The organism is Streptomyces sp. NPDC002787 (assembly GCF_053592095.1).
Genome location: NZ_JBSFVC010000003.1, coordinates 127,710 through 183,203 on the forward strand (window position 1 = coordinate 127,710; position 55,494 = coordinate 183,203).

Here is a 55,494-nt window from a genome sequence, read left to right on the forward strand (position 1 = left end):
GGGCTTGACAGAGGGCGGAGCCCACCGGGCCCAAGAAAAGCCGACACCCACCAGACCCAGAGAGCGCAGGACCGACCAGGCCTCAAAGAGAGCGCCGACGACCAGGCCCGAGGAGGGACGCAGCCAACCGGGCCTGAGAGGGGGCACGGCCCACCGGGCCTGAGAAGCAGCACGACTGATCGGGCCCGAGACGGAGCGCCGCCAGCCCTGGCCTGAGACGGAGCAGGACCGGCCGGGCTTGACAGAGGGCGGAGCCCACCGGGCCCAAGAAAAGCCGACACCCACCAGACCCAGAGAGCGCAGGACCGACCAGGCCTCAAAGAGAGCGCCCGCGACCAGGTCCGAGAGAGCACCGACCGAGCCTCAGTGCTGCCCCTGTCGGGATGTCGGGCCGCACCTCGCCCCCCGGCCCGGCCCCGTGGCCCGCCGGTCATCGCGGCCCCCGGCCCGAATCAGGCCCGTACCGAGGCCAGCGGGACCGTCGGGTACAGGGGCGGTTCCTGGTCGGGGGTCAGGGCTGTGGGGCCGTAGAGCCAGTCCGTGTACGTGTAGTCGTAGGGGTCGCGGGAGCGGAGCAGGGCGTTGCGCTGGAGGCGCTCGGGGCCGTCGTGGTGCCAGAGGTCGCCCCAGGCGCGGGCCGTGGTGATGACGCGGCGGCAGTGCTCCGCGCGTACGGCCTCGTAGGCGGCCAGGGCGCCGTCCCAGTCGACGGTGCCGGACAAGTCGGTTCGCGTGGAGGCGTGTTCCGCCAGGGCCCAGCCGTCCTCGACGGCCATGACGGCGCCCTGGGCCAGGTACTGCAGCGGGGGATGGGCGGCGTCGCCGAGGAGGGCGATGCGGCCGGTGACCCAGGTGGTGATCGGGTCGCGGTCGAACATGCGCCAGCGCCGGTCGCGCCACATCAGGGGCAGGCCCCGCCGGATCGGGGCGCACATGCCGTCGAAGGCGCGGTCCAGTTCCTCGGGGGTGCCCCAGTCCGCCTCACCCGCCAGCGCCTTGGGCGACTCGAAGACGGCGACCTGGTTGAACATCCGGCCGCCCCGCAGCGGGTACTGCACGAAGTGGCAGCGCGGCCCGACGTACACCACCACGTCCTTCTCGTGTACGCCGTTGCCGCGCACCTCCTCGACGGGGAGCGCCGCCCGGTAGGCGACGTACGCGGAGTTGACGGGCTCGTCGTGCACGAGGAGCCGTCGCGCCACCGAGTGCAGCCCGTCGGCGGCGACGACCGCGTCGGCCTCGTCGGTGCGGCCGTCGGCGAACGCCACGCGGGCACCGCCGTCGACGTTCTCGTACGCGACACAGTGCGCGCCCGTCACCAGGTCGACGCCCAGACGGTGGCAGGCGCGCAGGAGGAGGCCGTGGAGGTCGCTGCGGTGGATCACCAAGTAGGGGAAGCCGTAACGGCGTTCGAGGTCGGTGAGGTCCAGGCGGGTCAGCTCGCCGGCGTCGACCGCGTCCTTCATGAGGATGTGCTCGGGGAGCACCCCGAGCGGGACGGCCTCGTCGAGGAGGCCGTACGCGTCGAGAACGCGGGTGCAGTTGGGGGCCAGTTGGAGGCCTGCACCGACCTCGCCGAACTCGGTGGACCGTTCGTAGAGCCGTACCCCCAGCCCCTTGCGGGCGAGGGCGAGGGCGGCGGAGAGGCCGCCGATGCCGCCCCCGACCACGAGGACGTCGGGGCGCCCTTCCGGCCATGTGGCCACAGGGCTGGTCAGGCTGGTCGCAGGGCTGGTCACAGGGCTCACAGCCATGGCGGCAGCGGTGCGGCCGGGGCGCCGTCCGCTGTCGTGACGCCCTCGTACGGGCGGCCGGCGAGGTACGCGGTGACCTCGGCCGGGGTGCCGTGGACGCTGGGGACGGCGGACTCACCGCGCCTGGCGAGGATGTCGACGCGGAGTGCGGCGCGGAAATCCGTCGGCAGGTCGGCGAACCGCACGCCGCTGTCGAGGTCGACGGCGTGGACCAGGACCTCCCGGGCACGCAGCCACGGGATCTCGCTCGCCGGCACGGTACGGCCCTGGGCCGTGACCACCTCCGCCCGCCACTGTTCCCCGGTGAGCGCGGCCATCGCGTCGGCCAGCGTCCGCGCGGACTCCTCGAAGCGGGCGGTGAGCCGGGCGCCGGGGAGCCGGGCGCCCGCCTCGATGTCCGCGTCGCGCTGCCCGGGGGACGTGTACATGGGCGTGGGTTCGCCGGTGCGCGCCCAGTGCACGAGGTTACCGAGGGCCTCGGCGTTCCCGGCCAGATGGGCGACCAGGTGCCCGCGGGTCCAGCCGGGGAGGGCCGAGGGGGCGCCGTACGACGTGTCGTCGAAGCCGGCGAGGACCTTGCGGCAGAGGGCGGTGCCCTCGTCGACCCAGGCGAGCGTGGTGCGGAGCTCCCTGGCCTGCCCCTTCTCACCGGTCCTCATCGCGAGCCGTCCGGGACCACGCGGTTCTCCAGGCGGCCCAGGCCCTCGATCTCGGTGATCACGGTGTCACCGGGATTGAGGAACACCGGGGGCTTGCGGGCGTGGCCGACGCCGCCCGGGGTGCCCGTGGCGATGAGGTCGCCGGGGTTGAGGCGGATCATCGTGGAGACGTAGCGGACGAGGTCGACCGGGTCGAAGAGCAGGTCTCCGGTGTTGTCCCGCTGCATCAGGCGGCCGTTGACCGTGCAGCTGATGTCGAGCGCGGGGCGGGGGCCGCCGGCCTCGTCGGTGGTGACGAGGTAGGGCCCGACGGGGGTCGTGGCGTCCCAGTTCTTGCCCTGGAGCCATTCGCGGGTGCGGAACTGCCAGTCGCGGCAGGTGATGTCGTTCAGCACGGTGAACCCGGCGATGGCGGCGGCCGCCTCCGCCTCGTCCGCGCGCCGGACCGGTCGGCCGATGACGACCGCCAGTTCGGCCTCCCAGTCGAACTGCTCGGTCTCGGCGGGGCGGCGGATGTCGTCCCGGGCACCGATGAGCGTGTCCGCGAACTTGCTGAACAGGGTGGGATGTTCGGGGAGGTCGCGGCCCATCTCCTTGATGTGGTTCCGGTAGTTCAGGCCGACGCACACCACCTTGGTGGGGCGCGGCACGAGCGGGGCGAACACGGCACCGGCCAAGGGGTGACGGGGGCTGTCGGCGGTGGCGGCGGCCGCGAGCCCGCCGGGCGCGGCGAGGACGGCGCCCACGTCGGGCAGGCCGAGGTCGATCAGGGAGTCGCCTTCGACGCGGACGGCGGTGGTACCGGCATCAGGGGCGGTACTCGAAGCACTACTGATGCTCCCAGCGCTCCCAGCGCTCCCGGCGTCCCCGATACGGATGGTGGCGAGCTTCACGCCTGGCTCTCCTCTACATGGCTGCGGAACAGGTTGAGTTTGGTGAAGATCGGCGCGTCGCCGAACTGGAACAGGTCGAGGGCGCCGGAGTCGGAGTCGGACCGGGACGCCTCGGAGCGGATCGAGAGGGGCGCCCAGGAGGGGACGACGAAGAGGTCGCCGCGCTGGACGGACCAGGAGAAGTCGCCGACGGTCACCCGGCCCGACCCGTCGAACACCTGGTAGACCGAGGACCCCGTCTCCCGGCGCGGAGCCGTCTGCGTACCGCTGCTGATCCGGTGGAACTGGGCGCGGATGGTCGGCAGGACGTCCCGGCCGGTGGTGGGGTCGGTGTAGCGGACCAGGGCATGTCCGGGCTCGACGGTGCCGGGGTGGCCGGCGCGTTCCAGATCCAGCTGGTCGGCGAGGGCGGCGTCGGTGGCGGCCCAGGGGTAGCGCAGCAGCGGGGTGCCCGTACCGGCCTCGGACCGGGGCCCGAGCTGCGAGACCGGGGCCAGCCCGGGGTGGCCCCAGAGCCGCTCCGAGCGGGAACGGCCGGGGGCCTGGTGTTCCTCCTCCGACAGCTCCTCCCGCCCGAAGTCGAAGAACTGCGCCTCGACGTCGTACTGGAAGGGGATGTCGAGGCCGTCGATCCAGGCCATCGGCTCGTCGGCCGCGTTGTGGTGGGCGTGCCAGTTGAGGCCGGCCTGCGGCAGGAAGTCGCCGCGCCGCATGGGCACCGGATCGCGCTCGACGACCGTCCACACGCCCTCCCCCTCGACGACGAAGCGGAAGGCGTTCTGGGTGTGGCGGTGCTCGGGCGCGTTCTCGCCCGGCATCAGGTACTGGATGGCGGCCCACAGCGTCGGGGTGGCGTACGGCCGGCCGCCCAGGCTCGGGTTGGCGAGCGCGATCGCGCGCCGCTCCCCGCCCCGCCCGACCGGCACGAGGTCACCGGACCGGCCCGCCAGGTCCAGCAGCGTCCGCCACTCCCAGCGGTGCGGCTGGGCCTTCGACCGGGGATGGGGCGGCATCAGATCGCCGATCCGCGTCCACAGCGGCACCAGCAGGGCCTTCTCGAAGCCCCGGTACAGATCCTCCAGCTCCGGGGTGACGGGCGGCTGATCCGGCAGGTCCTCGGCGGTGAGCGAGACGGGCGAACCGGCGCGCGGCTCCATGTCGGTATCGGTCATACGGGAACGGTGCGCCGCCCGGCCGACCGGAGAACAGTAGATTCTGCACAGCGGAACAGGAGGTCGATCGGCGTGGCCAAGCCCATGAAGAACCCGCCCACGTACGGCGTCACCAGCGTGGATCACGCGCTGCAGCTCGCGGTGATCCTTCAGGTGGAGGGCCCGATCACGGTCTCCGAGGCGGCCGAGCGGCTCGGGGTGGCCCGGTCGACCGCCCACCGGCTGCTGTCGACGCTCGTCTACCGGGACTTCGCCGTGCAGAACGAGGACGACCGCACCTACCGCGCGGGCCCCGTCCTGGAGATCGCCGACCGGGCGCAGTCGGACGTCACGGCCCTGCGGTCCGCCGCCCTCGGCCCGCTGCGCACCCTCGTCGACACCCTCGACGAGACCGCGAACCTCACCATCCGCACCGGCCGGACCGTACGGTTCATCGCCTCGGTCGAGTGCTCGCGGGCGCTACGGGTCGGCAACCGCGAGGGCATGGTCTTCCCCGCCCACCAGGTGACCGGCGGCCTCATCGCCCTGGCCGCCCTCACCGACGACGAGCTCACCGCCCTCTACGCGCCCGCCCCGGCCGACCCCGCCGAGGAACGCCCCGACCTGCCCAAGCTGCGCGCCGAGCTCCGCGCGGTCCGGCAAAGCGGTGTGGCCCTCAACCTCGAACGGTCCGAACGCGGCGTGGTCGCCGTCGGCCGGGGCGTCACCGACGCCGACGGCCGCACCGTCGCGGCCGTCTCGGTCTCGATGCCGAGCGTCCGCCACTCACCCGGCCGCCTGAAGGAGGTCGTCACCGCGCTGACCACGGCGGCGGAGGCGATCTCCAGGGCGATCGCCGAGGCAGACCGCTGAGGCAGACCGCTGAGGCAGACCGCTGAGCGTTCGTTCGCGCGGCGGTGCCCGCGGGGGCGGGCATCACCCGCGTGCCCCCGCTAGGCGTCTGCGTCGGCACCGGTGGTCTCGTCGAAGCTGGCGAAGTACGCGGCGGCCATGTCCTCGTCGGCGTGCCCCTGCGCGGCGGCGCGGGCGAGACGGTCGGCGCCGGCGGCGGCCACGTCGAGGCGTACGCCGTGCCGCTCGCCGGCCTCGACGATGAGGCGGGCGTCCTTGGCGGCGGTGGCGACGGCGAAGGAGGCCGGGGAGAGTTTTCCGTCGAGGACGAGGGCGGACTTGGCGCGCAGATAGCCCATGTCGAGGGGGCCGCCCTCGATGATCTCGAAGAAGGACCGCGGGTCGACGTCGAGGGCCTTGGACAGGGCTAGGACCTCACCGGCCGCGTTGGTCGCGGCCAGCACCCAGCTGTTGGCCACGAGCTTGAGCCGGGTGGCGGTGCCCGCCGCGCCGTCCTCACCGGTCCAGACGGTACGGGCGCCGACGGCGTCGAAGACGGGGGTCACCGTGCCCCGCCCCTCGACCGGCCCGGCGGCCAGCACGGTCAGCTGCCCGGCCTCGGCGGGCTGCCGGGTGCCGAGGACGGGGGCGTCGTAGAAGAGCAGCCCGTGCTCACCGGCGAGCGCGGCCAGCTCAGCGACGGCCTCGACACCGGCCGTGGTGGACTGCACCCACACCGTGCCGGGGCTCAACGCGGGCGCCGCCTCACGCATCACGTCCAGGGCGGCGGCCCCGTCGTACAGCATGGTGAGCACCACATCGGCACCCCGTACGGCCTCGGCCGGACTCCCGGCGATCTCCGCACCGTCGGCGCCGAGCGGCTCGGCCTTCTCCCGGGTACGGTTCCACACCCGTACGGCGAGACCGGCACGCACGAGGCTACGGGCCATCGCGGCCCCCATGATGCCGGTACCCAGGACACTTACGGTGAGCTTGTCGGTCATGACGTCAACTTCCTGCCGCGTACAGAGCGTTGGCAGTCTCGCAGCCGGGGGAGGGCGCGGGGGCGGTACGACACCGGGTGGGGGTCACCTGACCAGCGGATCCGCGAGGACAACGACGCGATCAGCCTCGACATCGAAGCCGAGCACCGGATGGCCAAAGTCGCCCTCCGGATCCATCAGCACCGGCCTGCCCAACCGCCGCCCGATCTCCCCAAGGAAGCCGCAGAACACATCAAGTCGCTCCTGTCCCTGCAACTCCCGCAGGTCGATGTCGAAGTCGACTTCATCGGCGGCATGAAAGCGGAAGATCGCCAACACATCGGCCGTCGGCCAGACCCGCAGGTCCGGGCACTCATCATCCGCCGACCGGGACAGCACGGCCTCCGCCCGGGGCACCGGAAGCACCGACCTTCCCTCGGAGTACCGGCACTTCCAGCCCTTCTCCGCAACAAGATCGAGGACCGCCTGCCAGTCCTCCACCGAAGCATTCGGGACACGCACGTCCGGCAACGACCCCATCAGGTCCGGGTCGAAGAAGCACTTCACGTCATCCCACAGCAGGTCGGTCACCCCGCCATGCTGCCCGGCTCGCCGACCCATCGCACCCCGTTTCCCTTGACCAAAGACATAGGGGCACCCCCCCCGCATGCACGCGCGCCCACCGGGGAAGACCGGGCACGGAAGCCGGACCATGACCAGTACGACCGAGGCGACCTAGGCGACCGATACGGCGACCACGGCGAGCACGGCGACCACGGGAACTGCATAAACCGACACGGTGAAGGGTGAGGCATGACGACCACCGACGCGGCGGGACCCCCCGGCGGCCTCGACGTGCGCCCCGCCTCCGGTCACATCGGCGCCGACATCCACGGTGTCGACCTCGCCGGTCCTCTCGACGACGAGACCGTCGCCGGCATCCGCGCGGCCCTGCTCCGCTGGAAGGTCGTGTTCTTCCGGGAGCAGAAGCTGGACCACGCCGGACAGATCGCGTTCGCGCGCCGCTTCGGCGAGCCGATCCGGCCGCGTTCGAGGGGCTCGGTCTCGCCCCCCGACCACCCCGAGATCGAGACGACGGCCGACCGCCAGGAGCTGGGCCGCAAACACGGCATGGACCAGGCCGAATGGCTGGAACGCCGCCGCCACTCCACCCTCCGCGGCTGGCACGCCGACCACACCGCGCGCATCGACCCACCCGCCCTGACCCTGCTCCGCGCCGAACGCGTGCCCCCGTACGGCGGCGACACCACCTGGGCCAACCTCGCCACCGCCTACGCGCACCTGTCCGAGCCGGTACGCCGGTTCGCCGACGGGCTGCGCGCCGAGCACCGCCTCGGCGTCGGCTACCTCGCCCGCTCCGGCCCGGACCCCTACCTCCGCCACCTCCAGGACCACCAGGTCGCGTCCGTCCACCCGGTCGTGCGCGTCCACCCCGAGACGGGCGAACGCGTCCTGTACGTCAACCCGTACTACGTCGAGAACATCGTCGACGTCACCCGGGCCGAGAGCCGGCTCCTCCTGGAGATGTTCGTCGAGCAGATCACCCGCCCCGAGTACACGGTCCGCTTCCGCTGGGAGCCGGGGTCGGTGGCCCTCTGGGACAACCGCGCCACCGTCCACCTCGCCCCCAACGACACCGCCCACCTGGACTTCCCGCGCATCATGCACCGCGTCATGGTCGCCGGGGACCCGCCCGTCGGCGTCGACGGCACCCCGTCGAAGTCGCTGTGCGGGGCGCCGCTGCACGACCGGAGCGAGTGACTCGGCGGCCGGGCAACCAGGCAACCGAATCCCCCAACCGCCGTGGGAGGCGCCCGGATTCGGGTAACCGGCCCCCATGGGTGACGTACTCGTCGGAACCTGCTCCTGGACGGATCGCGCGCTGCTGGCCAGCGGCTGGTATCCGCGCGGCCATCGCGACCCCGAGCCCCGACTCCGTTACTACGCCGAGCAGTTCCCGGTGGTCGAGGTGGACTCCAGCTACTACGGCCTGCCCAGCCGCCGCAACAGCCTCCTCTGGGCCGAGCGGACACCCCCCGGATTCCGTTTCGACGTCAAGGCGTTCTCCCTGCTCACCGGCCACCCGACCCGCCCGACGGCCCTCCCCGAGGACCTACGGGAGGGCATGCGGGCGGGCATGCGGGAAAGGACCCGGGAGGGCATGCGGGCGGACGGGCGCGACGGGAACCCCGAGTTACTGGACCGGGTGTGGGAACGCTTCGCCCACGCCGTCGAACCCTTGCGGGCGGCCGGCCGACTGGGCGCGGTCCTCTTCCAGTTCCCGCCGTGGTTCACGCCGGGGCGGGAGGCGGAGCGCACGCTGGAGGAGTGCGCGGGGCGTACGGCCGGCTGGCCCGTCTCGGTCGAGTTCCGGCACCCCGCGTGGTGGCGGGGCGAACAGGCCGACCGTACGACGCGGGCACTGGCCCGGCTCGGTCTGATCGCCGTAGGGGTCGACATGGCGCGGGACCTGGGCTCCTCCCTGCCGCCCCTCGCCCCCGTCACCTCGCCCGAGCTGGCCGTCGTACGGTTCCACGGGCGCAGCCCCGCCTGGGGCACCGGCAGCAAGGAGGACCGCTTCCGGTACGCCTACTCCGAGCCCGAACTCGCCGAGTGGGCGCCCCGGTTGCGCGCAGCCGCCGAACAGGTCGACGAGCTGCACGTCCTCTTCAACAACTGCTGCGCCGACGCGGCCGTACGGGCGGCGGAGACCATGCGCCGGGTGCTCGACACGAGGTAGGCAGCCCTGCCGCCCGGCTAACCCACCCGGACCGCCTTCTCCACCGTGACCTGGTCGATCTCCGTCGTACGGACCGTGAGCTTCATCGTCCACTTGCCGGGCAGGGGGAGTTGGAGGGTGTCGGTGGCCCAGTAGCCGCCCCGGTCGGTGAGCTTGGCGTCGATGGGGCCGATCTTCTGGGCCTTGAGGGTGAAGGTGAGACGGAGTTCGGGGACGGTCGCGATGCCGTTGTCGGGGCCGAAGACCACGGCCTGGACGGAGTTCTTGCCCACGCGCCCCGGCCCGAGGTCGATCTGGACCTTGCCGTGACCGTTCGGGGTACCGACGTCGAAGGGGACGGTCGTCGAGGAGGCCGTGATGTCACCGGCCGCCCCGTTCGCCTGCTCCTTCGCGTCCGCCACCGCCCGGCCCGGAAGGGTTCCCGTCAGCACGGTGGTGATCACCAGCACGACGACCGCGACGGTGAACTCCGCGAGCACGGACCGCCGGAGCCCCTGACGCCGCAGATCGGCCGACGAGTCCTCGTCGTCGGTGTCGTCGGCTTCCACGTGACCGGAGGGGACGTCCTTCTCGCCCTCCACATCCGCGACCCGCCCCGCGGCCCCCACCCGCTCGGGAATCCGCGCCGCCGCGGCCGCAGCCGCCCGCTCGGTGGTCTTCGCGGGCTCAGCGGCCTCGGCCGCCACGGCCGCCTCCCCCGAAACCGCCCCCAACCGCCCCGTCCACCGCCGCGAGAACGCCGCCGCCACCAGCAGGAGCACCACCGCGACCAGCTTGGCGACGAGGACCTCCCCGTACGCCGTGGTGGTGACGGCGGACCAGGAGCCGAGGCCGCGCCAGGACTGGTAGACGCCGGTGACGACGAGGACGACCACCGAGGCGAAGGCCAGCCGGGAGAAACGGTTGACCACAGCGGCCGACAGGGACTTCGGCGCCCGGTACAGCACGGTGAGCAGGGCGGTCAGCCCGCCCAGCCAGACGGCCATGGCGAGCAGGTGCAGCACGGAGGAGGTCATCGCGACCGGCACCTGGATACCGGCGGAGGCGTGCTCGGCGGCGGCCCAGGTACCGGCGAGGCCGACGGAGAGCAGGGCCCCGCAGACGAGCGCGCCCTTGCCCCACACCTCCTGCCGCCGCACGCGTACGAGGAGGAACGCGGCCCCGGCGAGCAGCACCAGCCGGGCCAGCAGCGCGAGTCCCGGCCGGCTCACCATCGTGTCGCGCAGGACGGACAGGTCGAGGGCGGCCCCGAGGCCACTGCCCCGCTCGTACGGTCCGCGGAGCAGCAGCAGAACCGCCGAGGCGAGCACCAGCGCCAGCCAGCCCGCCCGCAGCAGCTTGCGCAGCGCCTCGCTCGGGCCCCCGAGCACGACCGCCAGGAAGAAGGTCACGCCGATGAGCAGCGCGAGGGCGCCGTACGCGAAGTAGCGGGTGATGTCGTAGAGGGAGGCGGTGCGCGGGTCCTCGGCGAGGTCGGCGGGGAGGACCGCGGAGGTCGCGGAGGGCTCGCCGATCGAGAAGATCAGGGCACCCGAGATGGGGTGGCTGTCGGCCGAGACCACGCGCCAGGCGATCGTGTACGTGCCGTCGTCGAGGCCGGTGGGAAGGGTGACACGTACCGTGTCGGAACGGTCGTCCGCGCGCCCCGGCTTGCCGGTCTCGACCGCGCGGTTCTCCGGGTCGACGACGCGGAGGGAGTCCTCGAGGAGGCTTACCGACTCGGTGAAGCGGAGGGTGATGTCGCGGGGAGCGGCGTCGAGGACACTTCCGTCGGCGGGGTCACTGCCCTTGAGAGCGGCGTGCGCGGACACGGTCCCCGCCCCGCCGAGGAGGAACAGGACCAGCACGGTGCCCAGCAGCACCAGGCGCTGAACCCCCCGGCCCCGGCCGCGGGGACGGCGTCCGGATCCACCGCTGGGCCCGTCACCGGTTCCGCCATGTCGCCTCGTGCCTCTGCTTCTGATGCTGTCGCCGTCCCTGTCCCTACTCCTGCTCCTGCTCCTGCCCCTGTCCTTGACTGGGTCCCTGTACCTGCCTCGGTCCACGTCGTGCTCCGGATCCACGGTCGCCGGCTCTCGGACTCCTCGTACGGGTACGCACACGGGGAACGCCGCGTTCAACGCCGGTCCCGGGCGCCTGTGTGCCGCCGGACACCCCTGGCCCCCGCCCGGCCTCGGACCTACGCCCGCCCCAGCTCCCCGATCAGGGCCGCCCGCTCCGGATACAGCCGCGCCAACTCCACGGCGTCCCCGTGCTCGTACCCCTCGAAGGTGAACCCCGGCGCCATCGTGCACCCGAACAGCGTCCAGCCCGCGCCTCCACCGTCACCGCCGTGGCCACCCCCGGCTCCATCACCATGGCCGTCGCCGAGGACCCGCGCCCCCATCCAGGTCCCCGCGGGCACGACGTACTGCACGTACTGCCCGTCGAGCACGCCCGGACCGAGGACGACGACCCGTGAGGAGCCGTCCGGGGCGAGGAGCAGCATCTGGAGGGGAGCGCCGAGGTAGAAGTGCCAGATCTCGTCGCCGGGCAGCCGGTGCAGTGCGGAGTAGTCGCCTGGTTCGGTGGTGAGCAGGGCGACGATCGCGGTCCCCTCCGGCCGCCCGTCACCCCGCTCAGGCCCCGCCCACGTCTGACGGAAACGACCGCCCTCACGCGGAATGGGCTCCAGCTCGTAGTGCGCGATGAGGTCTTCGGGAGTCACCCGCCCGAGGCTACGCCCGCCGACCACCGGCCGGAGGATGACCGGCCGCCCACCGGCCCGAGGACGACCGGCAACCCACCGGCCCGAGGACGACCAGCCGTTCACCGGTCGTCCGCCCGCCCCCGCCCCGCTCACTGCCCGCCTACCGCCCGAGGAACGGCTCCCTCCGCAGGAACGCCAACCGCGCCCGCTTCTCCGGCAGATACACATCCGGCAGATCGATCTCCGGCAGCACGACGACCGGCCCGGTCTCGAACCCCTGCCGCGCGAACCGCGCGATCGCCTTCTCGTTCCGCTCGTCCGGATCGACGACGACCCGCCGCCGGTCCAGTCCCACCAGCACGTACGACGTGAAGACCGCCAGCACCGAGGAGGACCACCCCGGCCGTCCCCCGGCCGCCCCGGCGGGCGCCAGCAGCACATGGACCCCGATGTCCCCCGGCTCGACCTCGTAGCACTCACTCACCCGGTCGGCCTCCGGCTCGTACGTCTGCAACAGCCCGACCGGCTCGCCGTCGTGCACCGCGAGATAGGCGTGGTGCGTGTCGAGCGTGCCCAGGTGCTCGTATATCTCCCGCACCCGCTCCCGCGAGAGCCCGTTCATGCCCCAGAACTCGGCCCTCGGCTCACTCACCCAGCCATGGACCACCTCGGCGTCGGCCTTCGCGTCCAACGGCAGGAGCCGCACGGTCCCGAACCCGTCGACCACCTGCTCGTGGACGGCCACGCGGCCACCGTACGGCTCAACGGTCATGGCACTGCTCCTCATTATCGTTCTGGATGCTGTTCTCGACGTCCTTGGTGAGCCGGTCCCAGTCGGTGACGACCGGTACGAGGTCTCCCTTGAGCCAGAGGGGAAGCTGGTCACGGTGGTGGGCCGAGCCGCCGACGCCGGACGCACCGAACGGCACCACCCAGAGGCTGTCCTCGCGGCGGGCCAGGTCCCAGACGTACCGGGCGGCGGGCCCGCGAGCGCTGAGGTCGGTGAGGCCGGGGACGGCGGACGTGCAGAGCACGCAGTCGTGGTCACCGGCCAGCCCGGGCTCGTCGTAGGGGGCGTTCGGGCCGGCGTCCGGGAGCGCGCGCCACGGCACGAGCCGGTGGTGGTCGCCCCAGCGCGCGGACTCGGCCCCGGCGACCTCCTCCAGCGCCTCGCGCACGAGCGCCGGCCGGTCGATCCCGTACAACTCCTCCGCCCTGAGGAGATGTTCGAGCGCGAAGCCGACCCGGACGGTGAGCGAGAGCCACGGCCGGAAGACCTCGGGGTACGCCGGCGGTACGGCCAGCGCCGCGAAGGCGGGCTGCGCCGCGAGCCGCCGTACGACGGCCCCGCGCAACGCCGCGTACGCCGCCGCGTCGGCACTGTCGGCGTCCATCCGCCGATCCCAGCGCACCAGCCGGCGCCGAAGCCCGGCCGCGGCCGGGGTGAGGGGGGCCGGTCCGTCGGCAGGCCTCCCCTCGGGGCGATCGTCGCCCCCGCGGTCGCCGGCGAGGGCGGACACATGGTCCAACAGGGCCCCGGCGGAGGCGAGATGGGTGTCCATGTGGATCGTGGGCATGTCCGGGGCCGACCACATCCGCTTCTCGTCCAGCATCGCGCGGATGCGTGCCGCCCGGTGCGGCGGGGCGAACTCCACACCCAACGGGGTCGCTGCACCACGTTGGTTGGCCATCACGGCGACGCCGTCCTCGACCGTCCCGTACGGCGTCTCGTGCCACCCCTCCCACGCGTGCCCCGGCTCCCAGGCGGCGACGATCCGCGTCCGGTTGTCCCGGCTCCGCACCGGCACCCGCCCCGCCACCCGGTGCAGCACCCCGCCCCGCGTGTCCGCGGCCTGCACGACGTTCACGGGCTCGGCCCACCGATCGAACGCCCGGTCCACATCGGCGACTTCACGGGCCCGGAGGAGGGGAAGCAGCGCGCTGAGCCCGAGATCCTCCGTGACACGAGGCGGATAGCGGAGGCTGATGGGCCCGACGGCGTCGGAGTCGGAGTCGGGGTCGGCACCGCGGTGGGCGTCGGCGCCCGGGTCGAGGCCGGGGTCGGCGTGGGGATCCGATCCCCCGATGACGACGGGACCCCGCGCGGTCTCGATCACCTCCACCTCGACGGGCTCCCCACCCGCGACCTCGATGACCTCCACATGCCGGTGCGCGACCCGCCACTGCCCGTCCGGATCGAGCGCCTCGACGACGCCCCCTCGCCCCTGCCCAGGCCCGCCCTCGTGTGCTCCCCCGTCACCCTCATCACCCTCGTCACCTTTGCGGCGGAAACGCAGCCGCTCCCGGTAAAGGTCCTGGTAGTCGGCCATGGCGTTGGTGATCGCCCAGGCCACGTCGCCCGTGTGTCCGAAGTGGGCGATGCCGGGCATGCCCGGGACGGCGAGGCCGACGACGTCGAACTCGGGGCAGGAGAGGTGGATCTGCTGATAGACACCGGGTTCCTCGATGAACCGGTGCGGATCACCGGCGATGACGGCCTGCCCGGTGGTCGTACGGGACCCGTCGACGAGCCAGCCGTTGCTGCCGGTGGTGGCGGGCCCGTCGGTGGCGAAGAGCCCGACCGCGTCGGCGCCGAGATGCCGGACGGCCTCCTCGCGCCAGAGCTTGGCGGGGAACCCGGCGAACAGGATGTGCGTGGCGAGCCAGACGCCGAGCGGATGCCAGGCCTCCCAACGCCCGGGCACGAGCCCGACCCGCTCGAACTCGGGCGCGCGCCGGCCGCCCTCGACGAGCCCTTCGTTCACGCCCTCGACGTACGCGCGGACCCAGTCGGCGGTCTCCGGATCCGTACTCTCCAGACGGGCGAAGCATCTTCGGGCCGTGTCGTCGAGGCGGGCACGTCTCGCGAACCGGTCCCAGGGGAGGGCGTCCACGCCGAGGAAGGCGGCCGAGGTGCCCTGGGCACGGTGGCGTTCGACCTCCAGCTGCCAGGCACGGTCGAGGGCGGTGACCCGGCCCTGCGCGCGGGCGAGTGCGCGGGCGTCGGCTGCGCGGAGGTGAGGAATACCCCAGGCGTCACGATATGTCCCGCATGTTCCGCATGCCACGTGGCTCAAAATGGCTCCCTGATCGCACCCTCGCGTACCGCCGATGTCCCGCATCCCCGCACCCCGCCTGTGATTTAGGTTAGCCTCACCTAAGCAATCCGTGATCAAAGCGTACGTGAAGGGTGCAGAAGCCATGAGGCAGGGGCACGGCTGGGAAGGAGCGGTCCTCAAACTGCTCCGTGCGAAGGACTTCGTGTTCACGGTCACGGGTGCGGAACAAGTCACCGAGCACTACCGCCGGGTCCACCTCACCGACGGCGGCATGCTCGCGGCGACCGGGGTCCACCCGACGATGTGGGTACGCCTCTGGTTCCAGGCCGCCGGCAAGCCGCACCAGCGGGCGTACACCCTCGTCGGCCCCGACCCGGCCGCCGGGACCTTCAGTCTGGAGTTCGCCCTCCACGACGGCCACGCCAGCGACTGGGCCCGCGCCGCGAAGCCCGGCGACACCATCGAGGCCACGGTCCACGGCACGGCCTTCACCGCCCCGGACCCGACCCCGACCCACCTCCTCGCGATAGGTGACCCCGCGTCCCTCCCCGCCATCAACTCCCTCCTCCATGCCTTCCCCTCGTCCCCGGCAACGCTCTGGTTCGAGACGCCGGGGGAGACGGCGGCAGGGGCCGAGGCCGGTCCCGGCGAGGAACCCAAAGCGCCGGCGGGGGCCGAAGCCGATGGAGCGGGCGGGCTGCCCCTGCACCTCGATCCCACCCGTCACGACTTCCGCCCGGTCCCCCGTCAGGACGCCGGTGCCCGTCTCCTCGCCCAGGTGAAGACCGACGCCCCCGCCCTCCTCGAGAACACCCCCGACCCCTACGTCTGGATAGCCTGCGACACCGTGACGACCCGTTCCCTGTCGGCGTACTTCCGCAAGGAACTGGGCCTGCCGAAGCAACGGATGCACGCGCTGGGCTATTGGCGCCCGTAGCCGCGACCGCCAGCGCTGGCCCCAGCCCACGGGTCCCCCAGCACGCGTGAGCCGCACGGCGGCCAAGCGGCGCTTCTTCGCCAACCCGCGCCGGGGTGACACCGAGCCCCAGCGCTGACCCGTCACCCATGGCCGGCCGACCGAGCGGCCGGGCTGCGCCACACCTCCCGGCGCGCGATCATCGGGGGATGGACGTCACCCTGCACCTCGCCCAGGACCCCGAGGCGGACGAGCTTCTCGGCCGCAGCCCGCTCGCCGCACTGGTCGGCATGCTGCTGGACCAGCAAGTGCCGATGGAGTGGGCATTCAAAGGCCCCTGGACCATCGCCCAACGGCTGGGCGCGGACGACCTGGACGCCCAGGAGATCGCCGCGATGGACCCGGAGTCCTTCGCGGCGCTGCTCTCCGCCAAGCCGGCGGTGCACCGTTACCCGGGCTCCATGGCCAAGCGGATCCAGCAGCTGTGCCAGTACCTCGTCGACCGTTACGACGGTGACGCGAGTGGGGTCTGGCGGGACGCGACGACCGGCAAGGAGCTGCTCTCCCGCCTGGAGTCCCTCCCCGGCTTCGGCCACCAGAAGGCCCAGATCTTCCTGGCCCTCCTGGGCAAACAGCTCAAGGTCCAGCCCACCGGATGGCGCGAGGCCGCCGGTTCCTACGGCGATCCCGGCTCCTTCCGCTCCGTGGCCGACATCAAGGGCCCCGACTCCCTCGCCAAGGTCCGCGCCCACAAACAAGAAATGAAGGCCGCCGCCAAAGCCGCGAAGGCCGCGAAGGCCTCCGGCAAGTAACCGCCGAAGAGCCCCGCGCCCCGAAAGTGGCGCGGGGAACTACGCGACGAGCCCCTCCGCGCCGAGGCCCTGCGAACAGCCGTCGCCCCCCAAGAGAACTCCCGGCAACCCGCCGAAGGCCACCCGCCGACATCACGGGCCCCCTCCCGGAGAAGCCGCGACCAGCCCCGTGGCGTACACGCGGGGAACACGCGGGGAACACTCGGAGAGCCCGCAAGCCCCCGACCGAGCCCCCACAACACCCACCGAACCTCCACAGAATTACCGCTTCGCCCCGCTTTGCCCCACCTTTTCCGGGGTCGCACTCCGTCGCCATGGCTGCGCCCGGAACGTCTCGACCGGTAGGCTTTCCGTGTGATCTTCAAGCGCATCGGAAACGGCCGGCCGTACCCCGACCACGGCCGGGAAAGCACCCGGCAGTGGGCGGACGTCGCGCCGCGCCCGGTCCGCCTCGATCAGCTCGTGACGACCAAGGGGCAGCTGGACCTGGAAACCCTCCTCGCCGAGGACTCCACCTTCTACGGCGACCTCTTCGCGCACGTGGTGAAGTGGCAGGGCGATCTGTACCTGGAGGACGGCCTCCACCGCGCCGTCCGCGCGGCCCTCCAGCAACGCCAGGTGCTCCACGCCCGCGTCCTCGAACTGGACTAGCCCCGCCGGTTGGCCCTTTCGGGTTGGACTGCAGCGCGGTGAATGATCATCTAGTAGGCATCATCGCCCAACGGCACTACGCTGCGCTCATGAGCATGCTGACTCCTCCCGGCATGGGCGGCCAGTACCGGATCACGGGGGACAAGTACCCGCGGCTGCGACGACCCAAGAGGCGCCGCAGGCTCGTGCTCGCGATCGTCGCGTCCGCGACCGCGCTGGGTCTCGTCGGCTGGGGGACCCTGCAGCTCATCGACGTCTTCACCGGCGACAACGACCAGGCGGCCGCCGCCAGCCCCAAGGCGGACTGCGCGACCCGCGTGAGCCCTTCCCCGTCGGCGGGCGGATCGTCCGGAATGACGGGGACGTCAAAGACGCCGGGGAAGCCGGGGAAATCGGGGCAGCCGGGCGCGTCCGCGAGGGACCTCCCCGCGCCCGCCAAGATCACCGTCAACGTCCTCAACGCCACGCCCCGCGCCGGCCTCGCCAAGGACACGGCGGACGAGCTGAAGAAGCGCGGCTTCCGAATCGGGAACGTGGGCAACGCGACCGAGGAGTACGACAAGAAGGTCAAGGGCGCCGCGATACTGCTCGGCGCGAAGGCCGCCGAGGGCGCGGCGCTGGCCGTCCTCAACACCCAGCTCACCGGTGCCCAGCTGAAGACCGACGGCCGCGCGAAGGCCACCGAGGTCGACCTCGTCATCGGCACCGGCTTCAAGTCCCTCAGCAAGCAGAAGGACGCCGACAAGGCCCTGGCCGCCCTGACCAGTCCCGAGCCGACGCCCACCAGCACGAAGTCCTGCTGAACCGCGCCCTGGGCTACTCGGCGGCGCCGTACAACCGGTCGCCCGCGTCTCCCAGGCCCGGCACGATGTAGCCGAGCTCGTTGAGGCGCTCGTCGACGGCGGCGGTCACGACCGTCACCGGGGCGCCCGCCAGCTCGCGCTCCATGATCTCCACGCCTTCGGGGGCGGCGAGGAGCACCACGGCGGTCACGTCGTCGGCACCGCGGGCGATCAGCTCACGGATCGCGGCGACGAGGGTGCCGCCGGTGGCGAGCATGGGGTCGAGGACGTACACCTGGCGGCCGGAGAGGTCCTCGGGCATGCGGGTGGCGTACGTGGAGGCCTGGAGCGTCTCCTCGTTGCGGATCATGCCCAGGAAGCCCACCTCGGCGGTCGGCAGCAGCCGGACCATGCCGTCGAGCATGCCGAGGCCGGCCCGCAGGATCGGCACGACCAGCGGGCGCGGGCGGGCGAGCTTGACGCCCGTGGTCGGGGCGACCGGCGTCTCGATGTCGACCTGCTCCGTGCGCACGTCACGGGTGGCCTCGTAGGCGAGCAGGGTGACCAGCTCGTCGGCGAGACGGCGGAAGGTCGGGGAGTCGGTGCGGCGGTCGCGCAGCGTGGTGAGCTTGTGAGCGACCAGGGGGTGGTCGACGACATGGAGACGCATGCCCCCACATTAACCGGGGCTCCAGACGCGAGCGCCCCGTCCCCGCATCACCCGACCGATGGCATCAAATCCCCCGTCAGGGGGAAAGTGGGATGAACGTAGCCGACCCGATGAGCCGACACCGCACGGTGGTGAGCCCATGCCGAACACGAACAACGGTCCCCCACGCCAACGGAACCCCACCAGGCGAACCAACCAGAACCACACTGCCGACCAGCGGCAGGGGACCGAACGGGGACACATGACCAACGGGTCGAGCCAGCCGACCGGTGCGACAGCGAGGACCGCCGACAGGCCGCCACGAACGACTGACGGTGCGCGGCAGCCGACCGGCGGGACCGCAAGGACCGCCGACAGGCCAGCACGGACGACAGACGGGGCGCGGCAGCCGACCGGCGGGACCGCACGGGCCACCGACAGGCCAGCACGGCGGGCAGACGGGCCAGAGCAGACGGCGGGCCGGACGGCCCGAACACCCGGCAGGGCGACACAGGCGACTGTCCGAGCGGAGCGGAGCGCCGACGAGGCGGCACGAGCAGACGGTCGCGCAGCGCAGACGGACGGCACCGAGGCGACACGAACCCGCAGCCGCGCAACGCAAACGGACGGCACCGAGGCCACACGAACCCGCAGCCGCGCAACGCAAACGGACGGCACCGAGGCCACACGAACCCGCAGCCGCGCAACGCAGACAGACGCCGGCAAGGCGACACGAGCAGACGGTCGCGCAGCGCAGACGGACGCCGGCGGGGCCACACCGAGCGCCGGTAGGGCCGCCCAGACAGCCGACGGCCGGGCAACACCGAACGCCGGTGCAGCCGCGCAGGCGACCGGCGAGGCGCCGGGGCCGGAGGCCGAGGAGAGCGACGCGGCGCGTCGGCGACGGCGGGCTCAGTTCCTGCGGGAGCGGACGGAGGCGCGGGAGTTGCGTGACCGGGTCCAGCCACGCCGCGCCAAGGCCGCCCGCCTGCGCCACGCCATGCGCATGCGCACGTTCCGCTGGTGATTTCGGGGGGCCCGGTCCCGCCCCCGGCTCAAACCGCACCTGCCCAGCGCAGATCCCCCTCCCCCCTTTTACCGCCCCGGTACTTCCCCGTCCCACCACCTCCCCCGCCCCCTCCCCTGGACCTCTCTTGCCGTGCTCTCGGGGTACGCGTCGGGCATTCACGGGGTGGCCGTGCATATGCGGCCAGGATCTCCGCGTACGATCCGCTGGTGGCGGCAACAGGTGTGCAGGTGAACGGCGGCCCCACCGGCGATCAAAAGAGCCGGACACAGGGAGCCGAAGACATCCCCTGGGCGCTCTGTTTCTGCCACGATTCCGAGTGGGTGGGGCTCGGACCGCAAACCTCCCCACCCGCAACCTCCGCCGGGGGGACCCCCAACCGGCACACCTATGACCAGTGGGAGAGTCACGGTGTACTTCGCCGCACTGCTCGCGCGCACCGAAGACGGGTGGGAAGCGAGCGACACAGAGCTCGACGATGTGGAAACCCTGTCGGATCTGGCCGACCTGGCCCGTGAAGCCTCGCCCGACGACGACACGGTGCTGGTGCTCATCGAGCAGGAGGACGCGTGGTTCGGCGTCGTCCGTATCGATGGCGAGGACGACCCTCGTATCTACGTCTCGGACGCCGCCGCCGCTGCCCGCAGCAGCTACGGCGAGATCCTGCTCACCGACGAGCTGCTCGGAAGGGAGCCCGGCGACGACGACCCCGACCTGGACGCCCTCGACCTCGACGGCACGGAGGACGGTGAGCCGGACGACGAGGATGACGACACGGCCGCCGAAGCCGTGCCGCACAGCCCGGTCGGCGACACCGAGATCCTCGACGACCTGGGCGTGAGCGAGAAGGAGCTGCGCGCCCTCGACGCCGACGACGCCCTCAGCTCGATCGCCGAGGCCCTCGGAGCCTCGGAGGTCCTGGAGACGGTCCGCTGACCGTGGAACCATCGGCTACGTTCCCCGGGTGACCGAAGCAACCGACGCAGAGGCACCGGGCCCCGATCCGGTACGCGACCGCTGGCGGCCCGCGATGCGGCTCGCCCTGGCCGAGGCCGGGCGGGCCGCCGAGGGCGGTGACGTCCCGGTCGGCGCGGTCGTCCTGTCCCCGGACGGCACGACCGTACTGGCCACCGGGCACAACGAACGCGAGGCGACCGGCGACCCGACCGCCCACGCGGAGGTGCTCGCCGTCCGCCGGGCCGCCGCCGCACTCGGCGCGTGGCGGCTGACCGGCTGCACCCTGGTCGTCACCCTCGAACCCTGCACGATGTGCGCGGGCGCACTCGTGCAGTCCCGGGTCGACCGGGTCGTCTACGGCGCCCGCGACGAGAAGGCCGGCGCCACCGGCTCCCTCTGGGACGTCGTACGCGACCGCCGCCTCAACCACCGCCCCGAAGTCGTCGAGGGCGTCCTCGCCGACGACTGCGCGAGGCTCCTCACCGACTTCTTCCGCACCCGTTGAGACCCCGGCAATACCGATTTCAAAGCACGCCCCACCTTGCTGTAAGGTCTCCCTCGGTAGCGTGTCCGAGCGGCCGAAGGAGCTCGCCTCGAAAGCGAGTGTGGCGCAAGTCACCGAGGGTTCAAATCCCTCCGCTACCGCAGGTAGACGAAGGGCCCGGTCCTGTGGACCGGGCCCTTCGTGCTGCTCCGTCTCAGTTTCCGTCTCAGTTGCGCCGAGCAGGAGAGCATCCCTGCATGCCGCCCCTCCCACCGATCACGGGCCCTCGCTGGTTGTCCGGCTTGTCGCCACGCAGTGAGACCGTCCAGCCACGCCCACCCCTGTTAAGTCCACCATCAGTTGCAACCTGGCCTCCACCGGGTCCGGTTACGTCCTGTGACCCATGAGCGGTCGAGTGGCAACCGTGACGCAATCGCGTGACGATTGACAAGTACAGGAAGGATGTCCATCAAGGCGGGAGAGCAGCATGACCGAGGAAGAGGAGCTGCTCTATCTGAATCGCGAGCGGGAAATCGCCGCGTACGAGCAAGGCTGGTGGGATGAAGACGCCCGCACGCAAAGGATGTGCGACATCATTCCAGACCTCCGCGCCGAACTCCTAGCAATCGCCGCTCAAAGTCCCCCTGTCGAGACGAAACACGTTTACAAGCGAGATGGAACCTGGCACTCGGACAGGCTTGGTGAGCAAGCATCAGCTTCAACTTTCATTCCCGCTCCCAAAGACCGGAAGACGCCTCGAAGCGTCTTTATACTGTCTGGAATCCCTGGAGCCGGAAAGACATCCCGCCTTATCCCACTCGCCGTCAGATACAAGGACACATACGGAACTTCGGGGGAAGACCTTGTGGTCCTGTGTGCCGACGAGGTACGCGTCCGGTTGCCCGAGTATGCCGAGGGTCTGGGCTCAATGGTGGTTCACCAGGAGGCATGCGACATCACTTACGAGAGTGACCATCCTCGCGCTATGAATGGCACAGCAGATGTCGTGATCGATGGCATCGGCCGCCCAGTTCACATGTCTGACTACGTGAAGGATTGGTCTGCATCCGGTTGGACGGTCCACATACTGGTCGCACGCTGCACAGCATCGGTCGCTATCCAGCGCATGAAGCAGCGCGCCATCGAGACCGGACGTAGCGTTCCAGAAGGAGTCATAGAATCCGCCGCTGCCGATATCGCGGAGGTAGAAAGAGCACTCCAGGGCGGCACCTGGGGCGTATCCTCCTGGATCATTGTAGATACAAGCAGTGACGGCGCCCTCACGACGGTTGACAGAACCAACGACTGGGCATTCGAATAGTGATCCTTCGGTGGGGCATAGGGCACGGCACGGAGCTGTTGAACCCACTAGAGGAGAATCGAGAGGAGGCGGCGGATGTTGCCCGAGAGCCTGGTCAAGGCGGAAATCAAGCTGCGTGAGGCCGAAGATGATCTCGCCGCTGCTCTTGCGCATGGCACCACGGCCGAGAAGGAGACTGCGCGCGAGGCCTGGCGCGGCGCGCTGCTTGAGAAGCGACACGAGGTTGAGGCCGCATGGCGGGCACGATCTGCCCAGACTGCCGGAGCGCAGTCGCAAAGCCTCTGACTTTCGGCATGGCACAAACAGCCCACCCTAGGGCCCCTCCCGTAGACACAGGAGGGGCCCTAGTGCACGGTGAAATCTACCGTTCCATGAGTGCTAGCACCTAAGCGCTAGCGTCCCGATCCGCCGGTCCCCCGTCATACTTCCAGATCAATCCGTCGACCTGTCGTGCAACGTCGCTGCGGACGGAGTCGACCATGTGTTGGTACCGCGCGGCCATGGCCGTGGTGGACCAGCCCATGAGCCCCATGACGGCCCGTTCGGAGACTCCGAGGATCAGCAGGACCGTGGCGGCGGTGTGCCGAGCGTCATGCAGCCGGCCGTCTCGGACCTTGGCGCCGTCAAGCAACTCCTTCCAGTCGTCGTAGTCCGTCCGGGGTGATGTGCCCCGCCCGATCGGCGTAGCGAAGAGCCACCCTTCGTCCGTCCATTCGGCGCCAGCCGCCGCGCGTTCGGCCTGCTGCTTTGCCTGGTGGGTGCGCAGGAGGTCTACGAGCTGGGAGGGCAATCCCACGGCTCGCCGTCCGGCACGGGACTTCGTATCGGCTGTCTCCGGGTTGGTCCGCTGACGCTGCGGGCAGTAGCCAGCCTTCCTGCCGCAGGTGTCCCCGCACCCGTGGGCGTAGCGCGGCCGACGGCGGCTCCGCCGAACCATGAGGACCCCTCGGTCAAGGTCCACGTCCGACCACTTGAGCCCGAGTGCTTCACCCTGGCGGAGCCCGAGGGCGAGCGCCACGGCCCACCGTGCGGAGTTCCGACGGTCGTCAGCCGCGCGCAACAGCCGCTGAACCTCTTCGACGGTGTAGGGCTCGACTTCCTCTTCCCGGACGCGGGGGGCCTTGGCCAGTTGGACGGGGTTCCGCCCCAGGTGGCCACGGCGTACCGCTTCGTTCAGCGCGGTGCGGAAGGTGCGGTGAATCTGATGGATCGTTCCGGCCTTACGACCGTCGACCAACATGTTCCCGTAGAAGCGCTCGATGTGCTCCGGCCGGAGCTTGTCCAGCCGGTGAGAACCGAGCGCGGGAATCAGGTGCTTCCGGACGGCGACGCCGTAGCCGACCATGGTGTTCTCATTCACCGCGAGCGGCGCGATGGTGTCGACCCAGTGGGTCAGCCACGTCTTGACCGTCCACGGCTTGCCCGGCTTGGCGAGGGTCTTGGCCTCGCGCTGCTTCTCCAGCTCACGGACGGCCGCCGTCACTTCGGCGCGCGTCTTGCGTTCGACGTGGCGCCGGTCGGGGCGACCGTCGTCGCGTACACCGACGGTCACTCGTCCGTGCCATTTCCCGTCGGTGCCCAGGTAGATGGAGGATCGGCCGTTGGGCTGGCGGGTGCGCTTCTTCTCTTCTGCCATGCGTACTCCTCAGGCGGCCTGGACGGCGGTGATGGTGGCGGTGTGGTGCTGCCGCTTCCGGCGGCGGGTGACGAACTCCGGAACGGCGTCGGCGGGGACCCTGCGGAGGTGGCCGACGGTGATGGACTCCAGCTCTCCGGAGCGCACGAGCGCGAAGCATGTGGTCCGGCCGATCTGGAGGCGGCGGGCAGCCTCTTCGACGGTCAGCAGTACGAGGGTGGGGTCGATGGCTTCGGCGAGTCGGGCCGTGTCCATGCGGTGGCTCTCCTTCGTCACATGACGGCGGGGGCTTGGCCCCCTTCTCAGGAGTCCGCTACATCCGCTACATCCGCTACATCGCAGGTCAGCGGGGGTGTTTGGTGTAGCGGATGGCAGCGATGTAGCGGCTACGGCAGGCAGGCGGGTGCGGGGCCGTAGCCGCTACATCGGGGGTTTGCCGCTACGGGTTCAGGTGCTTTGACCTGGGGTGTAGCGGCTGTAGCGGATGTAGCGCTTCTCAGGGGCGGGGCGGGGGCGGGCAGTAGCGAGCCCACGCGTCGGTGAGGTCGTCGGCGTAGAAGCCCTTGAGGATGCCGCCGCTGGTTCGGATGTTGCGGGAGGCGATGGGTTCGTTGTCCGCCGTCATGTACTCGCTGAGCATCTTGGACAGGCGCCGGTTGTCGAGCGGCCGGCCGCCCAGGTCGGCCCACGGAGCGTCGTCAAGGGCGTTGAGCCGGTCGAGGATGGCGACGGTCGGCAAGCGGTCGATGCCAATGAGGACGTGGTCGCGCAGATCGGTCAGCAGGCGGATACCGATGCTGCCTTTGTCGTTGGCCTGCGAGGCTTTGACCAGGGTCACGCAGGCTTCCCGCGCGCGGCGCGGCCAGTCGCCCCCGACGACGTCGGCGACGGCGAGCAGGGGTTCCCACACGTCCGCCGGGCGGTCGGTGACCCCGTCGGGCATCTCCGGCCACACCCCCATGACGAACCCGCTTGCGTGTTCGGCCCACTGCGCGAGGCGGTCGCGCAGCTCGTTGCCCTCCGGCTCGTGCAGCCCTGCGCGGAACGGTTCGACGTGCTCGTTCCTGGCGCGGCGGCGCATACGGATGATGACCGAGCGGGTCAGGATCGTGTCGGGCAGCGAGCCGAGTCCGGCGACCGCGACGCCGGCGTAGGAGGGGAACGGGGTGACGGTCTGCTGGTCGCCCACGCACCGGTAGGTGACGCCCTTGCGGCGGTGGCCGGCGTTGAGGAACCCGCGCAGTTCCTCGTTGTCCCCCGCCTTGGGGCCGAAGACGGTGTCGATCTCGTCGAAGAGGATCGTAGGCCGTCCCTCGTTGCCCGACACCGACCGGAAGAGCGCGGCGGCGGACGCGTTGACGGCGACCATGGGGCGCGGCACGAGCGTTTCGACGACTTCCAGCGCGCGGGACTTACCGGACCCCGGCTCGGGGGACAGGAACGCCAGACGCGGGGTGGAGTCAAAGCAGTCGATCAGGTGGGCGTGCGCGTCCCACAGCGCGACCGCGACGTAGGCGGCCTCGGTGGGGAAGACGTTGAACCGACGGTGGAAGGCTTCGACCTCGTTGAGCAGGGCCGCGCCGTCGATGGTGTCCGTCATGCTGCGGTCCTCCCTTCCTGGGGGTTGCGGAGCGGGCAGGTGTCGCGGTGGGCGGTGTGGTCGGTGATCAGGGCGAGCACGCGGCGGTGGCCGACGGCGCTGCGGTCCCACCCGCACAAGCACTTCGAGGTGGCGGTGGGCGTGGCGCCACGTGGTGTGACGATGTGCAGCCATGCGACGGGGTACCGGCCGTCTCCGGCCTGCGGGTCAGGGCGAAGGGCAGAAGGGGCGCCCTTGCGGGCGGCGCCTTTCGGCTCGCCCACGGCCGTCTGCGGCGCGGCTGGTTCGGCGGCACGCGGGCCGGTCGTGGTGGGGGTGAGGCTCTTCAGAGGGGGGCGGGGGCGGGCGGTCATGCGGCGTTCCGTCCGCGCTGGTTGCGGGCGATGGACCAGTCCAGAGCGCTGCGCAGGGTGGAGCGGCACTCGGCGGCGGTGAGTCCGGCCCGCTCGCCTGCCTCCTGAAGAGCCTGCTCAACCCCCTGCCGGGGGAGGTCGCCCCACGCGACGAAACGCCCGAGGGCGCGCGCCGCACGGAACAACTTCGCTTCCCGCTCGCCGACTTGGGCCCCGGCGACGTTCCGCGTCTCGCTGTCGAGTGCTACATCCGCATATCGACTGGATTGCGCCGCTACGGGCCCTGAGGGGGCCTGTACGGGCTTGGGGGCCGGTCGCAGGATGCTCAGCAGCCAAAGAGGCAGAGGGGCCGCCACGGGGCCGTACAGGAGTTCGTACGTTCCGGCGGGGGTGGTGCTGCCCGCCGCGACGACGTAGCCGCCCCTCGCGCGGGTGTCGACCAACGCGCCGATGGTGCCAGCCGTGTTGGTCAGCCGCACCCCGGTGGGGGCGGTGAAGTACAGGTGCTGTCCGCCGCTCGCGGTCCGCGTCCGGTAGGTGGTGGGGACGGGGTGGCCGGCGCGCTCACAGAGCGCTGCGAAGGTCGTCGCGCCGCATGGCGCGTCCGCCCTGCCCTTGTTGTCTTTGGGCATGTCGAGGTCGACGACGACCAGCCCGGACGGGCCGGTGGCGATACCGACGTTGTACGGGCCCCGCGACCAGGTGGCGCGGATCAGGGCGGGGTCGGTGGTTGCGCGCTGCTCCCACTTCCGGTGGCCGGCCGCGCACGGGCCGGTGCCGGGGCACGAAGCCTCCCCGTGCAGGGCGGGGCGCTTGGTGCCGGGGCGCAGCGGGAACACGTGCCAACCGCGCTCGGCAGCGTCCAGGGCCGCGCGGAGCAGCGCGGACCGGGGGTCGTGAGTCATGCTGGATGTCCTCCAGTTCGTATGAGCGTGCTGGGTGACAAGGGCGGCCCCGGTTCTTTGGCGAGATGGGGGCCGCCCTTGGCGTAGCTAGAAGGGCGGTTCGTCGCTGTATCCGCCGGGGCCCCACGGGTCACGCCCGTTGTGGCGCCGGTGCAGCCACCGGGGCCGGTGCGGAAGGGGGAGCAGGACCATGCGCCACTCGGTCCAGCAGGGGCAGGGCTCCCACTCGGTGCCCTCGTACTCGCCGTCGTAGTGGTTGCCGTAGTCGTGCGGGATGCCGCCCACGCCGTCACAGTCGCGGCAGTCCGGGCGGGGCGTGTCGGTGAGGATGAGCGCGTTGCGGGGCAGCGCGGTGCGCTGGATACGCAGTCGGATCACGGGTGTTGGCTCCTGTCAGCCGTAGAACTTGTTGCGCTTGATGACGGCCTTGCGGATGTTGACCGTGGTCCCGCTTTTGTCGCCGCTCGCGCTGAACACCTGGACGGCGATCCAGCCGCCGAAGACGACGGCGGCAAGGATGACGAGCTGGGTGACCAGAGCGGTCAGGGCAGTGATGAACGTGGTGAGGAGGAGCAGTCCGCCGCACACGGCGAGGAACCCGACGCCCCCGAGCGCGACGTTCACGGCCGCGCGGGAGACGGCTGGCTTGGCCGTGACCGGTTCGGGCTTGGCGGGCTCGATGGCGTAGCCGGTGATGATCCGGCCGTCGGGCAGGACGATGCTCGCCACGGTCGGGATGGTGCCCGGCTGGACGGGCACCACCGGCGCCGGCGTGACAGTGGCGGGGGTGATGGGGGTGGGGTGGTGGACTTCCACGGCCCGCCCGGTAGGCGGGTGGTGGCCGTTCTCGGGGTACATGCGGAATCCCTTCCGGCAGTAGGCCAGGGAGGCGGAGACACCCCCTTGGGGGAGGCTCCTGGAGGGGGTTCAGGCGGTGCTGACCTGCGGCCCTCCCTGCCTCCCTGACTGATCATTCGTGCAGGTCAAGTGCAGGGAGGCGGGTCAGGGAGGGAGTCAGGGAGTTCTCCCTGCCTCCCTGACCCGACCGGGGTGCGCTCCCTGTCATTCGGCGGCGGAAGCGGAACCCGTCTCGTCGTGGTTGGCGAGGGCGCGGGCGAGGCGGTCGCGGCCGACAACCATGCGGCCGTCGGACTTGTACGGCTCCGCGCCGGTGCCGTCCAGGACGCGCTTGAGGTCGATGAACGACCAGCCGCCGTAGGCGTCCGCGTTCAACGTGGCGAGCCGCTTGAGGACGTCCTGAGTCAGAACGCGGGAGGCGTCGCCGACGACGGTGGCGATGTCGGCGAGGGGGTCGCGGTCCTCGCCCCGCTCGATGGCGTGCAGGGTGGTGACGCCGTCGCGCAGCGCCTTGGCGCGGTCGGTGATGGCTTCGGCGCCGTCGTCGTCGATGTAGTGCGTGCGCACCGTGATGGAGGACTGTCCGGCCGGGACGGTGATGCCGTCGGAGGCGACGACCAAGGTTCCCCGGTCCAGGCCCGGACGCAGCAGGTTCGGTGCGGCGCCGCCGTCGACGGCCTTGTCCCCGAGTGCCATGCGGGCCTGCGATTCGGTGCCCAGGGCGAGGGACGCGCGGGTGTGGGCGCCCTCGCGGACCAGCTTGGGCAGGTTCTCGTTGGTCGGGTCCTGGGTGCCCTGCCACATCAGCACGTTCACCGCACGGCCCTGGTTGTGGATCTTCCGGACCGCCATGAAGTACCGCGAGTTGGCCTTGGACCCGCCGTAGGGGCGCTTGTCCTCGTCCTTGGCCGGGCACATGAACGCCACCTGTGCCTCGTCGACCAGCACGATCAGCGGCGGGAACACGGTGCCGGGCGGGGCCTGGATACGGCGGTTCATCTCGTCCACCGCGCCCTCGACCATCTCGGTCACCTGGATCACGTGCTCGTCCGTCGGACCCTGGATCAGGGTGGTGGCGAGCCCGTCGAACATGGCCCAGTCGCCCACGCCCTTGAGGTCGCCCATGAGGAACTGCACCGACTTGTCCAGCGAGAGCCACAGGGCCAGGGAGCGCAGGGCCACGGTCTTGCCCTGGTTCGACAGACCGGTGATGAGCAGGTGGCGCTGGTACAGGCTCAGGCTCGCGGCGTCGCCACGCAGGTCCTGCCCCCACGGCGCCTTGCCCTTGGTGTAGTCGGCGGTCATCGTCTCGTCCGTGACCAGCGGGGACGGACCGATCGGCTCGTCCAACGCACCCGAGTCGGCCACCCACAGCCGCACCGTACGGGCGGCGGTCGGGATGGTGATGAACACTTCGTGCTCGTGCCGGGTCAGGTTCTCAGCGAGCTTGCGGCGCCGGTTCTGCACCTCGTTCGTCGACACCCCCGACGGCAGGGTGACGTCGACCTCGATGCCGCATCCGGCGATCCGGATCGGACCGAGCATGGACGCGCCGGCGTCCCCCATCTCCTTGATGGCGTTGCGCAGCGCCGGAACCCCCAGGTCCCGCAGCGCCTTGACCACGATGGACGGGGTGATCGGCTCACCCTCGCCCGAGCGGACGTTGGCGGGAAGCGCCCACTGGGGTGCGGCCTGCTGCTTGCTGCCGACGGCCCACAGGGCGAGCAGGGCGAGGAACGGGCCGATCGTGAGCGCCGGACCCCACACGACCTGAACGATCCGGATGAGCAGGGCGATGAAATCGATGGTCGCCGACAGCGGGGTGATGACGTCGCCGACGTCGCCGTTGTTGATGGCCATCACCACCCCGAGCGCGACCAGGACACCGATCCCCATGCCGGTACCGACGGCCACACCCTTGGCGGCCTCCACCGGGGAGTGCAACAGGTCCATACGGCGGTGGTGACGGGCGGCCCGGAAGCGCTGCAACCGCTCCTCCCACTCCTCCGCCGCTTCCAGGTTCCCCGCGGCTTCCGCCGCGCGGATCATCCGCTCGTAACGGGACCCGGTCTTCCCGTCCCAGGTGCGGCGGGCCACGATCCGCCCGCCGTTGAACGTGTAGAGGCTGTGCCGGGCCACCGCCCGCACCGTCGCCCCGGTTCGCTCGTGCGTGACCACACGCTTCACTGCGCGGCCGGAGCGCACCCACAGCGGCACCGGCCGGACCGACGGGGCGTCCGGCACGACGGTGAGCACGGTCGGCGCCGTGTCGTCGACGGTGGCCGGGTCGGTGGGCTTGTGGAGGTGAACGACGTTCTCAGACATGCTGGAACTGCTCCTGACTGCCCCTTCGGGGGCGGGAGTGAGGGAGTGCCGGGGTGGTCGGGTCCGTGGAAAGAGCGACCACCCCGGCGTTGAGGGGTCGGCTGATCAGAACCAACCGGACTTCTTCTTGGCGGCCTTGGCGCGCGCGGCCTCGGTGATCAGGCGCTGACGCTCACCGTGCAGGGCCATCAGCTCCGCGTTCAGCCGCGTCTCGGCGGCGGTGCCGACGGAGTCCATGCGGTTCTCGGCACCGGTCGTGCTGCGGCCCTTGTGGACGCTGCGGGCGCCGCTGGCCATGGCGCGGGTCATCGAGAGGCGTTCACGGCTGGTCAGCGGCCACCACTCACCCCGGCGGACCGCTTCCAGCTTCTTCACGGTCCGCTGGATCTCGCGGTCGAGGCGGCGGATGTCGGCGTTGCCCATGGTCAACCCTTCGGTCGGAACGGGTGGTCGGTGCAGCTCAGGCAGCGTGCGTGAAGCGCTGTGCGGGGCGGTCGGCGAGGCGACCGTGCAGGACGGAGAGGGCGTGGGCGGCCTGCTGCGGGACCACGCCGTTGCCCAGGGCTTTGAGCTGGGCGTTGCGGGACAGGCCGGGTACGGCGGTGACGTGTCCGGGGTCCAGGCCCATCAGCCATTCGACGAACGCGGGACTCAGACGTCCCCGATGGTCAACTGCCCAGGGGGCACGATGCCCGGTGACCGCTTCCCACCGCGCGACGGCGGGGGCGAAACGGCCCCAGTCGGCGTCTCGGGGCGCGGGAGCCGGGTCACCGTGTTCGGCAACTGCCCCTCGTACCCCTCGCCCTTCCAGTCCCGCGCCGTCGGCGTCGGCAACAGCGAGACGGCCGTACGCAGGTCCGGGCCACCCGTTCCGTGCTCGCCCGCCCCGTTGGTGTCCGAGGTCCGGGGCGTCGGCAGCAGCGGCCAGGACGAAGAGCCGGCGGCGCTCGTGCGGAGCACCGACCTGGTCCGCGCGTACAACGCACCACTCCGCATCGAACCCGAGACGGGCAAGGTCGGCGAGGACGTCGGCAAACCCAAGTCGAAGGTGGTTTGCGACGTTTTCCAGGATCGCGTAGCGGGGTCGTAGAACGCCAAGGGCATGCGCGATGTACGGCCAGATGTGCCGCTCATCAGCGGTTCCTTTCCGCCGTCCGGCGATGCTGAAGGGCTGGCAGGGGTACCCGCCGGTCAAGACGTCGACCGGGCCGACATCCCGCCAGTCCAGGGTCGTGATGTCCCCCAGGTTGGGAACCTGCGGGTAGTGGTGGGCGAGGATGTGCGAGGCGCCGGGGTCGACGTCCGCGACCCACGCCGGCTCCCCGCCGAACACGGCTTGGACGGCCATGTCCAGACCGCCGTAACCGGTGCAGAGCGAACCGATCCTCAGCCCGCTCACGCCGCCGACCGCTTCCGCGTGGCACGCTCGGCGAGCAGCGTGTCCCGTAGCGTCCGCGCGTTCGCCGGGGACGTGCGGATCTCTCGGCGGATGCCCTCGGCGGTCACCTTGGCGTCCGGCCAACCGACCGTCACCGTCCGTGCCTCGTGCAGGAGTTCAGCCGCACTTCGGCGCGACCGGGCCGGACGGGCCGATTCTGGAACCCGACCGGTCGCGCGGCGGGTCGGGGTCGACTCAGCCGCCACCGCCCGCTTCTCGATCGAGGCGACCGGAGACCGGTCGACCACCGGGGCGACGACCGGTGCGACGGGTACGGGCTTGAGCGGGAGCGTCGACTTCGTGAAGTCGACCGCCACCGGATCGGGCACCCGCACCACCGTCGCCGTGATCGGCTCCGGGGTCGATTCCGGCAGGTCAGCCATAGACCGTTTCCTCATGGTCTCGGTAGATTCCTCCGCATTCGTGGTTGGGGCGGGAATCGGGGCGGGGCGGTGGTGCAGCACCTTGGCGACCAGGTCGGAACCGAAGTAGATCGACCCGACCGGAAGCGACGTGGCCAGCAGCACCAGCGCGTAGTTCGCCGGGTTCCAGTCGGCCAGACGGCCCCAGTCGACCGATGCGCCGTGCAGTTCCGGCACGAGCCCGTGCACGTAGTTGAGGACCAGCGAGGCGAGGGTGTAGGTGCCCAGCACCCGCAGCGCGAACTTACGGTCGTCGTCGACCAGTACCAGTGCCGCGACCAGCGCGAGCGCCATCAGACCGTCGACCACGAACGGGTACAGCGTCGCGGCCGTGGCGTCCGCGCCGATCGCGCTCGCCACGTCCCGCAGCGCGTTCCAGGACACCCGGAACGCCATGCCGACCACCGCGACCAGCGCCAGGACCAGCGCCGCCTTGCCTTTGCGGTTGAGGTTCATCGCGCACCCCCCACCACAGCGATCACGACGGCGAGGACGAGCAAGGCGCCGCCGGCGCACGTCAGGTCGATGGCGCGGCGCAAACCGGTGAACTTGGCGACCGCGAGCCGGGACAGACCCGCGATGTCCGCGCTGCGGTCGATCTCCGCGAGCGTGGCCGTGATCTCCTCGGCGGTGAGCGTGGCCCACAGAGGGAAACCGTGCCGCCCCCGCAGGTTCGGCCGTACCGACCGCAGCAGCAGACCGGCCGCCACGGCCAGCAGCACCATGCCGAACCCGCCCACCGCGTAGGCGGCGGGGTTGAGCGGCATGTCCTTGGCGACCGTCCACGCACCGGCCAGCACCGCGCCGATGAACGCGAGCAGCAGACCAGTCTTCGTGTCCGTCCGCGCGATCTCCGCCTTCACCTCAGCGTGCGCGGCGGTCAGGTTCTGGTCGGCGGCACTCACGCGGCACCGCCCGCCGTGCGGTCGGCGGCGGTGCGGTTGGCCAGCGCCCGCCGCTCCTCCAGCACCTTGCCGAACGCCCGGCGCAGACGCTTGGCGTCCACCTCGTTCGGCGTGTGGTTGAGCGCGATGATCTGCGCGTCGATCAGCTCGACGTCCGCCAGGATCGCGGGCATCTCCTGCTCGATCGCGTCCAGCTCGGCGTTCGTCGGCTCCATGAAGTCGGCGAACGCGGTAACAGCGTCCTGAACAGTGACGATGGTGCTCATAGGGTCGCAGTCCTCTCACACAGGAACGGCCCGAACAGCGGCTCCGGTGTTCCCGCACCGGAGCCGCGCGCCGTTGAAGTCGGAACATCCGGCTCCCCTCAGCGCTGCACGTACGAGACGTGCAGCGGAGGCAACCGGCCCGCAGAAAACGCTGCGGGTGTCGGTCGTGCTGTACCGCGTACAGGACGGACCCGTACGCGCTCGCCCACCGCTGCGAGCGGGGGCGATGGTCTTACTTCGACACTCTGTTGAGTTCTCAACCAACGAACGCTTCCTTCGTACTCACCCCTGCGGGCTTTCCTCCGGGCGCACCTGTACCGCAGTGCTGTACGTGACACCCCGTCTAACTTGTCTGGAGGAGTGCCGCTGAGCAAGAGACTGCACGAGTCGCGCTTGGAGAGTCAAGCCCCCTGGTCTAACTTGTATGGAGGAGTCGGAGCAGAGGAGGCGCATTACCGGTGCGACGCGGCATGACGAAGGCGCAGGAAGTCGCCTATGACCTGCGCGAACAGATCGAGTCCGGGCAGTTGGCGGGGGGCGCAGCGCTCCCCAGCGAATCGAAGATGATGAGCCAGTACGGCTACAGCCGCGAGACCATCCGCGCCGGCGTCCGCCTCCTGGTCGAAGAGGGCCTAGTCGTCACGGGGCAGGGACAAGGGAAGTACGTCCGCGAGGACTACCCGCCCGTCGTTTGGAACTGGACCACTCTGGAGAGTCGGAGCCGCCACGCCACTGCGGTCGAGGGGCGAACCGCCGGTGACCAGTGGGCCAGCGCGATTGCGGAGAACGGGAACGCCCCCCGCCAAGACATCACGGTGTCGATCGTTGAGCCGCCCGCCCACGTGCGCGAATGCCTCGAACTGCCCGCAGACGGTCTGGCCGTGGCTCGCAAGCGCGTCCGGTACATAGACAACCGGCCCTACGCTCTCGCCGACTCGTACTTCCCTCAGGAACTCGTCACCGGCACGCCCTTGATGGAACCCCGCGACGTCTCGGCGCCCGGTGGCGTTCTGGCTTCCGTGGGACTTGTGCAAGCGAAGTACAGGGACGAGATTTCAGTCCGTATGCCGACTCGACAGGAGGCCGCACTACTTGCACTCCCTGCGGCAACACCGATCGCAGAGCACACCCGAACCGGCTATGACGCGGACGGCCGTCCCCTCCGCTGCATGGTCACCATCCTCCCCGGAGACAGGCACAAGATCCTCTATGAAGTCAGCACCGACTGAGTACCTTCGCCCCGCAGCGGCGGAGGATGTACCAGCCCTCTTGACTCTCCGAACAGAGGCCGAGGGGTGGCTACGCACCAAAGGCACGGATCAGTGGAGCGACGCGGAGACCGGTGAACGCGCCATCGCGAAATGGCGCGCCAGCATAGATGAGGGGCGCGCATGGGTCGTGGTCGGCGAGCAGGGCGAAGTACTCGCGACCGTGAGCCGGGGCCCCGTCGACCGAGACTTCTGGAAGGACTCCGACCGCCCGGAAACAGCGCTGTACCTCTACAAGCTGATCGTCGCGCGTGAAGCGTCCGGGCGTCATCTCGGCACACGGGTCATCGACTGGATGTCCCGTCTTGCAGCGCTGGAAGGGCGAAGCTGGGTGCGCATCGACACGTGGCGCACGAACACGGGGTTGCACGCCTACTACGAGCGGTTGGGCTTTCAGCACGTCCGCACTGAGGCCCCGTCACACAGGCGCTCAGGGTGGCTCGCGCAGCGACCGGCAGGTGAAGTCTCCATGCCCGACGACCTCTTGCCCGTCGGTCTCCGCCAGGGGCAGCACGGGGACGTGGCCGCGCCCGTCGGGGTACCGCTTCAGAGGCGCTAACGCGCTGGTCAGCCGGTAGCGCTCCGTCTCAGTTTCCGTCTCATTCATCCCCGTCCGTCGTCGTCCACAGCGGTTCACGCCACGGGCGCGCGTACGGGAATGAACGAGGCTGAACGGCTCCGGATCATGGTCTGACCAGCACGAACAGACCTCGAAAGCGAGTGTGGCGCAAGTCACCGAGGGTTCAAATCCCTCCGCTACCGCTGAAGAAGGGCTCCGCCGTCAAGCGGGGCCCTTCCTGCGTTTCCGGGCTCCGCCGTCTCTCCTGCGAACGCATGATCGGGTTACACTCGCCGCCGACAAAGAGGACCCATGGGGGCCCACGGGGCACAAGAGGCGGGGGAGGCCACGGTGGCGGTGCAGGGGAAGAAGATCGCGCTGTATGTGCTCGTGGTCTTCGTGCTCTACGTGATCATCACGGACCCGGCCAAGGCCGCCGACTACGTCCAGATAGGGTTCGAGGGCGTCTCGAACGCCGCCCAGTCCGTCGGTGACTTCATGACCTGGATCGCCAACGGCGGCGAGTAGCGGCAGCGCCCAGCACCACCACGCCGTACGACCTCCCCGGAGCACCCATGATCCGCCACCTGGTCCTCTTCAAGCTCAACGAGGGCGTCGAGCGCGACGACCCACGGGTCGTGAAGGGCGTCGAAGCCTTCCGCGCGCTCGACGGCACCATCGAGGAGATCCGCTTCTGGGAGCTGGGCTGGAACCTCAGCGACCGCCCCATCGCCTACGACTTCGCGATCAACTCCGCGTTCGACGACGCCGACGCGCTCCGTACGTACGTCGAACACCCGGCCCACCAGGCGGGCGTCGCGCTGTGGCACGAGTTCGCCACCTGGATCATCGCCGACTACGAGTTCTGAGCCGTACGGCCACACCTCACGCCCCGCACTCCAGCAGTGCGGGGCGCTTTTACACCCAATTGCGCCTCGCACGGTCAACTCTCGTCCAACACGGCGTTATGCGGTGCTTGATCACAGTGCACATGTCTTGTGATGCTATGACCGCTTTTGACGGTTGAGTTGATGGATGAAGAGGTGGCGTTGACCGTGTCGGCCAGTACTGCGCCTCCCCAGGAAGACGTCCCGGCTCCCGATCCCGCGCCGGCCCAGGTCACGGCCCCCGTCCCGGAGAAGCGCCGCGGCGCCGACACCCGGGCCCTCACCCAGGTGCTCTTCGGCGAGCTGAAGCACCTGGTGCCGGGCACCCCGGAGCACAACCGCGTGCGCGGCGCGCTCATCGAGGCGAACCTCCCCCTAGTGCGCTACGCGGCCGCCCGCTTCCGCTCCCGCAACGAGCCCATGGAGGACGTCGTCCAGGTCGGGACCATCGGGCTGATCAACGCCATCGACCGGTTCGACCCGGACCGGGGCGTACAGTTCCCGACCTTCGCGATGCCCACCGTCGTCGGCGAGATCAAGCGGTACTTCCGCGACAACGTCCGCACGGTCCACGTCCCGCGCCGGCTGCACGAGCTGTGGGTGCAGGTGAACAGCGCGACCGAGGACCTCACCACCGCCTTCGGCCGCACGCCCTCCACCGCCGAGATCGCCGAGCGGCTGCGCATCACCGAGGAGGAGGTCCTGTCCTGCATCGAGGCGGGCCGCTCGTACCACGCGACCTCACTGGAGGCCGCCCAGGAGGGCGACGGGATGCCGGGACTGCTCGACCGGCTCGGCTACGAGGACCCCGAGCTCGACGGCGTCGAACACCGCGACCTCGTACGGCACCTCCTCGTCCAACTCCCCGAGCGCGAACAGCGGATCCTGCTGCTCCGCTACTACAGCAACCTCACGCAGTCGCAGATCAGCGCGGAGCTGGGCGTCTCCCAGATGCATGTCTCGCGGCTGCTGGCGCGGAGCTTCGCGCGGCTGCGGTCGGCCAACCGCATCGAGGCGTGAGCGCTCCGCCTGGGTGCCGGGCGCCCACTCGTCTGCCGGGTTCCCGGGTCTTGCGGCTGCGGGCCGGTTCGTGGCTGGTCGCGCAGTTCCCCGCACCCCTTCGGGGCGTCGGCCCCGGCTTCGGAAAGTGGTGACCGCCGGTAACCGCCGGACCCTCGCGGCGTCTCGGATGGACCATGGGGCACACGGGGCGCACGAAGGCAGGCGGGGCGCACAGAATCGGCCAGCGGCACGCGTGCGCAGGCCATGGGCGTGACCGAATGCGCTGTCGGGTGATCACCGGTGAGAGCGAATCGCCCACCGCTCTTCTTTCCCGTCGTTCTAGGCCGAAAGGGCATCAGACCGCCTTATTCCGGGGCCAATTCACCCTCTCCATGTCGACATGTCACTACATCGCGTTGCCGACGTGTGACATTCTTCCCCCAGCGCGTTTGCCGTGGCCTCGCCGCCGGTATTCAGGTGGAGGCTGCGTTCCTTACGACGGAGCGTCCGCCGCGACCGTCCGCGACCCAAAGGGGGTGGCATGTCCGCAGACCAGGGCAGCTCGAAGGTGCTCACGCTCGACAAGAGCGAGACCGCGCCCGACGCTATCCAGGCCCCTCAGGACCTTCAGGCGCTTGAGGACCTTCCCGGTCCCCAGGCTCCTCCGGTGACTGACCTTCCGGCCGTGTCGGCCTCGGCGAACATCGACACCCGCACCCTGTCCCGCTCCCTGTTCCTGCGGCTGGCCGCACTGGACGAGAACAGCCCCGAGCGTGCCTACGTCCGGGACACTCTCATCGAGCTCAACCTCCCCCTGGTGCGTTACGCCGCCGCCCGTTTCCGGTCGCGCAACGAACCGATGGAGGACATCGTCCAGGTCGGAACGATCGGCCTGATCAAGGCGATCGACCGCTTCGACTGCGAACGGGGCGTGGAGTTCCCGACGTTCGCGATGCCGACGGTCGTGGGCGAGATCAAGCGGTTCTTCCGCGACACCTCGTGGTCGGTCCGGGTGCCGAGGCGGTTGCAGGAGCTGCGCCTGGCCCTCACCAAGGCCAGCGACGAGCTGTCCCAGAAGCTCGACCGCTCCCCGACGGTCACCGAACTCGCCGCCGTCCTGGGCGTGTCGGAGGAGGACGTCGTCGACGGCCTCGCGGTGGGCAACGCCTACACGGCGTCGTCGCTGGACTCCCCCGCCCCCGAGGACGACGGTGGCGAGGGCTCCCTCGCGGACCGCCTCGGCTACGAGGACACGGCGCTGGAGGGCGTGGAGTACCGCGAGTCGCTGAAGCCGCTACTGGCCAAGCTGCCGCCCCGCGAGCGCCGGATCATCATGCTCCGCTTCTTCGCGAACATGACGCAGTCCCAGATCGGCGAGGAGGTCGGCATCTCCCAGATGCACGTCTCCCGCCTCCTCACCCGGACCCTGGCCCAGCTCCGCGAGGGCCTGATCTCCGACTGAGCCACACGTTGACACGTGACCGCCGGGGTGCCGCGAGGGCGCCCCGGCGGTGGACGTATGTACCGGTGGGCACGGGAGCGTTGGCGGGTGCGGGTGAGTGGGGGCTGGTCGCGCAGTTCCCCGCGCCCCTGAAAAGCAGGGGCTGCGCCCCGTGCTTTCCGGCCCGAAGGACCGTCGGTCTCCAGGCCCGCAGGACCTCGGCTTTCAGGCCTGCAGGGCCTGGCTTTTCAGGGGCGCGGGGGACTGCGCGAGCGACCACGAACCACCCGCAGCCGCAAACATCACATCAGCCCGGCAGTCGAGTAGGCACGCAACAGCCCACCGCACCCATCACATCAGCGCGAGCCACACCACCGCGGCCACAACCACCACCGCGGCGACCACGCCGACGATCACCCCGACCCGCGGCCCGGAGGAAGCCGCGGCAGCGGGCCGTCGCCCCCCCGCCGGCGTCTCGTCGACGAAGGCGCGGAACATCTGCGTGCTGCCCGCGGGGTCGTAGTTGCCCTGAGGGCCCTGGTTGTCAGCCATGGCCCGAGACCTTAGCGAATCGGGGAGGACGCGCCCAAGCGGGGTTCTCCGCCCGCCCCAGGCCGAACCGTTCTCCTTTGCCAAGACTTGAGCCGCGAACGCCCGATTTCATTTGCCTGCAGCAACCATCCACTCTTATGGTTGCCCTAAGCAACAAACGAGGGAGGGGCTCCATGGCCGGGCAAGCGCACTACGAGGAGCTGACCCGTCAGCTCAGCGCCATCGGGGCCGTGAAGCGGGAGCTCGCACGGATACTGCCGCACGACTGCCCCGGCGGATCGGCGGGAGTCCTGACCCTGCTCGGCCGGCACGGCGACATGCGGATGAGCAGGCTCGCCGAACTGCTCTCCGTAGACATGTCCGTGACCAGCCGTCATGTCGCCCACGTCGCCGCGCGGGGCTGGATCGAACGCCTCCCCGACCCGGCGGACAAACGCTCACGCATCCTGCGCCTGACCCCCGAGGGCCGGGCCGTGATCGCCGAGCTGGACCGGCGCACCAGCCGGCTGATGGCCGACCGGCTGAGCGCCTGGTCCGACGACGAGGTCGGACAGCTCGCCCGCCTCCTGGGCCGGCTGCGCGAGAGCTTCGACGCCGCCCCACCATCCCGAACACCCGCATAGCGAGCGGCAGATCAGCAACCCGTACACCCCGCGACGAGCACACCCGCAAAGAGCACACAGGAAAAGGAAGCCCATGGCAACGACCACACCAGCCGGTGTGCGGGCTCACGCCAAGCACGGCGGAGGCGCCCCCAAGGGGGCCTCCCACGGTGGCGACCACGCCCCGATGACGCACCGGCAGATCATGGAAGCGCTGACCGGGCTGCTGCTCGGCATGTTCGTGGCGATCCTGTCGTCGACGATCGTGTCGAACGCGCTCCCGGACATCATCAAGGACCTGGGCGGCGGGCAGAGCGCGTACACCTGGGTCGTGACCGCGTCGCTGCTGGCGATGACCGCGTCCACTCCCCTGTGGGGCAAGCTCGCCGACCTGTTCTCCAAGAAGCTGCTGATCCAGCTGGCCCTCGTGGTCTTCGTGCTCGGGTCGGCCGCGGCCGGACTGTCCCAGAACGCCGGGATGCTGATCGCCTTCCGCGCCGTCCAGGGCATCGGCATGGGCGGACTCTCCTCGCTGGCGCAGATCATCCTCGCCGCGATGATCTCCCCGCGCGAGCGCGGCCGGTACAACGGCTACCTCGGCGCCACCTTCGCGACCGCGATGGTCGGCGGCCCGCTGGTCGGCGGCGTCATCACCGACACCGACTGGCTGGGCTGGCGCTGGTGCTTCTACGTCGGCGTGCCCTTCGCGGTCGTCGCCCTGATCGTGCTCCAGCGGACCCTGCATCTGCCGGTCGTCAAGCGCAAGGTCAAGGTCGACTGGGCGGGCGCGTTCCTCATCACCGCCGCGGTCTGTCTGCTGCTGGTCTGGGTGACCTTCGCCGGTGACAAGTACGACTGGGTGTCGTGGCAGACGTACGCGATGGTCGGCGGCACGGTGGCTTTGCTCGGCCTCTTCCTCCTCGTCGAGTCCAGGGCGAGCGAGCCGATCATCCCGCTGCGGCTGTTCCGTAACCGGACGATCGCGCTGGCCTCGCTGGCCTCGCTCTTCGTCGGTGTCGCGATGTTCGCGGGCACCATCTTCTTCAGCCAGTACTTCCAGCTGGCCCGCGACAAGTCGCCGACCATGTCCGGGGTCCTCACCATCCCCATGATCGCCGGCCTGTTCGTCTCCTCGACGGTCTCCGGCCAGGTCATCACCCGCACCGGCCGCTGGAAGGCCTGGCTGCTCGCCGGCGGTGTGCTGGTGACCTCGGGCCTCGGGCTGCTGGGCACCCTCCGGTACGACACCGAGTACTGGCACGTGGCGATGTTCATGGCGCTGCTCGGCCTCGGCGTCGGCATGATGATGCAGAACCTGGTGCTGTGCACCCAGAACCAGGTGGCCCCGGGTGACCTGGGCGCCGCCAGCTCGACCGTCACCTTCTTCCGCTCCCTCGGCGGCGCGATCGGCGTCTCCGCGCTGGGCGCCGTCCTGAGCCACCGGATCACGCACTACGCCGAGGAGGGCCTCGCCAAGCTCGGCGCGTCCGGTTCCTCCACGGGCCACGGCGAGATCCCCGACCTGGACGCGCTGCCCGCGCCGATCCGCACCGTCATCGAGAGCGCCTACGGCCACGGCATCGGGGACGTCTTCCTCTACGCCGCCCCCTTCGCCGCCCTCGCGCTCGTCTTCTCCTTCTTCATCAGGGAGGTCCCGCTGAAGACCACCGGGGCGCTCGCCCAGGCCGCGGAGGCCAAGGCCACGGGGACCGGCGGGGAGACGGACGTGCCGGACCCGTCGCCGACTCCGGTCATGGCTTCGGTGGCGGCCGCTTCCGCCGAGTCCCGGGCTCCGGTGACCACCGCTTCCGCCGCGGCTGAGGCTCCGGCCCCCGCGGTCGGCGGAGGCAGCGGGATACCCGTACGGGGGCAGGTGCGCGGGGCCGAGGGCGTGCCCGTGCCCCGGGCCGCCGTCACCCTCATCTCGCTCGGCGGGCGGCAGCTCGGCCGTTCGGTCGCGGGGGCCGAGGGTGCCTACGCGGTGGACGCGCCCGGCGCCGGATCGTACGTCCTGATCGCGGCCGCCGACGGGTTCCAGCCGCAGGCGTCCACGGTGGTCGTGAACGGCGAGCCGGTGGCGTACGACATCCTGCTGAGCGGGACCAGCGGGCTGAGCGGTGTCGTGCGCGCCGTCGGGGACGGGCAGCCGGTGAAGGACGCCATGGTCGTGGTGACCGATGTGCGCGGGGACGTGCTGGCCAGCGGGATCACCGGTGAGCAGGGCGAGTTCGGCTTCGGCGAGCTGGTGCCGGGCGCGGTGACCGTCGCGGTGAACGCCGCCGGGTACCGTCCGCGCGCCCTGCCCGTCGAGGTCGGCGGCACCGGCGTCACCCGGATCGAGATCGACCTGGAGGCCGGGGCCCGGCTCCAGGGGACCGTACGGGCGCCGGGCGGGCCGTTGGCCGACGCCCGCGTGACCCTCCTCGACGCGGCGGGCAACGTGGTCGGCACGGCCACCACCGGCGCGGACGGGACATACGCCTTCGCCGACCTGGACGGCGGGGAGTACACGGTCATCGCCACCGGGTACCCGCCCGTGGCCACGGCACTGACGGTCGCCGGCCCCGGCGTCGACGGCCACGACATCGAACTCGCCCACCCTGGCGAGTAGTCGAGCAGTTGACAGTTGAACCACCGGCCGGTGGAGCCTCCCCCCGCTCCACCGGCCGGTCGCATGCTGAGGAGTGGACGAACATGGGGCTGACCGAACGGACCGGACTGACCGCGAGGATCCGCACCCGGGACGGATGGGCCGTGTCGCACGCGGTCGTCACGGTGACCGACATGACCGGTACGCAGGTGCTGCGGGCCGAGGCGGACGCCGAAGGGGGCGTGCACGACCCCACGCCGCTCGCGCCCGGCGCGTACACGGTGATCGTCACGGCGGTCGGCTACACGCCGACGGCCTCCAGCGCCCTGGTGACGGCGAGCGGGCGCGCGGAGGTCGGCACCGTGGTCCTGGCCCGGCAGGGCGGTACCGAACTGCCGCCGCCCGGCCCCTGGACCGTCGACCCCGCCCATTCGTCCGTCGCCGCCGTGGCCCGGCACCTCGGCATCTCCAGCGTCCACGGCCGCTTCACCGACTTCTCGGCCTCGATCGAGATCGCCCCGGCCCCGGACGAGGGCACCAAGTCCCGGGTGGAGGCGGTGATCCGGGCGGCCTCGATCGACACGGGCAACGCGACGCGGGACCAGCATCTGCGCTCCCCGGACTTCCTGGACGTCGAACGGCACCCCGAGATCACCTACGTCTCGACGGGCCTCACCCCCGCCGGCCCCGACCGCTGGACCGTCCACGGCGAGCTGGGCCTGCACGGCGTCGTACGCCCGGTCGACCTGGACCTGGCCTACCTGGGCACGGGCGCGGACCCCTGGGGCGGCACCCGGGCCGCCTTCCGGGCCACGGCCGAACTCCACCGCGAGAACTTCGCCTTGAACTACAACCAGGTCGTGCAGGCGGGCATCGCGGCGATCGGTACGACGCTGAAGGTGGAGCTGGATGTGCAGGCGGTGCAGGGAGAAGCCGTGCCGCAGGCGTAGGAACCCTGGGTACGCATGACAGGGGCAGGCTCGCGGGCCGGGTGAGGGCCTACGCTGACCGCCATGCCACGGAACATCGCGACCAACACCACCGTCTCCCTAGAAGCGCTGCTCGACTTCGTACGGCCCCGGCACCGCGCGCTCCTGATCACCCGGCGGGCCGACGGCGGCCCCCAGGCCTCCCCGCTGACCTGCGGGGTCGACGACTCGGGCCGGATCGTCATGTCCACGTATCCCGAACGGGCCAAGACGCGGAACGCCAAGCGGGACGAGCGCGTGAGCGTCGTCGTGCTGAGCGACGACTGGGACGGCCCCTGGGTCCAGATCGACGGTACGGCCGAGGTCATCGACTCGCCGGACTCCGTCGAGCCGCTGGTGGAGTACTTCCGCAACATCTCCGGCGAGCACCCGGACTGGGACGAGTACCGCGAGGCGATGGTCAAGCAGGGGAAGTCGATCATCCGGGTCACACCCCAGCGGTGGAGCCCCGTGGCGACGGGCGGCTTCCCGGCCCGTCTGGTGTCCGGGGAGTAGTCAGCCCCGGCCCGCCATCACCTCGATGCCGGCGATGAGGGTCTCCAGGGCGTAGTCGAAGTCCCGTTCGCGCATCTCCTCGACGGTGTCGCCGCCGCGGGCCTCCATGAGGTCCGCGGACTGCTGGATGACCTCACGGGGTTCGAGGGTGTCGGACACCGCGCTCATGGCGTGGCGGAAGTACTCCTCCTGCGTCATCCCCGCGGTGGCGCAGCGCTGCACGAAGTGGCCCTCGATGGTGCCGAAGCCGTACACGAACTGGAAGACCGCCGCGATGGCACCGGCCTGGCCGCGCGGGGGCAGCCCGGTGCGGCCGATCACGCGCTGCACGGCGAGGGAGAAGTCGAGCGAGCGCGGGCCGATGTTGAGGAAGGTGCCGGCGAGCGGCGACACCCAGGGGTGGCGGACCAGCACCGCCCGGTACTGCCCGGCCAGCGTGCGCAGCTGGTCCCGCCAGTCCTCGTCGGAGTCGGCCGGGGGCAGCCGCATCTCGTCGAAGGCCTGGTCGAGCGCCAGTTCCAGCAGGTCGTCCTTGGTGTCCACGTACCAGTAGACCGACATCGCCGTCACGTTCAGCTCGGCGGCCAGCCGCCGCATCGAGAACTTGGCCAGCCCCTCCGCGTCCAGCAGCCGTACGGCCGTCGCGGTGATCCGCTCCCGGTCCAGCCCCGACGGCTGCCCACCGCGTCGGGCCCCTTCCTTCCCCTCCAGCCAGACACTGGCCCGAGGGACCCCATCAGCCGGACCGGCTGCCTTGCCCATGACGCACCTTCCGAGTCACATTTCTCCGCCGATGACGATGCTAGGCGCGCGCAGCGCACCTTTCAGGGGCGCGGGGAACCGCGCGAACAACCACGACGCACCCGCACCCGCCCCACCACCGATCCCCCCGAGTTAGTGGGCGCCCACCAACTCCGCATCCCCCTTCTCCGCCCTGCGCAGCAGCCCCGCCGCCACCAGCCCCCCGAGCAGCACAGCCAAGGCCCCCACCAGCAGACTCGTCTCCAGCCCGGAGGAGAACGCGTCCATGATCTCCCGCTTCTCCCGGGAAGACCCCGCCGCCGCCAACGCCGCAGGCAACGACGCCGCCGCCACCGAAACCAACGCGGCGAACCGGGAGTTGAGCACCGCCCCCAACACGGCCACCCCCAATCCCGTCCCGAACTCCGCCAGCGTGCCGTTGATCCCGGCCCCCACCCCCGCCTTCGCCGGCGGAATCGCACTCATGATCGCGTGCGCCATCGCGGGGTTGGCTATCGCACACCCCACCCCGATCAGCACCAGCCCGAGCAGTGTCCCGGCGTAACCGCCGGAGGCCATCGTCGCGATGGAGACCAGCCCGGCGGACATCAGCACCATGCCCAGCGCGATCGAGACCGGCATCCCCAGCTTCGCCGTCCACTTCGCCGACAGCCCGGAGAAGTTGAGCGCCACGACGACCAGGGCGAGCGGCGCGGTCCGCAGCCCCGCCTCCAGCGCGTCGTATCCGAGCACGAACTGCAGATGCTGGGTGAGCAGGAAGAGCGCGCCGCCCATGCCGAAGGTGATGAGGACCGCGCCGGCGACGGCCCCGGTGAAGCGGCGGTCGCGGAAGAAGTGCAGGTCGAGCATGGGGTACGGGATACGGCTCTCCCAGTACGCGAAGGCCGCGAGGACGAGCGCGGCGACGGCGGCCGTGGCGAGCACCTGCCCGGACGTCCAGCCGTGCTCGGGACCCGAGATGATCGCGTAGACGAGGGCCGTCATGCCGACGGTCGACAGCAGCGCGCCCAGCAAATCGGGCCGGTCGCCCTGCGGGTTCTTCGACTCGGGGACCAGGGCGATCGCGGCCACCACGCCCAGCGCGGTGACCGGCAGATTGATCAGGAAGATGGCGCCCCACCAGAAGTGGCCGAGCATGAACCCGCCGATGAGGGGGCCGGCCGCGAAGCCGAGCGCGTTGACCGCGGCCCAGATACCGATCGCCCTCGGCTGCTCCTCGGGCGCGAAGATCTGCATGGCGACGGCGAGGGTCGTGGTGAGCAACAGCGCGGCGCCGACGCCCATCCCGGCCCGCGCGGCGATCAACTGCCCCGTGGACTGGGCGAGTCCGGCCACCAGCGAGCCGATGCCGAACAGCACCAGGCCCGCGATCAGCATCTTCCTGCGGCCGTAACGGTCGGCCGCGCTGCCGGCCGTGAGCAGCAGACCGGACTGCACCAGCGAGTACGCGTTGATCATCCACTGGATGTCCGAGGTGGCCGCCCCCAACTCCTCCGTGAGGGAGGGGATCGCCACGTTCAGCACGGTGTTGTCCAGCAGCACGGTCAGCTGCGCGAGACAGATGACACCGAGGATCAGCCAGCGCTGGGGGTGGCCTTGGCCGGTGGGGGTCGACATGCCGTACACCGTAGAACAGTTCCTGTACGGCGTACAAAGCGGTGGTGGTGGCAGTGGCGGGGGTGGTGGCGTACGAAAAGGGCGGTGGCCCAGGGGTTCGTCCTCGCCCCGGGCCACCGCCCCGTTCAAGCCGCGGCCTTCGTCACTTCGGCTGCGTCAGGTCGTAGAACGTCGTGCCGTCGACCGTCACCGACTCGAAGTTCTCCTGGACCCAGGAGCTGATCTGCGAGGAGGTGCCGTCGCTGCTGCCGCCCATACCGCCGCCGGAGCCGCTGGAGATGAAGTAGTGGACCCTGCCGTCCTCCACGTACTGCTTGAACTCCGCGAGGGTCGGGGACGGGTCGGTGCCGTTGAAGCCACCGATCGCCATGACCGGGTCGCCGGTGGAGAGCTGGTAGCTCGCCGCGTTCTGGGCGCCGATGGCGGCGGCGGCCCAGGTGTAGTCCGACGCGTTCTTCTCCAGCAGGTCCTTGGCCTCGTCGCTGACGGAGGCGCCGTTGAGCAGACCGCCCATGCCGCCACCGCCGCCACCCGTGCGACCGCCGTCACCGTTCTGGGTCTGGCCGTTGCCCTGGCCCTGCTGTTGGTTCTGCTGCTGGTTCTGGGTGGAGCCGTTGCCGTTCTGCTGGCCCTGGCCCTGCTGGTTGTCCTGGCCTCCGCCGAAGCCACCGGTCGGGGGCCGGCCCATCTGGCCCTGGCCGTTCTGCCGGCCCTGCTGGCCGCCCTGCTGGTTCTGGCCCGGCATGCCGCCGCCACCGGGGCCACCGCCCATGCCGCCGCCACCGCCGCCGGGACCGCCGCCCCGGCCGCCCTGGACGGACGGACCGGCCGTGACGATCGAGCCGGTGTGGCCCTCGCCCAGGGTGGTGAGCGTGTACGCCGTCGGGCCGGCGAGTGCCGTGACGAAGCTCAGGCCCACGACCGCCAGGGCCAGTCGACGCCCCGGCTTGCCGACGAAGACCAGGCCGAGCGCGGCGACCAGACCGCCGACGAGCACGACCCACTTCAGCCAGGGCAGGTAGTCGGAGGAGCGGTTGAGGAGGACGTAACCCCAGACGGCCGTGGCCGTCATGGCCGCCGCCATGGTGAGCGACGCCCAGAACCTGGTCCGCTGGTCCCAGAGCAGAGCCGCGCCCATACCGGTCAGCGGCGCGATGTAGGGGGCGAGGGCCACGGTGTAGTACTCGTGGAAGATGCCCTGCATGAAGCTGAAGACCACCATGGTGATCAGCAGCGAGCCGCCCCAGAGGAGGAAGGCCGCGCGGATGGTGTCCGTGCGCTTGAGCTTCCGGGTCGCCCAGACCGCGGCGCCGAGCAGGATCAGCGCGGCCGGGATCAGCCAGGAGATCTGGCCGCCGATGGAGGAGCTGAACATCCGGTCCCAGCCGGTCTCGCCCCAGTTGCCGCCACCGCCTCCGCCACCGCCGACGCTGCCGGTCTCCTCGCCGTTGAGGCGGCCGAGTCCGTTGTAGCCGAAGGTCAGTTCAAGGAAGGAGTCGTTCTGCGAGCCGCCGATGTACGGGCGCGACGACGCGGGCCACAGCTCGACGATCGCGACCCACCAGCCACCGGAGACGACCATCGCGAGCCCGGCGAGCAGCACCTGGCCGACCCGCTTCTTCACCGGGGCCGGGGCGAAGACGATGTACACGATCACGAGGACCGGCAGGATCAGGAAGGCCTGCAGGGTCTTGACGAGGAAGGCGAGGCCGATGGCGACACCGGCCCAGACCAGCCACTTCGTCCGCGCCTTCTCCAGCGCCCGCTGGGTGCAGTAGACCGCGGCGGCCATCAGCAGCGCGAGGGCCGCGTCCGGGTTGTTGAAGCGGAACATCAGCGCGGCGACGGGCGTGAGCGCGAACACCGCCATGGTGATGAAGCCGGCCGTGGCGTTGAAGCGACGGCGTACGGCCGCCCACAGCACCCCGGCGGTGGCGACGGCCATCAGGACCTGCGGGAACAGGATCGCGAAGGAGTTGAGGCCGAACAGCCTGACCGACAGCGCCATCGGCCACAGCGAGGCCGGGGGCTTGTCGACCGTGATGGCGTTGGCGGAGTCCAGCGAGCCGAAGAAGAAGGCCTTCCAGGACTGGCTGCCCGCCTGGACGGCCGCCGAGTAGAAGGAGTTGGCGTAGCCGGAGGCCGTGAGGTTCCAGGTGTAGAGGCCGCCGATTAGGAGGAGGGTGAGGAGGAAGCCGAGGCGTGTCCAGCGGTTGTCCTCGGGGCGGCCCCGCCACAGCCGCCGGCCGAGGGGTTGCTCGGGCTCACCGGAGCCGGGAGCCGTGGGCGTGTCGGCGGTTTCTTCGATCACCGGTTCCCGCACGGCTGTTCTCGCCGGGTCCTGCCCCCGGTCGGGGCCCGGACCTCCCGGCCGGCTCGTCGTCTCGAACTGCGTGGTCATCGTGCGTTCCTCGAATCCTGATCGTGCGGGCGCACCGGCCGCATCCGCATGGTCGGCTCTCCCCAGGTGCGGTCCGCGGCTTCTCCGGCGCGGAACGGGGTGGTGGACGGGGTCGTGGTCGTGGACGGGGGCGTGGACGGGGTGTACATCGGCTGGAACCGGTCCTGGTGTCCATACGGGCCCGGCCGGCCCGGACGTACCGTCGCCGCGGCCGGGTGGACGGGCGAGACGGCCGCGTGCGGGGCGCGGTGGTGCGAGGCGACGACGGTCGAACCCTCGGTGGGGGAGCCGTCGCGCCGGTCGGGGAAGACCCACGCCCGGAAGAGCAGGAACCGCAGGACCGTCGCCGCGAGGTTGGCGGCGATGAGCACGGCCAGTTCCGTGGAGTGCGCGGGGTCGGTGGTCGCCGCGTTGAGGGCGACCAGCGAGCCACTGGTGAGGGCCAGACCGATGCCGAACACCACCAGGCCCTGGGCCTGGTGCTTGACGACACCGCTCCGGCCGCGGACGCCGAAGGTCAGGCGCCGGTTGGCGGCCGTGTTGGCGATCGCCGAGACCAGCAGGGCGAGCGCGTTGGCGATCTGCGATCCGGAGAAGGTCCGGAAGCCGCTGTACAGGAGCAGGTAGAAGAGGGTGGACAGGCCGCCCACGACGCAGAAGCCGAGGAGCTGGCGGGCGAGGCCGCGCGGTACGTCCTGGATCTCGCGGTCGCGCGGGTCGTCCCCGAACGGCCGGGCGAGCCGGTCCAGTGCGAGGGACCCCGTGGCCAGCGCCTTCCCCACCCGCCAGACACCCTTGAGGTCGTCGGTGGCGGTCTTCACGATGTGGACGGTCGAGTCCGGGTCGTCGACCCAGTCCACCGGCACTTCGTGAATCCTGAGCCCGGCCCGCTCGGCGAGCACCAGCATCTCGGTGTCGAAGAACCACCCGGTGTCCTCGACGAGCGGCAGCAGCACCTGGGCCACGTCCCGGCGTATCGCCTTGAACCCGCACTGCGCGTCCGAGAAGCGGGCCTGCAGCGAGCCGCGCAGGATCAGGTTGTACGCGCGGCTGACGAACTCCCGCTTGGGGCCGCGCACCACCCGCGAGGAGCGGGCGAGCCGGGAGCCGATCGCGAGGTCCGAGTGACCGGAGATCAGCGGGGCGACGAGCGGGAGCAGGGCGTTGAGGTCCGTCGACAGGTCCACGTCCATGTAGGCGAGGACCGGCGCGTCGGACTCGGACCACACGGTCCGCAGCGCCCGCCCGCGCCCCTTCTGCTCCAGTCGGAAGGACCTGACCTCGGGGAGTTCCGCGTCCAGCCGCGCGGCCACCCGCGGGGTGGTGTCCGTGGACGCGTTGTCCGCGATCGTGATGCGGAAGGCGTACGGGAACGTGCGCGCGAGGTGCTCGTGCAGTCTGAGGACGCACGGCTGGAGGTCCTTCTCCTCGTTGTAGACGGGGATCACTACGTCCAGGACAGGCGTACCGGCGTTTCCGGCCGGGAGGTGCTCCCGCGCCGGCAGGGTGCCGGGAGAAGAGTCGGTTCGCATGACAACTACGTTCGCGAGCCGCTCTGTTATGCCCGTGTGCTCACACTGTGGTGTGCCTGTGAGTCCGATTGCCGGTTTGTTGCGTCGGTCACGTCGAGGTCGCCGTCGTAGTGCACGTCGTCGAGCTGCCAGTTCGCCGCGTCATCGTACAGCGGCACATCCCGTCCCAGGGCGGGCAGATGCACCGTGAACACGGTCCTGCCGGGCACGCTGTCGACCGTCACGGCACCGCCGTGCGCGTCGGCCACGGCCTGCACGATGGCGAGGCCGAGCCCGGTCGATCCGGAGGCCCGGGAACGCGACGAGTCCCCTCGCGCGAACCGCTCGAACACATGCGGCAGCAGCTCCTCCGGGATGCCCTGCCCGTCGTCCTCGACGTCGACGCACATCCACGGCCCACGCCGCTGCACGCGCGCGGTGACGGTGGTGCCGGGTGGCGTGTGGGTACGCGCGTTCGCGAGCAGATTGACGAGCACCTGCTGCAGCCGCGCCGCGTCGGCCGACACGAGCGCCGGAACGTCCGGCAGGTCCAGCCGCCAGTTGTGGCTCCGCCCCGCGACCCGCGCGTCGCTGACGGTGTCCACGACGAGGGGGATGAGATCGGTCTGCTCGAACTGCAACGGCCGCCCGGCGTCAAGCCGCGCGAGCAGCAGCAAGTCCTCGACGAGCATGGTCATACGCCCGGACTCGGACTCGATCCGGCCCAGCGCGTGTCGCGTGTCGGGCCCGATCTCCTCTCTGCCGCGCCTGGTCAGCTCGGCGTAACCGCGAATGGACGCGAGGGGCGTCCGCAGCTCATGACTGGCGTCCGCCACGAACTGCCGTACGCGCGTCTCGCTCTCCTGCCGCGAGTGCAGCGCGCCGTGGATGTGGTCGAGCATTCTGTTGAGCGCGGCACCGACCTGGCCGACCTCGGTGTGCGGATCGGTCTCGGCCGCCGGCACCCGCTCGTTGAGGGTCACCTCACCGGTGTGCAGCGGCAGTTCGGAGACACGGGTCGCCGTGGAGGCCACCTTCCGCAGGGGGCGCAGGGCCACGCCGACGAGAACGGACCCGGCGATACCGGCGGCGATGAGACCGGCGGCGGTGACGCTGACCTCGACCAGGATGAGGGTGTTGAGGGTGTCGGAGACCTCGGTGGTCGGCAGGGCCACGTAGTAGGAGCCGTTGTTGCCGGTCCGGAATTCCACGCGGTACTCACCGAGGCCCGTGATGGTCACGGTGTGCGCCTTGCTGTCCTTGGCGACGGCGTTCAGCTCGGCCATCTGCGTCGCGGTCAGCTCGACCGCGATGGCGTCCGTGGCTCCGTTGTCGTCCGTCGAGGGCTTGCTGTACATGGCGTCGGTGACGGCGTTGCCCTCGACCTTGGCGGCGATGGTGCCGATCACCTGCTGAGGCCCTCGGGTGACGGTCTCCGAGAGGTTGGGCTTCTTGGCCTCCTTCTCCGGAATGCCCTCGGGCTTGCGCTGGATGTCCTCCCCTGGCTTGGGACCGCCCGCCACCCGTCCGACCACCTCGCTGAGCGATTCATCCAGCTGGTCGTTGAGATGCTCGCTCAACGCGACCGTGGTCACCGTCCCGATGACGGCACACACCACCGCGATCAACGCCACCGCGGAGACGACGAGCCGCGTACGCAGCGTGCGCGGCTGTCCTCGCCCCAGCCTCGGCTTCTGCTGCCTCTGCGTACGCGTTCGTCGTCGCCCGCTCATGACGCGGCGGGCTTGATCAGATAGCCGGCCCCACGCCGGGTGTGGATCATCGGCTCGCGTCCGGCGTCGATCTTCCGCCGCAGATAGGAGATGTAGAGCTCGACCACGTTGGCCTGCCCGCCGAAGTCGTACGACCACACGCGGTCGAGGATCTGCGCCTTGCTGAGCACCCGCCGTGGGTTCCGCATGAGGAAGCGCAGCAGTTCGAACTCGGTGGCGGTGAGGTGGATGTTCGCCCCGCCGCGCGACACCTCGTGGCTGTCCTCGTCGAGCATGAGGTCACCGACGACGAGCACGGAGTCGGAGCGGCGGTCGGCGGCGCCGGAGCGGCGGATGAGCCCGCGCAGCCGGGCCACGACCTCTTCGAGGCTGAACGGCTTGGTGACGTAGTCGTCACCGCCGGCGGTGAGCCCGGCGATCCGGTCCTCGACCGCGTCCTTCGCGGTGAGGAACAGCACCGGCACGTCCGGCAGCTCACGCCGCAGCCGCCCGAGGACGGTCAGCCCGTCCATGTCGGGCAGCATCATGTCGAGGACGACGGCGTCGGGCCGGAAGTCCCGGGCGGTCTGGATGGCACCCGTGCCATCACCCGCACTCCGGATCTGCCATCCCTCATAGCGCAGGGCCATGGACAGCAGTTCGGTGATCGACAGCTCGTCGTCCACCACAAGCACTCGGACGGGGCTCCCGTCCGGCCTCAGCAGTTCGGTGCGCCCCTGGGGCGAGGTCGTGGTCATGCTGGACACCTTGTCGAGGCCCCCTGAGAACACCCTTTCCGGAACCTGTGATTTTTCTGAGAAACGCACAGGCGCCTCTCAGGCAGCCCTTGGGAAGATCCCCGACTTCTCGGACACCACCCCCGACGACCAGCACCTTTCTGATCGTGCCCACGGCATTCCCCAGGCCGCCACACCGAGAAGCCACAGCTTCACGGCCACCGGAACCAGGCGGTACGGCCCCGCTCTGACCCCACCTTTATGCAAGCGCCGTCATGCTTCGCCCTCTGCCCTCTGCCCTCTGCCCTCACGCAGCCGTGCCTCAGAACAGCCCGTCCTGCACGCTCCCGCTCCCTCGGCCCGGCAACTCCCGTACGGGCACGGTGACCACGTCACGAGCGGCCTCCCCGTCCGGGGCGGTCAGCTCCCACCCGGTCATGAGCCGCGTATCGAGGACGACGACGCCCTGCCCGGTGGCCAGATGCAGATCGGGCCCGGCGACGGCAAGCACCGCACCGCCCACGGCCCCACCTGGGACCAGCTCACTCACCACACCGTCGGCGGCCGGCAACCCATCGAGCCCGAACACCTCGACATGATCGACGGCCTGGAACGGCAAGGGCTCCAACGACTCGGGCCATCCGTGGAGCGCGAGGGCACGCCCATGCAGCACCGCGAGCTCCCCGACGCGCTCCTCGATGTCCGGCAGGCCGGCCCGCACGCCTCTCTTCTCGGCGTACGGAATCCGGTCCGGCACCTTGAGCGCGGCCCGCAGCACCTCCTCCGCCCGCCGAGCGGCCATCAGCGGCCCCCGCCCGAGCCACGCGAAGCAGACCGCCCCCTGCTCCAGCAGCCGCGTCGGCCCGCGCTCGACCGCCGTGATCCCGACCTTCACCATCCCGGGCCCGAACCAGGCGAGATACACGTGATACGGCCGCGGGTCATCGGCGATCGTGTCGGCGGCCACGGAGTGGGCCCGGTCGAGCCGCGCACACTCCTCACACCGAGCCCCGGTACTCCGGCCGGGCACCCCCGCCCGCACCGGACAGGCATTCCCCCGGGCTCCGACGCAGATCCGCCGCCCCGCACTCACCACACCGAACGCCACCACCTTCCCCCGAGGCAGAGCGCTCCCCCGCCCGCCCTCCCAGCCCAGCAGTGGCCCGTCCCCGCCCCACCGCAGCCCCGTACATCTCCACACGCGTGCCATCCCTCACGACCTTAGAGGGCACCACTGACAACGGCCTCGACCAGCGCGAACGCGGGGCGAGCCGCGGGCTGGACCGCGAGCTCGGGCTACGGACGGGTGAACGGGGCCGACGCCAGGGGGACCGGGGCTAGCCGGCCCTGCGGCGAGCCGCGCCCACCCCCGGGGCGGACGCCTGCTCGCCCTCGTCCAGGAAGAGGTCGTTCTCGATCAGGAAGAGGTCGCTCTCCCCGAAGTCCGGGGCCTGGAAGGGGGTCGTCGTCGGCGGTGGCGACACCGCGACGGCATGACGGGTCGCCCCTTCCGGGGCGGAGAACAGCGAAGTCGATTCGATGAGAGGTCTCCCATTCGGTACAGGGCCGTCGAGGCGCCTGGCGTGCCGGGACCGGGCACGGCGGTCCTACAGCTTGCTCATCTTCGTGTACGGACTCAGGATCCGCTGTCGCGCGGAACCGAAGTCGACGAGCACCGCGATGCCGTCCTCGATACCGATCACCCGGCCGAGGCCGTACATGTCATGGGTGACCTGGTCACCCACGGCGAACTCTTTGAGAGGTGGTGCGACGGGAGCCTTGAAGGGACTGGTGGGCAGATAGCGCTTAGGTGCACTGGACTTTGTCATTGAGTCCAGTATGGGCCAACGCCGAGGGCCCCGGATCTCTCCGGGGCCCTCGATCTGTGGGTGCACTCGGCAGGATTCGAACCTGCAACCTTCTGATCCGTAGTCAGATGCTCTATCCGTTAAGCTACGAGTGCTTGTTCTGTTCTCTGCCGCTCCTGGCCCTTTCGGCCCGCTCGCGGCGACAGGAAGAACATTACATGACTGCCGTCGCCATGTGAAATCCGTTTGCCATAGCCCTTGTGACCTGCGGAAACACCTTGGCGAGGGGGTGCGGGGGCGCGGGAACGACGAAGCCCCGGTCCGCTGGACCGGGGCTTCGGTGATCAAGCGCGGAGGCGGAGGGATTTGAACCCTCGATGGGATTGAAGTCCCAAACCGCATTAGCAGTGCGGCGCCATAGACCGGACTAGGCGACGCCTCCAGCACAACCCCCCGCGCGAGCGCGAGTGGTGCGTGCAGATGATGACACAGCCGAGTGGGCTGTCACCAATCGCCTCCCACGGTACTAGGCGCAGAGGCCGCAGGGCAAAGCCGTATGGCACGTCGGGAGCGGTGCGAGGGAGGTCGCCCGAGGGGGGTCGGGGGCCGCGGCGGGGGCGACGTCGGGGCGGGGCGGACACGTGCCCACGGGGAGCGGGGCGACGTCGGGGCAAGGCGGACACGTGCCCGGGGAGCGGGGGCGCCGCAACCGTGGGGCGGGCGTGACGTTAGTCAGGTCATGTCGCAGAGCCCTTCCGCCCATGCCCCCGCCTCGCCCCGTCAGGCCGTCACGCCGGAGAGGAGTCCGGCCGCGCTGAGCCGGCTGTTCCTCGGTGCCGCCGCCTCGCTCGCCACGGCGGCCGCCGGCACGCTCGCGCCGGTCGCACCGGACGCGTACGCCGCCGAGGCGGTGTCGCGGCCGTCGCCGCCCTTGCCCGCCGCCGTCCCCGGCGACCGGCTGACCGTCACGGTCCGGGAGGCGGGTGGCGGAGCGGACGGGACGTTCGAGCTGCGGTGCCATCCGCAAGGGGGCAGCCACCCGGCCGTGCGGGAGGCGTGCGGGAGGCTCGACCGGCGGACCACGTGGGGCACGGACCCGTTCGCGCCGGTGCGCCCCGGCACCGTCTGCACGATGCAGTACGGCGGCCCGGCCACCGCGTATGTCACCGGGACCTGGGCCGGGCGCCGCGTCGACGCCCGCTTCGACCGCGGGAACGGCTGCGAGATCGCCCGCTGGGACGCGCTGGTGCCCGTACTGCCCGACCTCCGCGTGTAGGCGCCGCGTGGAGGCGACGACCGCCGACCCGACAGTAGAAGAGGGGAACAGGAGGGCAGGGGAGGGGCGGAATCGAGCCACGCGGCGAGCGTGACGACAAGCACCCCCGGGCGCCGCGCACAGGCCGTACATATGTGCCGTCGGCAATGCCGTCCGGCAAAACACACGGTCACGGCA

56 protein-coding genes and 3 tRNA genes are annotated in these 55,494 nt (G+C 70.8%); 23 read left to right on the forward strand and 36 right to left on the reverse strand.

What is annotated here, in order from left to right:
• Positions 1-452 precede the first annotated feature (452 nt).
• The 4 genes from ACWD26_RS04665 to ACWD26_RS04680 are packed head-to-tail and all read right to left on the reverse strand — an operon-like array spanning position 453 to position 4,478.
• Positions 453-1,754 carry an FAD-dependent monooxygenase gene (locus ACWD26_RS04665; RefSeq protein WP_451266167.1) on the reverse strand — a complete coding sequence of 434 codons (1,302 nt, stop codon included), beginning with the start codon at positions 1,752-1,754 and terminating at the stop codon, positions 453-455.
• Positions 1,745-2,413 carry a maleylpyruvate isomerase family mycothiol-dependent enzyme gene (locus ACWD26_RS04670; RefSeq protein ID WP_451266169.1) on the reverse strand — a complete coding sequence of 223 codons (669 nt, stop codon included), beginning with the start codon at positions 2,411-2,413 and terminating at the stop codon, positions 1,745-1,747. The genes ACWD26_RS04665 and ACWD26_RS04670 overlap by 10 nt, the downstream gene beginning before the upstream one ends.
• Positions 2,410-3,306 (reverse strand): fumarylacetoacetate hydrolase family protein, encoded by an 897-nt coding sequence (locus ACWD26_RS04675; protein ID WP_451266171.1) that lies wholly within the window; start codon positions 3,304-3,306, stop codon positions 2,410-2,412. Before ACWD26_RS04675 ends, ACWD26_RS04670 begins: the two co-directional genes overlap by 4 nt.
• The gene (locus tag ACWD26_RS04680; protein ID WP_451266173.1) at positions 3,303-4,478 is read right to left on the reverse strand and encodes a cupin domain-containing protein; all 1,176 of its coding nucleotides are present in this window, start codon (positions 4,476-4,478) and stop codon (positions 3,303-3,305) included. The genes ACWD26_RS04675 and ACWD26_RS04680 overlap by 4 nt, the downstream gene beginning before the upstream one ends.
• 72 nt (positions 4,479-4,550) lie before the next feature.
• Between ACWD26_RS04680 and ACWD26_RS04685 the strand changes: the two genes are divergently transcribed.
• Positions 4,551-5,330, forward strand: a complete 780-nt coding sequence (locus ACWD26_RS04685) for an IclR family transcriptional regulator (RefSeq protein WP_451266174.1) — start codon at positions 4,551-4,553, stop codon at positions 5,328-5,330.
• Between the two features lie 80 nt (positions 5,331-5,410).
• On the opposite strand, the gene ACWD26_RS04690 is transcribed toward ACWD26_RS04685, so the two are convergent.
• Both ACWD26_RS04690 and ACWD26_RS04695 read right to left on the reverse strand, forming a co-directional pair.
• Complete coding sequence (locus ACWD26_RS04690; RefSeq protein WP_451266176.1) at positions 5,411-6,313, reverse strand: NAD(P)-dependent oxidoreductase; 903 nt, start codon at positions 6,311-6,313, stop codon at positions 5,411-5,413.
• 84 nt (positions 6,314-6,397) lie between these two features.
• Entirely contained in the window at positions 6,398-6,883 is a 486-nt protein-coding gene (locus tag ACWD26_RS04695; protein WP_451266178.1) for a hypothetical protein, read from the reverse strand.
• Positions 6,884-7,105: 222 nt separating this feature from the next.
• Between ACWD26_RS04695 and ACWD26_RS04700 the strand changes: the two genes are divergently transcribed.
• Entirely contained in the window at positions 7,106-8,074 is a 969-nt protein-coding gene (locus ACWD26_RS04700; protein ID WP_451266180.1) for a TauD/TfdA dioxygenase family protein, read from the forward strand.
• A gap of 76 nt (positions 8,075-8,150) precedes the next feature.
• Positions 8,151-9,053, forward strand: coding sequence for a DUF72 domain-containing protein (locus ACWD26_RS04705; protein ID WP_451266182.1), 903 nt, complete (start codon positions 8,151-8,153; stop codon positions 9,051-9,053).
• 17 nt (positions 9,054-9,070) lie between these two features.
• Here the strand turns inward: ACWD26_RS04705 and ACWD26_RS04710 are convergent, their stop codons facing one another.
• The 4 genes from ACWD26_RS04710 to ACWD26_RS04725 all read right to left on the reverse strand — a co-directional run bounded on the left by ACWD26_RS04710 (position 9,071) and on the right by ACWD26_RS04725 (position 14,864).
• On the reverse strand, positions 9,071-10,915 hold the full coding sequence (locus ACWD26_RS04710; protein WP_451266184.1) for a copper resistance CopC/CopD family protein: 1,845 nt from the start codon (positions 10,913-10,915) through the stop codon (positions 9,071-9,073).
• Between the two features lie 317 nt (positions 10,916-11,232).
• Positions 11,233-11,760 carry a cupin domain-containing protein gene (locus ACWD26_RS04715; protein ID WP_451266186.1) on the reverse strand — a complete coding sequence of 176 codons (528 nt, stop codon included), beginning with the start codon at positions 11,758-11,760 and terminating at the stop codon, positions 11,233-11,235.
• Positions 11,761-11,902: 142 nt separating this feature from the next.
• Positions 11,903-12,514 carry a GNAT family N-acetyltransferase gene (locus tag ACWD26_RS04720; protein WP_451266188.1) on the reverse strand — a complete coding sequence of 204 codons (612 nt, stop codon included), beginning with the start codon at positions 12,512-12,514 and terminating at the stop codon, positions 11,903-11,905.
• Positions 12,504-14,864 (reverse strand): penicillin acylase family protein, encoded by a 2,361-nt coding sequence (locus tag ACWD26_RS04725; protein WP_451266190.1) that lies wholly within the window; start codon positions 14,862-14,864, stop codon positions 12,504-12,506. The genes ACWD26_RS04720 and ACWD26_RS04725 overlap by 11 nt, the downstream gene beginning before the upstream one ends.
• A gap of 79 nt (positions 14,865-14,943) precedes the next feature.
• Between ACWD26_RS04725 and ACWD26_RS04730 the strand changes: the two genes are divergently transcribed.
• From ACWD26_RS04730 to ACWD26_RS04745, 4 genes are all read left to right on the forward strand, one after another.
• Positions 14,944-15,738, forward strand: a complete 795-nt coding sequence (locus ACWD26_RS04730) for a siderophore-interacting protein (RefSeq protein ID WP_451266192.1) — start codon at positions 14,944-14,946, stop codon at positions 15,736-15,738.
• A 188-nt stretch (positions 15,739-15,926) separates the two neighbouring features.
• A complete protein-coding gene (locus tag ACWD26_RS04735) occupies positions 15,927-16,529 on the forward strand; it encodes an HhH-GPD-type base excision DNA repair protein (RefSeq protein ID WP_451266194.1) in 603 nt (200 codons plus the stop codon).
• A gap of 354 nt (positions 16,530-16,883) precedes the next feature.
• Entirely contained in the window at positions 16,884-17,180 is a 297-nt protein-coding gene (locus tag ACWD26_RS04740; RefSeq protein ID WP_003999914.1) for a type II toxin-antitoxin system VapB family antitoxin, read from the forward strand.
• Between the two features lie 113 nt (positions 17,181-17,293).
• Positions 17,294-17,983 carry a LytR C-terminal domain-containing protein gene (locus ACWD26_RS04745; protein ID WP_451266638.1) on the forward strand — a complete coding sequence of 230 codons (690 nt, stop codon included), beginning with the start codon at positions 17,294-17,296 and terminating at the stop codon, positions 17,981-17,983.
• A gap of 13 nt (positions 17,984-17,996) precedes the next feature.
• Here the strand turns inward: ACWD26_RS04745 and upp are convergent, their stop codons facing one another.
• Positions 17,997-18,632, reverse strand: a complete 636-nt coding sequence (gene upp / locus ACWD26_RS04750; protein WP_451266196.1) for a uracil phosphoribosyltransferase — start codon at positions 18,630-18,632, stop codon at positions 17,997-17,999.
• Between the two features lie 1,417 nt (positions 18,633-20,049).
• Between upp and ACWD26_RS04755 the strand changes: the two genes are divergently transcribed.
• The 5 genes from ACWD26_RS04755 to ACWD26_RS04775 all read left to right on the forward strand — a co-directional run bounded on the left by ACWD26_RS04755 (position 20,050) and on the right by ACWD26_RS04775 (position 22,685).
• Positions 20,050-20,574, forward strand: coding sequence for a tRNA adenosine deaminase-associated protein (locus ACWD26_RS04755; protein ID WP_451266640.1), 525 nt, complete (start codon positions 20,050-20,052; stop codon positions 20,572-20,574).
• Positions 20,575-20,668: 94 nt separating this feature from the next.
• On the forward strand, positions 20,669-21,100 hold the full coding sequence (gene tadA, locus ACWD26_RS04760; RefSeq protein WP_451266642.1) for a tRNA adenosine(34) deaminase TadA: 432 nt from the start codon (positions 20,669-20,671) through the stop codon (positions 21,098-21,100).
• Between the two features lie 55 nt (positions 21,101-21,155).
• Positions 21,156-21,240, forward strand: a tRNA-Ser gene (locus tag ACWD26_RS04765).
• A 326-nt stretch (positions 21,241-21,566) separates the two neighbouring features.
• Positions 21,567-22,400 (forward strand): zeta toxin family protein, encoded by an 834-nt coding sequence (locus ACWD26_RS04770; protein ID WP_451266198.1) that lies wholly within the window; start codon positions 21,567-21,569, stop codon positions 22,398-22,400.
• A 75-nt stretch (positions 22,401-22,475) separates the two neighbouring features.
• Positions 22,476-22,685, forward strand: a complete 210-nt coding sequence (locus ACWD26_RS04775) for a hypothetical protein (protein WP_451266200.1) — start codon at positions 22,476-22,478, stop codon at positions 22,683-22,685.
• Between the two features lie 100 nt (positions 22,686-22,785).
• On the opposite strand, the gene ACWD26_RS04780 is transcribed toward ACWD26_RS04775, so the two are convergent.
• From ACWD26_RS04780 to ACWD26_RS04840, 13 genes are all read right to left on the reverse strand, one after another.
• Entirely contained in the window at positions 22,786-24,036 is a 1,251-nt protein-coding gene (locus tag ACWD26_RS04780) for a tyrosine-type recombinase/integrase (protein WP_451266202.1), read from the reverse strand.
• A gap of 9 nt (positions 24,037-24,045) precedes the next feature.
• The gene (locus tag ACWD26_RS04785; RefSeq protein WP_319165652.1) at positions 24,046-24,291 is read right to left on the reverse strand and encodes a helix-turn-helix domain-containing protein; all 246 of its coding nucleotides are present in this window, start codon (positions 24,289-24,291) and stop codon (positions 24,046-24,048) included.
• 241 nt (positions 24,292-24,532) lie between these two features.
• Positions 24,533-25,636, reverse strand: coding sequence for a DUF3631 domain-containing protein (locus tag ACWD26_RS04790; RefSeq protein WP_451266204.1), 1,104 nt, complete (start codon positions 25,634-25,636; stop codon positions 24,533-24,535).
• Complete coding sequence (locus ACWD26_RS04795; RefSeq protein ID WP_451266205.1) at positions 25,633-25,989, reverse strand: hypothetical protein; 357 nt, start codon at positions 25,987-25,989, stop codon at positions 25,633-25,635. The genes ACWD26_RS04790 and ACWD26_RS04795 overlap by 4 nt, the downstream gene beginning before the upstream one ends.
• Positions 25,986-26,894 carry a bifunctional DNA primase/polymerase gene (locus ACWD26_RS04800; protein ID WP_451266207.1) on the reverse strand — a complete coding sequence of 303 codons (909 nt, stop codon included), beginning with the start codon at positions 26,892-26,894 and terminating at the stop codon, positions 25,986-25,988. The genes ACWD26_RS04795 and ACWD26_RS04800 overlap by 4 nt, the downstream gene beginning before the upstream one ends.
• 87 nt (positions 26,895-26,981) lie before the next feature.
• Positions 26,982-27,272, reverse strand: a complete 291-nt coding sequence (locus tag ACWD26_RS04805) for a hypothetical protein (protein ID WP_451266209.1) — start codon at positions 27,270-27,272, stop codon at positions 26,982-26,984.
• Positions 27,273-27,287: 15 nt separating this feature from the next.
• Complete coding sequence (locus tag ACWD26_RS04810) at positions 27,288-27,752, reverse strand: hypothetical protein (RefSeq protein WP_451266211.1); 465 nt, start codon at positions 27,750-27,752, stop codon at positions 27,288-27,290.
• A gap of 204 nt (positions 27,753-27,956) precedes the next feature.
• Positions 27,957-30,077 (reverse strand): FtsK/SpoIIIE domain-containing protein, encoded by a 2,121-nt coding sequence (locus ACWD26_RS04815; protein WP_451266213.1) that lies wholly within the window; start codon positions 30,075-30,077, stop codon positions 27,957-27,959.
• Between the two features lie 105 nt (positions 30,078-30,182).
• The gene (locus tag ACWD26_RS04820; protein WP_451266215.1) at positions 30,183-30,500 is read right to left on the reverse strand and encodes a hypothetical protein; all 318 of its coding nucleotides are present in this window, start codon (positions 30,498-30,500) and stop codon (positions 30,183-30,185) included.
• A gap of 37 nt (positions 30,501-30,537) precedes the next feature.
• Positions 30,538-31,476, reverse strand: a complete 939-nt coding sequence (locus ACWD26_RS04825; protein WP_451266217.1) for a DNA cytosine methyltransferase — start codon at positions 31,474-31,476, stop codon at positions 30,538-30,540.
• Positions 31,473-32,393: a DUF2637 domain-containing protein gene (locus ACWD26_RS04830; RefSeq protein WP_451266219.1), complete on the reverse strand. Its 921-nt coding sequence runs from the start codon at positions 32,391-32,393 to the stop codon at positions 31,473-31,475. The genes ACWD26_RS04825 and ACWD26_RS04830 overlap by 4 nt, the downstream gene beginning before the upstream one ends.
• Positions 32,390-32,842: a Pycsar system effector family protein gene (locus ACWD26_RS04835; RefSeq protein WP_451266221.1), complete on the reverse strand. Its 453-nt coding sequence runs from the start codon at positions 32,840-32,842 to the stop codon at positions 32,390-32,392. The genes ACWD26_RS04830 and ACWD26_RS04835 overlap by 4 nt, the downstream gene beginning before the upstream one ends.
• A complete protein-coding gene (locus ACWD26_RS04840) occupies positions 32,839-33,108 on the reverse strand; it encodes a DUF6284 family protein (RefSeq protein ID WP_451266223.1) in 270 nt (89 codons plus the stop codon). Before ACWD26_RS04840 ends, ACWD26_RS04835 begins: the two co-directional genes overlap by 4 nt.
• A 470-nt stretch (positions 33,109-33,578) precedes the next feature.
• Here ACWD26_RS04840 and ACWD26_RS04845 point away from each other — a divergent pair, with 470 nt between their 5' ends.
• The 6 genes from ACWD26_RS04845 to ACWD26_RS04870 all read left to right on the forward strand — a co-directional run bounded on the left by ACWD26_RS04845 (position 33,579) and on the right by ACWD26_RS04870 (position 38,286).
• Complete coding sequence (locus ACWD26_RS04845) at positions 33,579-34,337, forward strand: GntR family transcriptional regulator (RefSeq protein ID WP_451266225.1); 759 nt, start codon at positions 33,579-33,581, stop codon at positions 34,335-34,337.
• Positions 34,318-34,935 (forward strand): N-acetyltransferase family protein, encoded by a 618-nt coding sequence (locus tag ACWD26_RS04850; RefSeq protein ID WP_451266227.1) that lies wholly within the window; start codon positions 34,318-34,320, stop codon positions 34,933-34,935. Before ACWD26_RS04845 ends, ACWD26_RS04850 begins: the two co-directional genes overlap by 20 nt.
• A 312-nt stretch (positions 34,936-35,247) precedes the next feature.
• Positions 35,248-35,463, forward strand: a complete 216-nt coding sequence (locus ACWD26_RS04855) for a hypothetical protein (RefSeq protein WP_451266680.1) — start codon at positions 35,248-35,250, stop codon at positions 35,461-35,463.
• Between the two features lie 47 nt (positions 35,464-35,510).
• A complete protein-coding gene (locus tag ACWD26_RS04860; RefSeq protein WP_451266229.1) occupies positions 35,511-35,804 on the forward strand; it encodes a Dabb family protein in 294 nt (97 codons plus the stop codon).
• A 162-nt stretch (positions 35,805-35,966) separates the two neighbouring features.
• A complete protein-coding gene (locus ACWD26_RS04865) occupies positions 35,967-36,842 on the forward strand; it encodes a SigB/SigF/SigG family RNA polymerase sigma factor (protein WP_451266231.1) in 876 nt (291 codons plus the stop codon).
• A 523-nt stretch (positions 36,843-37,365) separates the two neighbouring features.
• Positions 37,366-38,286, forward strand: a complete 921-nt coding sequence (locus ACWD26_RS04870; protein WP_013002373.1) for an RNA polymerase sigma factor SigF — start codon at positions 37,366-37,368, stop codon at positions 38,284-38,286.
• Positions 38,287-38,616: 330 nt separating this feature from the next.
• Here ACWD26_RS04870 and ACWD26_RS04875 read toward each other — a convergent pair whose 3' ends face one another.
• On the reverse strand, positions 38,617-38,817 hold the full coding sequence (locus ACWD26_RS04875) for a hypothetical protein (RefSeq protein WP_451266233.1): 201 nt from the start codon (positions 38,815-38,817) through the stop codon (positions 38,617-38,619).
• 173 nt (positions 38,818-38,990) lie between these two features.
• Here ACWD26_RS04875 and ACWD26_RS04880 point away from each other — a divergent pair, with 173 nt between their 5' ends.
• The 4 genes from ACWD26_RS04880 to ACWD26_RS04895 all read left to right on the forward strand — a co-directional run bounded on the left by ACWD26_RS04880 (position 38,991) and on the right by ACWD26_RS04895 (position 43,493).
• A complete protein-coding gene (locus ACWD26_RS04880) occupies positions 38,991-39,440 on the forward strand; it encodes a MarR family winged helix-turn-helix transcriptional regulator (protein WP_451266235.1) in 450 nt (149 codons plus the stop codon).
• Positions 39,441-39,513: 73 nt separating this feature from the next.
• Positions 39,514-42,030 (forward strand): MFS transporter, encoded by a 2,517-nt coding sequence (locus tag ACWD26_RS04885; protein ID WP_451266237.1) that lies wholly within the window; start codon positions 39,514-39,516, stop codon positions 42,028-42,030.
• Between the two features lie 83 nt (positions 42,031-42,113).
• On the forward strand, positions 42,114-42,959 hold the full coding sequence (locus ACWD26_RS04890; protein WP_451266239.1) for a YceI family protein: 846 nt from the start codon (positions 42,114-42,116) through the stop codon (positions 42,957-42,959).
• Between the two features lie 63 nt (positions 42,960-43,022).
• A complete protein-coding gene (locus ACWD26_RS04895; protein ID WP_451266241.1) occupies positions 43,023-43,493 on the forward strand; it encodes a PPOX class F420-dependent oxidoreductase in 471 nt (156 codons plus the stop codon).
• Here the strand turns inward: ACWD26_RS04895 and ACWD26_RS04900 are convergent, their stop codons facing one another.
• The 11 genes from ACWD26_RS04900 to ACWD26_RS04950 all read right to left on the reverse strand — a co-directional run bounded on the left by ACWD26_RS04900 (position 43,494) and on the right by ACWD26_RS04950 (position 54,483).
• The gene (locus ACWD26_RS04900; protein ID WP_451266243.1) at positions 43,494-44,255 is read right to left on the reverse strand and encodes a TetR/AcrR family transcriptional regulator; all 762 of its coding nucleotides are present in this window, start codon (positions 44,253-44,255) and stop codon (positions 43,494-43,496) included. It abuts the gene before it with no gap.
• A gap of 132 nt (positions 44,256-44,387) precedes the next feature.
• Positions 44,388-45,872: an MFS transporter gene (locus ACWD26_RS04905; RefSeq protein WP_451266245.1), complete on the reverse strand. Its 1,485-nt coding sequence runs from the start codon at positions 45,870-45,872 to the stop codon at positions 44,388-44,390.
• 142 nt (positions 45,873-46,014) lie between these two features.
• Entirely contained in the window at positions 46,015-48,273 is a 2,259-nt protein-coding gene (locus tag ACWD26_RS04910; protein WP_451266247.1) for an ArnT family glycosyltransferase, read from the reverse strand.
• Positions 48,270-49,805: a glycosyltransferase gene (locus tag ACWD26_RS04915; RefSeq protein ID WP_451266249.1), complete on the reverse strand. Its 1,536-nt coding sequence runs from the start codon at positions 49,803-49,805 to the stop codon at positions 48,270-48,272. The genes ACWD26_RS04910 and ACWD26_RS04915 overlap by 4 nt, the downstream gene beginning before the upstream one ends.
• A gap of 26 nt (positions 49,806-49,831) precedes the next feature.
• Entirely contained in the window at positions 49,832-51,517 is a 1,686-nt protein-coding gene (locus ACWD26_RS04920; protein ID WP_451266251.1) for a HAMP domain-containing sensor histidine kinase, read from the reverse strand.
• Positions 51,514-52,254 (reverse strand): response regulator transcription factor, encoded by a 741-nt coding sequence (locus ACWD26_RS04925; protein WP_351409347.1) that lies wholly within the window; start codon positions 52,252-52,254, stop codon positions 51,514-51,516. The genes ACWD26_RS04920 and ACWD26_RS04925 overlap by 4 nt, the downstream gene beginning before the upstream one ends.
• 301 nt (positions 52,255-52,555) lie before the next feature.
• Complete coding sequence (locus ACWD26_RS04930; RefSeq protein WP_451266253.1) at positions 52,556-53,443, reverse strand: DUF2797 domain-containing protein; 888 nt, start codon at positions 53,441-53,443, stop codon at positions 52,556-52,558.
• Between the two features lie 127 nt (positions 53,444-53,570).
• Entirely contained in the window at positions 53,571-53,717 is a 147-nt protein-coding gene (locus tag ACWD26_RS04935) for a hypothetical protein (RefSeq protein ID WP_451266255.1), read from the reverse strand.
• Positions 53,718-53,840: 123 nt separating this feature from the next.
• A complete protein-coding gene (locus ACWD26_RS04940) occupies positions 53,841-54,062 on the reverse strand; it encodes a hypothetical protein (RefSeq protein ID WP_451266257.1) in 222 nt (73 codons plus the stop codon).
• 61 nt (positions 54,063-54,123) lie between these two features.
• Positions 54,124-54,196: transfer RNA gene (locus tag ACWD26_RS04945), tRNA-Arg, on the reverse strand.
• 196 nt (positions 54,197-54,392) lie between these two features.
• A tRNA-Ser gene (locus tag ACWD26_RS04950) sits at positions 54,393-54,483 on the reverse strand.
• Positions 54,484-54,780: 297 nt separating this feature from the next.
• Here ACWD26_RS04950 and ACWD26_RS04955 point away from each other — a divergent pair.
• On the forward strand, positions 54,781-55,317 hold the full coding sequence (locus tag ACWD26_RS04955; RefSeq protein WP_451266259.1) for an SSI family serine proteinase inhibitor: 537 nt from the start codon (positions 54,781-54,783) through the stop codon (positions 55,315-55,317).
• Positions 55,318-55,494 lie beyond the last annotated feature (177 nt).

Coding starts and splice junctions, on each gene's coding strand:
- ACWD26_RS04940 (WP_451266257.1), bottom strand. CDS start 54,062: ATGACAAAGTCCAGTGCACCTAAGCGCTATCTGCCCACCAGTCCCTTC.
- ACWD26_RS04800 (WP_451266207.1), bottom strand. CDS start 26,894: ATGACTCACGACCCCCGGTCCGCGCTGCTCCGCGCGGCCCTGGACGCT.
- ACWD26_RS04840 (WP_451266223.1), bottom strand. CDS start 33,108: ATGAGCACCATCGTCACTGTTCAGGACGCTGTTACCGCGTTCGCCGAC.
- ACWD26_RS04890 (WP_451266239.1), top strand. CDS start 42,114: ATGGGGCTGACCGAACGGACCGGACTGACCGCGAGGATCCGCACCCGG.
- ACWD26_RS04900 (WP_451266243.1), bottom strand. CDS start 44,255: ATGGGCAAGGCAGCCGGTCCGGCTGATGGGGTCCCTCGGGCCAGTGTC.
- ACWD26_RS04915 (WP_451266249.1), bottom strand. CDS start 49,805: ATGCGAACCGACTCTTCTCCCGGCACCCTGCCGGCGCGGGAGCACCTC.
- ACWD26_RS04790 (WP_451266204.1), bottom strand. CDS start 25,636: ATGACGGACACCATCGACGGCGCGGCCCTGCTCAACGAGGTCGAAGCC.
- upp (WP_451266196.1), bottom strand. CDS start 18,632: ATGCGTCTCCATGTCGTCGACCACCCCCTGGTCGCTCACAAGCTCACC.
- ACWD26_RS04735 (WP_451266194.1), top strand. CDS start 15,927: ATGGACGTCACCCTGCACCTCGCCCAGGACCCCGAGGCGGACGAGCTT.
- ACWD26_RS04865 (WP_451266231.1), top strand. CDS start 35,967: ATGGATGAAGAGGTGGCGTTGACCGTGTCGGCCAGTACTGCGCCTCCC.
- ACWD26_RS04910 (WP_451266247.1), bottom strand. CDS start 48,273: ATGACCACGCAGTTCGAGACGACGAGCCGGCCGGGAGGTCCGGGCCCC.
- ACWD26_RS04670 (WP_451266169.1), bottom strand. CDS start 2,413: ATGAGGACCGGTGAGAAGGGGCAGGCCAGGGAGCTCCGCACCACGCTC.
- ACWD26_RS04775 (WP_451266200.1), top strand. CDS start 22,476: ATGTTGCCCGAGAGCCTGGTCAAGGCGGAAATCAAGCTGCGTGAGGCC.
- ACWD26_RS04665 (WP_451266167.1), bottom strand. CDS start 1,754: ATGGCTGTGAGCCCTGTGACCAGCCCTGCGACCAGCCTGACCAGCCCT.
- ACWD26_RS04700 (WP_451266180.1), top strand. CDS start 7,106: ATGACGACCACCGACGCGGCGGGACCCCCCGGCGGCCTCGACGTGCGC.
- ACWD26_RS04810 (WP_451266211.1), bottom strand. CDS start 27,752: ATGTACCCCGAGAACGGCCACCACCCGCCTACCGGGCGGGCCGTGGAA.
- ACWD26_RS04870 (WP_013002373.1), top strand. CDS start 37,366: ATGTCCGCAGACCAGGGCAGCTCGAAGGTGCTCACGCTCGACAAGAGC.
- ACWD26_RS04845 (WP_451266225.1), top strand. CDS start 33,579: ATGACGAAGGCGCAGGAAGTCGCCTATGACCTGCGCGAACAGATCGAG.
- ACWD26_RS04930 (WP_451266253.1), bottom strand. CDS start 53,443: ATGGCACGCGTGTGGAGATGTACGGGGCTGCGGTGGGGCGGGGACGGG.
- ACWD26_RS04905 (WP_451266245.1), bottom strand. CDS start 45,872: ATGTCGACCCCCACCGGCCAAGGCCACCCCCAGCGCTGGCTGATCCTC.
- ACWD26_RS04875 (WP_451266233.1), bottom strand. CDS start 38,817: ATGGCTGACAACCAGGGCCCTCAGGGCAACTACGACCCCGCGGGCAGC.
- ACWD26_RS04815 (WP_451266213.1), bottom strand. CDS start 30,077: ATGTCTGAGAACGTCGTTCACCTCCACAAGCCCACCGACCCGGCCACC.
- ACWD26_RS04850 (WP_451266227.1), top strand. CDS start 34,318: ATGAAGTCAGCACCGACTGAGTACCTTCGCCCCGCAGCGGCGGAGGAT.
- ACWD26_RS04690 (WP_451266176.1), bottom strand. CDS start 6,313: ATGACCGACAAGCTCACCGTAAGTGTCCTGGGTACCGGCATCATGGGG.
- ACWD26_RS04770 (WP_451266198.1), top strand. CDS start 21,567: ATGACCGAGGAAGAGGAGCTGCTCTATCTGAATCGCGAGCGGGAAATC.
- ACWD26_RS04895 (WP_451266241.1), top strand. CDS start 43,023: ATGCCACGGAACATCGCGACCAACACCACCGTCTCCCTAGAAGCGCTG.
- ACWD26_RS04785 (WP_319165652.1), bottom strand. CDS start 24,291: ATGGACACGGCCCGACTCGCCGAAGCCATCGACCCCACCCTCGTACTG.
- ACWD26_RS04725 (WP_451266190.1), bottom strand. CDS start 14,864: ATGCGGGACATCGGCGGTACGCGAGGGTGCGATCAGGGAGCCATTTTG.
- ACWD26_RS04855 (WP_451266680.1), top strand. CDS start 35,248: ATGGGGGCCCACGGGGCACAAGAGGCGGGGGAGGCCACGGTGGCGGTG.
- ACWD26_RS04720 (WP_451266188.1), bottom strand. CDS start 12,514: ATGACCGTTGAGCCGTACGGTGGCCGCGTGGCCGTCCACGAGCAGGTG.
- ACWD26_RS04925 (WP_351409347.1), bottom strand. CDS start 52,254: ATGACCACGACCTCGCCCCAGGGGCGCACCGAACTGCTGAGGCCGGAC.
- ACWD26_RS04820 (WP_451266215.1), bottom strand. CDS start 30,500: ATGGGCAACGCCGACATCCGCCGCCTCGACCGCGAGATCCAGCGGACC.
- ACWD26_RS04920 (WP_451266251.1), bottom strand. CDS start 51,517: ATGAGCGGGCGACGACGAACGCGTACGCAGAGGCAGCAGAAGCCGAGG.
- ACWD26_RS04745 (WP_451266638.1), top strand. CDS start 17,294: ATGGGCGGCCAGTACCGGATCACGGGGGACAAGTACCCGCGGCTGCGA.
- tadA (WP_451266642.1), top strand. CDS start 20,669: ATGCGGCTCGCCCTGGCCGAGGCCGGGCGGGCCGCCGAGGGCGGTGAC.
- ACWD26_RS04860 (WP_451266229.1), top strand. CDS start 35,511: ATGATCCGCCACCTGGTCCTCTTCAAGCTCAACGAGGGCGTCGAGCGC.
- ACWD26_RS04730 (WP_451266192.1), top strand. CDS start 14,944: ATGAGGCAGGGGCACGGCTGGGAAGGAGCGGTCCTCAAACTGCTCCGT.
- ACWD26_RS04830 (WP_451266219.1), bottom strand. CDS start 32,393: ATGAACCTCAACCGCAAAGGCAAGGCGGCGCTGGTCCTGGCGCTGGTC.
- ACWD26_RS04880 (WP_451266235.1), top strand. CDS start 38,991: ATGGCCGGGCAAGCGCACTACGAGGAGCTGACCCGTCAGCTCAGCGCC.
- ACWD26_RS04795 (WP_451266205.1), bottom strand. CDS start 25,989: ATGACCGCCCGCCCCCGCCCCCCTCTGAAGAGCCTCACCCCCACCACG.
- ACWD26_RS04680 (WP_451266173.1), bottom strand. CDS start 4,478: ATGACCGATACCGACATGGAGCCGCGCGCCGGTTCGCCCGTCTCGCTC.
- ACWD26_RS04780 (WP_451266202.1), bottom strand. CDS start 24,036: ATGGCAGAAGAGAAGAAGCGCACCCGCCAGCCCAACGGCCGATCCTCC.
- ACWD26_RS04955 (WP_451266259.1), top strand. CDS start 54,781: ATGTCGCAGAGCCCTTCCGCCCATGCCCCCGCCTCGCCCCGTCAGGCC.
- ACWD26_RS04705 (WP_451266182.1), top strand. CDS start 8,151: ATGGGTGACGTACTCGTCGGAACCTGCTCCTGGACGGATCGCGCGCTG.
- ACWD26_RS04885 (WP_451266237.1), top strand. CDS start 39,514: ATGGCAACGACCACACCAGCCGGTGTGCGGGCTCACGCCAAGCACGGC.